The sequence below is a fragment of the Pseudomonas sp. CFBP13528 genome, from assembly GCF_005233615.1.
Lineage (GTDB): Bacteria > Pseudomonadota > Gammaproteobacteria > Pseudomonadales > Pseudomonadaceae > Aquipseudomonas > Aquipseudomonas fluorescens_AM.
This window is the reverse complement of record NZ_QGAJ01000004.1, coordinates 1-55,888: the sequence shown is the minus strand read 5'-3', so window position 1 is coordinate 55,888 and position 55,888 is coordinate 1. Positions and strand designations below refer to the sequence as shown.

Annotated in this window: 53 protein-coding genes and 2 pseudogenes (1 of these 55 cut by a window edge); 32 read left to right on the top strand and 23 right to left on the bottom strand. The window is 59.2% G+C overall.

The features are described from left to right. The 3 genes from PspCFBP13528_RS09795 to PspCFBP13528_RS09785 all read right to left on the bottom strand — a co-directional run. Positions 1–1,315: the 5' portion of a type I secretion system permease/ATPase gene (locus PspCFBP13528_RS09795; RefSeq protein ID WP_101220587.1), read on the bottom strand. It extends 428 nt beyond the left edge of the window; 1,315 of the gene's 1,743 nt are visible here — the first part of the coding sequence; its start codon is at positions 1,313–1,315; the stop codon falls past the left edge of the window. Between the two features lie 103 nt (positions 1,316–1,418). Then, entirely contained in the window at positions 1,419–1,775 is a 357-nt protein-coding gene (locus PspCFBP13528_RS09790) for a protease inhibitor Inh/omp19 family protein (protein ID WP_065953474.1), read from the bottom strand. Between the two features lie 47 nt (positions 1,776–1,822). Beyond that, positions 1,823–3,256: a serralysin family metalloprotease gene (locus tag PspCFBP13528_RS09785; RefSeq protein ID WP_057722481.1), complete on the bottom strand. Its 1,434-nt coding sequence runs from the start codon at positions 3,254–3,256 to the stop codon at positions 1,823–1,825. A 491-nt stretch (positions 3,257–3,747) separates the two neighbouring features. Here PspCFBP13528_RS09785 and PspCFBP13528_RS09780 point away from each other — a divergent pair, with 491 nt between their 5' ends. Next, on the top strand, positions 3,748–4,245 hold the full coding sequence (locus PspCFBP13528_RS09780) for an NUDIX domain-containing protein (protein WP_065893105.1): 498 nt from the start codon (positions 3,748–3,750) through the stop codon (positions 4,243–4,245). A 205-nt stretch (positions 4,246–4,450) separates the two neighbouring features. Further along, complete coding sequence (locus tag PspCFBP13528_RS09775; protein WP_065953446.1) at positions 4,451–4,723, top strand: DUF1652 domain-containing protein; 273 nt, start codon at positions 4,451–4,453, stop codon at positions 4,721–4,723. A 122-nt stretch (positions 4,724–4,845) separates the two neighbouring features. On the opposite strand, the gene PspCFBP13528_RS09770 is transcribed toward PspCFBP13528_RS09775, so the two are convergent. Beyond that, positions 4,846–7,293 (bottom strand): UvrD-helicase domain-containing protein, encoded by a 2,448-nt coding sequence (locus tag PspCFBP13528_RS09770; RefSeq protein WP_137200095.1) that lies wholly within the window; start codon positions 7,291–7,293, stop codon positions 4,846–4,848. A gap of 217 nt (positions 7,294–7,510) precedes the next feature. On the opposite strand from PspCFBP13528_RS09770, the gene PspCFBP13528_RS09765 reads away from it, so the two are divergent. Both PspCFBP13528_RS09765 and PspCFBP13528_RS09760 read left to right on the top strand, forming a co-directional pair. Then, on the top strand, positions 7,511–8,206 hold the full coding sequence (locus PspCFBP13528_RS09765; protein WP_137200094.1) for a pirin family protein: 696 nt from the start codon (positions 7,511–7,513) through the stop codon (positions 8,204–8,206). Between the two features lie 137 nt (positions 8,207–8,343). Next, positions 8,344–8,514, top strand: a pseudogene (locus PspCFBP13528_RS09760) (hypothetical protein); the annotation flags it as partial. Positions 8,515–8,647: 133 nt separating this feature from the next. On the opposite strand, the gene pgm reads toward PspCFBP13528_RS09760, so the two are convergent. The 4 genes from pgm to PspCFBP13528_RS09740 form a co-directional block, all read right to left on the bottom strand. Then, the gene (gene pgm / locus PspCFBP13528_RS09755) at positions 8,648–10,291 is read right to left on the bottom strand and encodes a phosphoglucomutase (alpha-D-glucose-1,6-bisphosphate-dependent) (protein ID WP_065953443.1); all 1,644 of its coding nucleotides are present in this window, start codon (positions 10,289–10,291) and stop codon (positions 8,648–8,650) included. 106 nt (positions 10,292–10,397) lie between these two features. Next, positions 10,398–11,801, bottom strand: coding sequence for a PLP-dependent aminotransferase family protein (locus PspCFBP13528_RS09750; RefSeq protein ID WP_137200092.1), 1,404 nt, complete (start codon positions 11,799–11,801; stop codon positions 10,398–10,400). Positions 11,802–11,835: 34 nt separating this feature from the next. Next, positions 11,836–13,260 (bottom strand): hypothetical protein, encoded by a 1,425-nt coding sequence (locus PspCFBP13528_RS09745; protein WP_137200091.1) that lies wholly within the window; start codon positions 13,258–13,260, stop codon positions 11,836–11,838. A 702-nt stretch (positions 13,261–13,962) separates the two neighbouring features. Next, positions 13,963–14,985, bottom strand: coding sequence for a zinc-dependent alcohol dehydrogenase family protein (locus PspCFBP13528_RS09740; RefSeq protein ID WP_065953441.1), 1,023 nt, complete (start codon positions 14,983–14,985; stop codon positions 13,963–13,965). A 269-nt stretch (positions 14,986–15,254) separates the two neighbouring features. Here PspCFBP13528_RS09740 and PspCFBP13528_RS09735 point away from each other — a divergent pair, with 269 nt between their 5' ends. Then, a complete protein-coding gene (locus PspCFBP13528_RS09735; RefSeq protein ID WP_101220581.1) occupies positions 15,255–16,169 on the top strand; it encodes a LysR family transcriptional regulator in 915 nt (304 codons plus the stop codon). 268 nt (positions 16,170–16,437) lie between these two features. Here the strand turns inward: PspCFBP13528_RS09735 and PspCFBP13528_RS27510 are convergent, their stop codons facing one another. Continuing rightward, positions 16,438–16,575 carry a hypothetical protein gene (locus tag PspCFBP13528_RS27510; protein WP_157829741.1) on the bottom strand — a complete coding sequence of 46 codons (138 nt, stop codon included), beginning with the start codon at positions 16,573–16,575 and terminating at the stop codon, positions 16,438–16,440. A gap of 706 nt (positions 16,576–17,281) precedes the next feature. Here PspCFBP13528_RS27510 and PspCFBP13528_RS09720 point away from each other — a divergent pair. From PspCFBP13528_RS09720 to PspCFBP13528_RS09705, 4 genes are read left to right on the top strand one after another with little or no spacing between them, the layout of a single operon-like run. Then, positions 17,282–17,665 (top strand): nuclear transport factor 2 family protein, encoded by a 384-nt coding sequence (locus PspCFBP13528_RS09720; protein ID WP_101220580.1) that lies wholly within the window; start codon positions 17,282–17,284, stop codon positions 17,663–17,665. A 55-nt stretch (positions 17,666–17,720) separates the two neighbouring features. Then, the gene (locus PspCFBP13528_RS09715) at positions 17,721–18,107 is read left to right on the top strand and encodes a nuclear transport factor 2 family protein (protein WP_101220579.1); all 387 of its coding nucleotides are present in this window, start codon (positions 17,721–17,723) and stop codon (positions 18,105–18,107) included. Between the two features lie 44 nt (positions 18,108–18,151). Beyond that, positions 18,152–18,601 (top strand): SRPBCC family protein, encoded by a 450-nt coding sequence (locus PspCFBP13528_RS09710; protein WP_101220578.1) that lies wholly within the window; start codon positions 18,152–18,154, stop codon positions 18,599–18,601. 56 nt (positions 18,602–18,657) lie between these two features. Beyond that, entirely contained in the window at positions 18,658–19,236 is a 579-nt protein-coding gene (locus PspCFBP13528_RS09705; RefSeq protein WP_101220577.1) for a flavin reductase family protein, read from the top strand. A gap of 181 nt (positions 19,237–19,417) precedes the next feature. Here PspCFBP13528_RS09705 and PspCFBP13528_RS09700 read toward each other — a convergent pair whose 3' ends face one another. From PspCFBP13528_RS09700 to PspCFBP13528_RS09690, 3 genes are all read right to left on the bottom strand, one after another. Beyond that, positions 19,418–20,161 (bottom strand): SDR family oxidoreductase, encoded by a 744-nt coding sequence (locus tag PspCFBP13528_RS09700; RefSeq protein WP_101220576.1) that lies wholly within the window; start codon positions 20,159–20,161, stop codon positions 19,418–19,420. A 70-nt stretch (positions 20,162–20,231) separates the two neighbouring features. Beyond that, entirely contained in the window at positions 20,232–21,335 is a 1,104-nt protein-coding gene (locus tag PspCFBP13528_RS09695) for an alkene reductase (RefSeq protein ID WP_137200090.1), read from the bottom strand. 51 nt (positions 21,336–21,386) lie between these two features. Continuing rightward, positions 21,387–21,968, bottom strand: coding sequence for a TetR/AcrR family transcriptional regulator (locus PspCFBP13528_RS09690; RefSeq protein WP_137200089.1), 582 nt, complete (start codon positions 21,966–21,968; stop codon positions 21,387–21,389). A 106-nt stretch (positions 21,969–22,074) separates the two neighbouring features. Between PspCFBP13528_RS09690 and PspCFBP13528_RS09685 the strand changes: the two genes are divergently transcribed. The 3 genes from PspCFBP13528_RS09685 (at position 22,075) to PspCFBP13528_RS09675 (ending at position 24,087) form a co-directional block, all read left to right on the top strand. Then, positions 22,075–22,410 carry a LysR family transcriptional regulator gene (locus PspCFBP13528_RS09685; RefSeq protein ID WP_137200088.1) on the top strand — a complete coding sequence of 112 codons (336 nt, stop codon included), beginning with the start codon at positions 22,075–22,077 and terminating at the stop codon, positions 22,408–22,410. A 109-nt stretch (positions 22,411–22,519) separates the two neighbouring features. Then, positions 22,520–23,158, top strand: a complete 639-nt coding sequence (locus PspCFBP13528_RS09680) for a TetR/AcrR family transcriptional regulator (protein WP_101220573.1) — start codon at positions 22,520–22,522, stop codon at positions 23,156–23,158. A 257-nt stretch (positions 23,159–23,415) separates the two neighbouring features. Beyond that, positions 23,416–24,087: an NAD(P)-binding oxidoreductase gene (locus tag PspCFBP13528_RS09675; RefSeq protein WP_137200087.1), complete on the top strand. Its 672-nt coding sequence runs from the start codon at positions 23,416–23,418 to the stop codon at positions 24,085–24,087. A gap of 183 nt (positions 24,088–24,270) precedes the next feature. Here the strand turns inward: PspCFBP13528_RS09675 and PspCFBP13528_RS09665 are convergent, their stop codons facing one another. Then, the gene (locus PspCFBP13528_RS09665) at positions 24,271–24,852 is read right to left on the bottom strand and encodes a TetR/AcrR family transcriptional regulator (RefSeq protein WP_178084426.1); all 582 of its coding nucleotides are present in this window, start codon (positions 24,850–24,852) and stop codon (positions 24,271–24,273) included. A gap of 153 nt (positions 24,853–25,005) precedes the next feature. Here PspCFBP13528_RS09665 and PspCFBP13528_RS09660 point away from each other — a divergent pair, with 153 nt between their 5' ends. Further along, positions 25,006–25,881 carry a LysR family transcriptional regulator gene (locus tag PspCFBP13528_RS09660; RefSeq protein WP_137200086.1) on the top strand — a complete coding sequence of 292 codons (876 nt, stop codon included), beginning with the start codon at positions 25,006–25,008 and terminating at the stop codon, positions 25,879–25,881. Between the two features lie 53 nt (positions 25,882–25,934). Here the strand turns inward: PspCFBP13528_RS09660 and PspCFBP13528_RS09655 are convergent, their stop codons facing one another. The 3 genes and pseudogenes from PspCFBP13528_RS09655 to PspCFBP13528_RS09645 form a co-directional block, all read right to left on the bottom strand. Next, positions 25,935–26,393: a nuclear transport factor 2 family protein gene (locus tag PspCFBP13528_RS09655; protein ID WP_241669083.1), complete on the bottom strand. Its 459-nt coding sequence runs from the start codon at positions 26,391–26,393 to the stop codon at positions 25,935–25,937. 211 nt (positions 26,394–26,604) lie between these two features. Beyond that, positions 26,605–27,624, bottom strand: coding sequence for an alpha/beta hydrolase (locus PspCFBP13528_RS09650; RefSeq protein ID WP_137200085.1), 1,020 nt, complete (start codon positions 27,622–27,624; stop codon positions 26,605–26,607). Positions 27,625–27,692: 68 nt separating this feature from the next. Continuing rightward, a pseudogene (locus PspCFBP13528_RS09645) lies at positions 27,693–27,794 on the bottom strand (nuclear transport factor 2 family protein); the annotation flags it as partial. Here PspCFBP13528_RS09645 and PspCFBP13528_RS09640 point away from each other — a divergent pair. Then, the gene (locus tag PspCFBP13528_RS09640; RefSeq protein WP_137200084.1) at positions 27,759–28,124 is read left to right on the top strand and encodes a helix-turn-helix domain-containing protein; all 366 of its coding nucleotides are present in this window, start codon (positions 27,759–27,761) and stop codon (positions 28,122–28,124) included. The pseudogene PspCFBP13528_RS09645 and the gene PspCFBP13528_RS09640 sit on opposite strands and share 36 nt — an antisense overlap. A gap of 111 nt (positions 28,125–28,235) precedes the next feature. Here PspCFBP13528_RS09640 and PspCFBP13528_RS09635 read toward each other — a convergent pair whose 3' ends face one another. Both PspCFBP13528_RS09635 and PspCFBP13528_RS09630 read right to left on the bottom strand, forming a co-directional pair. Further along, positions 28,236–29,495 (bottom strand): cation:dicarboxylase symporter family transporter, encoded by a 1,260-nt coding sequence (locus PspCFBP13528_RS09635; RefSeq protein WP_137200083.1) that lies wholly within the window; start codon positions 29,493–29,495, stop codon positions 28,236–28,238. Positions 29,496–29,610: 115 nt separating this feature from the next. Continuing rightward, on the bottom strand, positions 29,611–30,036 hold the full coding sequence (locus PspCFBP13528_RS09630) for a VOC family protein (RefSeq protein ID WP_010656575.1): 426 nt from the start codon (positions 30,034–30,036) through the stop codon (positions 29,611–29,613). A gap of 546 nt (positions 30,037–30,582) precedes the next feature. Here PspCFBP13528_RS09630 and paoA point away from each other — a divergent pair. The 4 genes from paoA to PspCFBP13528_RS09605 are packed head-to-tail and all read left to right on the top strand — an operon-like array spanning position 30,583 to position 35,405. Next, positions 30,583–31,251 carry an aldehyde dehydrogenase iron-sulfur subunit PaoA gene (gene paoA / locus PspCFBP13528_RS09620; RefSeq protein ID WP_137200082.1) on the top strand — a complete coding sequence of 223 codons (669 nt, stop codon included), beginning with the start codon at positions 30,583–30,585 and terminating at the stop codon, positions 31,249–31,251. Continuing rightward, positions 31,248–32,198, top strand: coding sequence for a xanthine dehydrogenase family protein subunit M (locus PspCFBP13528_RS09615; RefSeq protein ID WP_101220567.1), 951 nt, complete (start codon positions 31,248–31,250; stop codon positions 32,196–32,198). Before paoA ends, PspCFBP13528_RS09615 begins: the two co-directional genes overlap by 4 nt. A 52-nt stretch (positions 32,199–32,250) precedes the next feature. Then, the gene (gene paoC, locus PspCFBP13528_RS09610; RefSeq protein WP_137200081.1) at positions 32,251–34,461 is read left to right on the top strand and encodes an aldehyde oxidoreductase molybdenum-binding subunit PaoC; all 2,211 of its coding nucleotides are present in this window, start codon (positions 32,251–32,253) and stop codon (positions 34,459–34,461) included. Positions 34,462–34,490: 29 nt separating this feature from the next. Further along, positions 34,491–35,405: a LysR family transcriptional regulator gene (locus tag PspCFBP13528_RS09605; RefSeq protein ID WP_137200080.1), complete on the top strand. Its 915-nt coding sequence runs from the start codon at positions 34,491–34,493 to the stop codon at positions 35,403–35,405. A gap of 5 nt (positions 35,406–35,410) precedes the next feature. On the opposite strand, the gene PspCFBP13528_RS09600 is transcribed toward PspCFBP13528_RS09605, so the two are convergent. The 3 genes from PspCFBP13528_RS09600 to PspCFBP13528_RS09590 all read right to left on the bottom strand — a co-directional run bounded on the left by PspCFBP13528_RS09600 (position 35,411) and on the right by PspCFBP13528_RS09590 (position 38,001). Then, complete coding sequence (locus tag PspCFBP13528_RS09600) at positions 35,411–36,199, bottom strand: carboxymuconolactone decarboxylase family protein (RefSeq protein ID WP_101220564.1); 789 nt, start codon at positions 36,197–36,199, stop codon at positions 35,411–35,413. Further along, positions 36,196–36,597 carry a cupin domain-containing protein gene (locus tag PspCFBP13528_RS09595; protein WP_137200274.1) on the bottom strand — a complete coding sequence of 134 codons (402 nt, stop codon included), beginning with the start codon at positions 36,595–36,597 and terminating at the stop codon, positions 36,196–36,198. The genes PspCFBP13528_RS09600 and PspCFBP13528_RS09595 overlap by 4 nt, the downstream gene beginning before the upstream one ends. A 447-nt stretch (positions 36,598–37,044) precedes the next feature. Beyond that, positions 37,045–38,001, bottom strand: a complete 957-nt coding sequence (locus PspCFBP13528_RS09590) for a LysR family transcriptional regulator (protein WP_101220563.1) — start codon at positions 37,999–38,001, stop codon at positions 37,045–37,047. A gap of 116 nt (positions 38,002–38,117) precedes the next feature. On the opposite strand from PspCFBP13528_RS09590, the gene PspCFBP13528_RS09585 reads away from it, so the two are divergent. The 10 genes from PspCFBP13528_RS09585 (at position 38,118) to PspCFBP13528_RS09540 (ending at position 47,874) form a co-directional block, all read left to right on the top strand. Next, a complete protein-coding gene (locus PspCFBP13528_RS09585; RefSeq protein ID WP_137200079.1) occupies positions 38,118–39,413 on the top strand; it encodes an MFS transporter in 1,296 nt (431 codons plus the stop codon). Between the two features lie 16 nt (positions 39,414–39,429). After that, positions 39,430–40,614 carry an L-rhamnonate dehydratase gene (gene rhmD / locus PspCFBP13528_RS09580; protein WP_137200078.1) on the top strand — a complete coding sequence of 395 codons (1,185 nt, stop codon included), beginning with the start codon at positions 39,430–39,432 and terminating at the stop codon, positions 40,612–40,614. A gap of 11 nt (positions 40,615–40,625) precedes the next feature. Beyond that, complete coding sequence (locus tag PspCFBP13528_RS09575; protein WP_137200077.1) at positions 40,626–41,426, top strand: HpcH/HpaI aldolase/citrate lyase family protein; 801 nt, start codon at positions 40,626–40,628, stop codon at positions 41,424–41,426. An 11-nt stretch (positions 41,427–41,437) separates the two neighbouring features. Further along, positions 41,438–42,871: an aldehyde dehydrogenase gene (gene aldA, locus PspCFBP13528_RS09570; protein ID WP_137200076.1), complete on the top strand. Its 1,434-nt coding sequence runs from the start codon at positions 41,438–41,440 to the stop codon at positions 42,869–42,871. Between the two features lie 70 nt (positions 42,872–42,941). After that, positions 42,942–43,823, top strand: a complete 882-nt coding sequence (locus PspCFBP13528_RS09565; RefSeq protein WP_137200075.1) for an amidohydrolase family protein — start codon at positions 42,942–42,944, stop codon at positions 43,821–43,823. Beyond that, positions 43,823–44,143, top strand: coding sequence for an L-rhamnose mutarotase (gene rhaM / locus PspCFBP13528_RS09560; protein WP_178084424.1), 321 nt, complete (start codon positions 43,823–43,825; stop codon positions 44,141–44,143). The genes PspCFBP13528_RS09565 and rhaM overlap by 1 nt, the downstream gene beginning before the upstream one ends. A gap of 40 nt (positions 44,144–44,183) precedes the next feature. Beyond that, complete coding sequence (gene rhaT, locus PspCFBP13528_RS09555; RefSeq protein ID WP_137200074.1) at positions 44,184–45,242, top strand: L-rhamnose/proton symporter RhaT; 1,059 nt, start codon at positions 44,184–44,186, stop codon at positions 45,240–45,242. Positions 45,243–45,270: 28 nt separating this feature from the next. Beyond that, a complete protein-coding gene (locus tag PspCFBP13528_RS09550) occupies positions 45,271–46,041 on the top strand; it encodes an SDR family NAD(P)-dependent oxidoreductase (protein ID WP_137200073.1) in 771 nt (256 codons plus the stop codon). A 193-nt stretch (positions 46,042–46,234) separates the two neighbouring features. Then, positions 46,235–47,167: an NAD(P)-dependent alcohol dehydrogenase gene (locus tag PspCFBP13528_RS09545; RefSeq protein WP_137200072.1), complete on the top strand. Its 933-nt coding sequence runs from the start codon at positions 46,235–46,237 to the stop codon at positions 47,165–47,167. Positions 47,168–47,169: 2 nt separating this feature from the next. Continuing rightward, entirely contained in the window at positions 47,170–47,874 is a 705-nt protein-coding gene (locus PspCFBP13528_RS09540) for a YafY family protein (RefSeq protein WP_137200071.1), read from the top strand. A 32-nt stretch (positions 47,875–47,906) separates the two neighbouring features. Here PspCFBP13528_RS09540 and PspCFBP13528_RS27505 read toward each other — a convergent pair whose 3' ends face one another. Continuing rightward, positions 47,907–48,059 carry a hypothetical protein gene (locus PspCFBP13528_RS27505; RefSeq protein ID WP_161594758.1) on the bottom strand — a complete coding sequence of 51 codons (153 nt, stop codon included), beginning with the start codon at positions 48,057–48,059 and terminating at the stop codon, positions 47,907–47,909. Positions 48,060–48,061: 2 nt separating this feature from the next. Further along, positions 48,062–48,907, bottom strand: a complete 846-nt coding sequence (locus tag PspCFBP13528_RS09535; RefSeq protein WP_137200070.1) for an SDR family oxidoreductase — start codon at positions 48,905–48,907, stop codon at positions 48,062–48,064. 149 nt (positions 48,908–49,056) lie between these two features. On the opposite strand from PspCFBP13528_RS09535, the gene PspCFBP13528_RS09530 reads away from it, so the two are divergent. The 4 genes from PspCFBP13528_RS09530 to PspCFBP13528_RS09515 all read left to right on the top strand — a co-directional run bounded on the left by PspCFBP13528_RS09530 (position 49,057) and on the right by PspCFBP13528_RS09515 (position 55,713). Continuing rightward, positions 49,057–49,995, top strand: coding sequence for a LysR family transcriptional regulator (locus tag PspCFBP13528_RS09530; protein WP_137200069.1), 939 nt, complete (start codon positions 49,057–49,059; stop codon positions 49,993–49,995). Between the two features lie 144 nt (positions 49,996–50,139). Then, entirely contained in the window at positions 50,140–50,958 is an 819-nt protein-coding gene (locus PspCFBP13528_RS09525) for a helix-turn-helix domain-containing protein (RefSeq protein ID WP_137200068.1), read from the top strand. Next, the gene (locus PspCFBP13528_RS09520; protein WP_137200067.1) at positions 50,958–53,360 is read left to right on the top strand and encodes a 7TM-DISM domain-containing protein; all 2,403 of its coding nucleotides are present in this window, start codon (positions 50,958–50,960) and stop codon (positions 53,358–53,360) included. The genes PspCFBP13528_RS09525 and PspCFBP13528_RS09520 overlap by 1 nt, the downstream gene beginning before the upstream one ends. Before the next feature lies 1 nt (position 53,361). Next, positions 53,362–55,713 carry a TonB-dependent receptor gene (locus tag PspCFBP13528_RS09515; protein WP_137200066.1) on the top strand — a complete coding sequence of 784 codons (2,352 nt, stop codon included), beginning with the start codon at positions 53,362–53,364 and terminating at the stop codon, positions 55,711–55,713. Positions 55,714–55,888: the final 175 nt, after the last annotated feature.

The window sequence follows — 55,888 nt, the reverse complement described above, 5'->3', positions numbered from 1 at the left end:
CCTTGACCACCCGTTCCGGGTCGGCTTCGCGAAAACGCGCGATGTTGTCGGCGATGCTGCCGCTGAACAGTTCGATGTCCTGTGGCAGGTAGCCGATATGCGGGCCGAGGTCGTCGCGGTCCCAGCGGTGAATATCCGCGCCGTCCAGGCGCACCGTGCCGGCCAGGGTCGGCCATACGCCCACCAACACGCGGGCCAGGGTGGATTTGCCCGAGCCGGAGGCGCCGAGTACGCCCAGCACTTCGCCGGCCGCCAGGGTGAAGCTGACGTGGTGCAGGGTCGCCAGGCGTCGACCGGGCGGGCCGGCGCTGACCTGCTCGAAACTGACCTGGCCCTTGGGCGCCGGCAAGGCCATCTGCTCGCCTTGCGGGGGAAACTCGCGCAGCAGTTCATCGAGGCGCTGGTAGGCCAGCTTGGCCGAACTCCATTGTTTCCATACGGCGATCAACTGGTCGATGGGGCTCAGTACCCGGCCCATCAAAATGGAGCCGGCGATCATCATCCCGGCGGTCATATCGCCCTTGATCACTAGAAACGCGCCCAAGCCCAATACCAGGGATTGCAGGCACAGCCGCAAGGATTTGCTCAGGGAAGTGATCACCGAGCCGGTGTCGCTGGCCTTGTTCTGCAAGCCGAGGAACTGCGAATGCACCGCAAACCAACGCTGGCGCAGCGCACCGAGCATGCCCATGGCCTGGATGGTTTCGGCATTGTGCAAATGGCTGGTGGCCAACTGCGTCGACTGTTGGGAAAAACCGGCGGCGTCGCCCAGCGGCTTTTTGGTCAGGTACTCGTTCAGCCAGGCCAGGCCGATCAGCAGCACCGCTCCCGCCGTGGCCAGCACGCCAAGCCAGACGTTGAACAGGAAAATCACGAACAGGTAGATGGGAAACCATGGCGCATCGAAAAACGCGAACAGCGCCGGCCCCGTAATGAACTGGCGAATGTGGGTCAGGTCGCCCAGGGATTGCCCCGCATGCCCCTGCCCGCGTTGCAGGTTGCGTTCGAACGCGGCTTTGTAGACGCGCAAGTTGAAACGTCGCTCCAACTGGCTGCCGATGCGGATTACCACAAAACTGCGGATAACTTCGAGCAGGCCTATAAAGACAAAGAACCCCACGACCATCAGCGTCAACATCACCAGCGTAGTTTCATTCTGGGAGGACAGCACGCGGTCGTACACTTGCAGCATGTAGATCGATGGCACCAGCATCAACAGGTTAATCAAGGCGGTAAAACAGCCAATGCTGATCAAGATGCTCTTGTACTCACCCAGCGCCTTGAACAAAGGCGCAACGGCATGGGGCTTGGCCATATCTTTTACTCTTCCCTGAACCCAGATGACGCGCAATAGTTGCCCAACCCCCGAACACGGCGCGGTCAACTAACAAATGAAGTTATAAGCTTATAACTGGAAACTAAGGTGTGCGTCGCAACGCAACTACACCACCGGATTTAGTACGCCCCTCATATTCGCCTTCCTTCTGGCGATTCAAGTGCGTGATCCCGCTGCCTTCGGCATTCATCAGCCAGATACCGTCCGGAGTGGGCGACCAGGTCAGGGGCTTTTCACCCAGCCATTGCGCCACACACGCCACGTCGCCGCCCAGGCGATTGGCCTGCTCTTGCAGGTCCAGCGCACAGACCTGGTCGCCCTGGTGCAACTGCCAATGCCCTGCCAACTGCGCGGTACTGGGTAAAACAAGACTGCTCGCCATTGCATGGGCTCCTGCCGACACGATCAAAAGGGTCAACCACTTGGAAAAACGCTGCATCGTTTGGCTCCATCCTGGAACGCGGCGCCGGAGCGCCGCGCTTTACATCACGCCACGATGTCGCTGGCAGCCGCCTGGCCAACGGTGGTGACGAGGAAATCCGCCACACCGTGCCCGGAGAAGTCCACGGCCAACGTGCCCAGGTTGGTACCTGAGGCGTAGGACAGAACCGCATCGCCGGCATGCCCGGTGAAGGCATTGACGAAGGTCACGCCCGCACCCTTGGTGATACCGGACAGGTCGATCTTGTCCGAACCCGAGGTGAAGTCAAAGATCTTGTCCGCAGCCCCTGGCTTGGAGTCGGAACTGGCACCGTACACGAATGTATCGCTGCCGGCGCCGCCCCACAGTTGGTCCGCACCGCCACCGCCGTAGATGAGGTCGTTGCCGGCCCCGCCCTTGATCAGGTTGGCGGCCTGGTTACCAATGATCAGGTCGTTGCCCGCGCCGCCGAACGCGTTCTCGACGGTGACACCTTTGGCAATGGACACGTTGCCCACCAGGCCGCCAACGTCGGAGAACGAGGTCGCATTGAGGTTGATCTTCTGGTTCTGGGTAAACCCGGAGAAGTCCAGGGTGTCATTGCCGCCACCGTCCCATACCGAGAACACCAGCTTGTCGGCATTGGATGTGGCGCTGAGGAAATCACGCCCGGTGTTGGAGTTGAAACCGTAGGTGGTGTCACCGGCGCGGGTGTTGAGGTTGGCACCGTAGAGCTTCTGGATCGCGGCGATGTCGTCGATCAGCGGACCGGAAGCGTACGCCTCGACCCCGCCTTTGCTGAAGTTCTGGTTGGTGTTGCTCTCGCTCCAGTAACTCATGAGGCTATAGCCACGCGTGTCCTGTCCATAGGTCGCGTCGTTATAGGTCGGGTTGCCATTCCCGGCGTTGTAGTCGCCAGGGTGAGCCAGGCCCAGGGTGTGACCGATTTCGTGGGTCAGGGTCTGCCGGCCATAGTTGTTCAGGTCCGGGGTCTTGTTCGGCGTGTAGCTGTTGTTGGTCAGGTACCACGAGGTGCCGTCGTAGCCTGCGCCGGTGCCGGGCAGGTAAGCGAACGCCGCCGCGCCGTCCTGGCCACCGCTGTAGTTGCCGAAGGTCATGTGCCCGTCGCCGCCGGAAGCCTTTTCGGTAAAGGTCACGTTGGCCACATCCGACCAGGATTGCATGGCCAGTGCGGCCTGTGCTTTCTGCTGGGCGTTGAATTGGCTGAAACCTGAGATGCCATGTTTGTTCATGGTGCTCTGGGTAGCCGAGGTGAGGAAGGTGTAGGTCAGATCGATCTTGCCGTTGCCATCAAAGTCCCGGTACGCGGCGCCATCGCGCAGCAGTTGGGTGGCTGCCTGGTCCACGCTGTAGGACGGTTTGCCGTTGACGGTGAGGTTGCCGCCACGGTCATACAAATGGCTGAAGCTATCGATTTGCGAGTAAGCAGTGCTGGCTTGCGCGGCAGATACAATAGCCTTGTCTTTTACTTTTGACATAAACGTACTTCCTTGTTTGCAAGTGCATCAGTCTTTGTTCGATAGGAACCTCGCGGGCGAGGATAGTCCTATCACTCACCTCTTTTGAAGGCGTAAGAAAACTGACACAACTTGAAATCTTTCGTCTACAACTATTTCACTGATGAAAATGTGATGCAGGTTCAACATCAGGAAGTCGCGCGCAGCATTTATTGGGCGTGATTGCTCATTGCGCGCCCAATCTAAGTCCAGTGTTATTTAAATATTAAATAGCGCCAAAGCGCTTTAATTGAGCGACGTACTTGAATAATGGATCCAATATATTGACACCGTGGCATAAGCAATATTAATGGGCCACTACCGGCATATAAAAGTCCGTCTGGTCTGCCCCCTGATGCCGGGACACGCACCGATTTGACGGGCATTGAAGATAATCAATGTGTCAGGTATACCTCGTATATGAGCGAACTCTCTATTAGCATTGGACGCCGTGATCAAAAAGGAACACTTGCATGGCCCCCTGTGATCTGCCCTGCCGAAAGAATGTCCGGGCCCTTCTGCTCAATCCACATGATCAAATTCTATTGATGCAGGTGACCCTGCCTGACCGGACCTTCTGGTGCACCCTGGGTGGCGGAATCAAGCCGGACGAAAGCCTTCAAGACGCCGCACAACGTGAGCTGTTCGAGGAAGCGGGATACCGCCCCGAAGAACTGTCCCAAGGGCGCCTGGTGTGGACGGGAAAACATACATTGATGCGTAATGGCACGCCGGTTCTTCTGGATGAGTCCTTTCTGCTATATCGGGCTACCCGCGTCGATTTCACGACACAGCATCAGACCGACGAAGAGAAAGCCGTGGTCAAGGAGATGCGCTGGTGGAGCGTCGAGGAAATCAATCACACCGAACAGTTCATCGTGCCACCGCGCCTGGGACATTACCTGCAACGCCTGCTCACTCTAGGCCCTCCCGCTTCCCCAGAGCTGATTCAGTTAGCGGATGAGTCATGACGGTCACTTGATTTGCAACGACATCTCGCCCATGCCGTGGCGTCTCTCGCCAGCTTGGCGGCCAGCAAGACATGATCCAGGTCAAAGAACCGCCGAACGGACCTGAAAAAGTCGCCTTCCCCTTGCGAACGGATGCTATTTTGAGTGCTCGACACCAGGACTATTGAAGGTCCTGGCTCCTGCCGCGAGCTAAAGGAAGCGCTCAATGAACAAGGTGGGCACTATGAACAAAGTGACATTCCCCAACGCGTGCCAGCTGATGCGCTGGCACTTTCATCCGATGGGCTTCGAGGGGAGCATGGACGCCCCCGGCAGCATGGTGGCCCGCCTGTTTGATCGGACCAGCGGCGAGACACTGATCGCTATCGCTGGCATTCCCTGCGCCACTGTAATGAACGCCGCCGATGTGGAGCGCATCATTGAGGCGGTGGAGGATGAGCTTGAGAGTTTTGTGCCGCCTCTGTCGCTGCGGGCCTGATCGATTGCCGCAGACCGGTGAGATCCAACGGTGGGAGGCGCTGGGTCAGTCACTGCAAGGTCGAATGACAGAGCGCAATCGGGGGCAAGCCCCCTCCCACATTCAGATCGCATTGAGGCCGATCAACCGCGTTGATCGTCGAAGAATGCTTTCCTGCCGTCCACCCGCTCCGATGCCCTTGGCACATTCACCGCCTGGCCTTCGGGCTTTTCCACGTACCAATAACAGTGGCTGACCGCTCGCGTGATACCGACGTAGGCCAGGCGCAGCACTTCGTCTTTTTGTGCGTTGTCATATGCCTCGTTGTCGCCATCCTTGCCCAGGCCCGCCATGCGGTAGACCTGGTTCTTGTAAGGCGAACTGGTGAGGTGCTGGCAGTCCCCCAATAGAAACACCGCGTCCGCCTGCAGGCCCTTGGCGCTGTGATAGGTCAGCTGTTTGAGCTTGCGCGCCTGAGGCGGCAAGCTCGAATCAAGATTAACTACGGCCTGAATATGCTCTTGTATCAATAACTTATCGATGCTTTTTCGATATAGCATCAAGATCGTATCGCCCTGCTGATAATGCTTGAGCAGCTGCCGCGCCAGTGCAGCATCGTCGCGCTCCTGCACTGTCACGGGCACCAGCGGCTTGGGCTCGCCACTGGCCTTGGCCTTTTTGCCGGGAATGGCCGGCGCACTGCGTACGATGTGCTCGGCAGCATCGATGATGTGCTGATGGCTGCGGTAGTTCTCAGCCAGCATCACCCGCGTCGTACTCGGCGATGCAAATTCTTGGTTGAATTCCATGAAGTACTTGGGTGAACTGCCGCGCCAGCCGTAGATCGACTGCCAGTCGTCCCCCACGCACAGTAGCGATGAACGCTGCGCCCCGCGCCCGACATGCATGGCCGGGCCACGGCTGCGGATTTCGCGCAGGCTGGCACGGATCCACGAGACAATCTGCGGCGATACGTCCTGGAACTCATCGATCATCAGGTGCGACATCGGCCGCAGCAATGGGTCGCTGAGCAGCTTGAGGTTTTCCGGGGTATTTTCGCCAAACAACGAAAACATGCGGTTATACGTCATGATCGGCGGCGATTGATCGAGCAAGTGATCTTCCAGGGCCTTCCAGAAAATGCCCAGGGCCTCGAAGAACAAGCGGTCCGGGTCGTCTTTGGCAAAGCTCATGCGGCCCACGGCGCTGGGCACATCCAACCCGAGGTTTTCAATAAAGCCGGCGGCCATCACAAAGCTGTCCAACAGCGGCGCTGAAGCAAGCTCACCCTTGACCTTGTAATCAAACCCTGGCCCGGCCGTGGCATCGCCCGCCAGACTGCTTAACAACCTCTTTGAAGACTCATAGTTATCAAGCCATATCAAAGGCTTGCGACAGAAAGCTTGAAACAAGGTGCGCTTTACCGCCCACTCTGCGCGCACTGACAGCTTTGAATTGGGCCGGCTGATCTGAGGGCTTTCCCGCGAATCAAAGCCCAGCACCACCCACGCGTCCAGCTCGGGGATATAGCCATGGCAATGAAATTTCGCCCCATTGATATCGAACGTCTGCCGGCTCGGCTCGATACCCTTGATCGGCCAGGCGCCGGCGCGAAACCACAGATCCTCGATGACGTCGCAGAGTTCTTCATCACGCCTGGCCGCCAGTTCCGTCACCGCCATGCGCTTTTGTACATCCGGGTGATCGCACTCCAGCTCCTTGAGTTGCAGACCATGGCGCGCCAACGGCGCGATCAACTCACGAAAACGCGCGTGGCTGCCGTGCAAGCGGTAATAGCAGGCGTTCATCTGTTGGCGCTGGGCGTCGTTGATGCGCAGGTCGAACGGATTGCTGTCGGCGTCCTCGACGCCGGCGCTGAGGTTCTCGAACGCCTGCAGTCGCTCAAAGCCCGGCAGGCTGCGCACCATCGGCAGGATGCGTGAGTGAAAGGTGCGCACCACCGCCTCGGCCTCTTTTTGGCCAAGGGGTTGGCCCCACAGGCTGAGAATCTGCATGAGCTTGTGGATGAAGTCCTTGCGCGATTCGCGGGTGAACGTCACCACGGTCATCGAACTCAGCTCGAAGCCCAGGTAATGGGTGAGCAGAAGGATGCGCAGCACCAGGGAGGTCGACTTGCCTGCGCCAGCGCCTGCAATCACTGAGGTCGAGGGCGTGTCGCTGAAGATCATCTTCCACTGCGCGGCGCTCGGCTGGGCGTGAGCCGGCAGCAAACGTGCAACGTCGGCCTTGATGCGCTTTTTGATGTCGGCGGTCAGGGGCAATCGCCAGTCATCGAACAAGTTGTCATCAATGCCCGGAGCACGAGGCTCATCGGACCGAAAATCACGTATCAGCAGGACTTGCCGGCCCTCTTCCAAACCGTCCGCCTTGCCCTCGCGGTAGCCATACTCCACACCGGCTTCATGCCCGCTGCGAAAACCGTCGGCTTGACCGTGTAACCAGGAGAAACGGTGTTGAGCGCGCAAACGCGTGAGGCCGTGTCCGAACAGACGCGCGGCAAGCCGTTTCAACAGCGGCATTTCCGCCGGCGGGCGCAATTCAGGGGGCAGATCAGGCTGTGGGGGCGGCACGCGAACTCCTGCGATGAGCTGGGTTTTGACAGTGCGCCATGGTCGCCGGAATCGACGCCGAGTTCCAGCCAAATGCTTTGGTGTCATGCAGTTAGGCGATGAAGTGAAAGTTGTTGCCCTAATTTCCCATCGAATTAATAGATAGGATTAAGGCAGTTTTTACGCTTTTTATCGATCATGCGCTGGTGGAATATAGGGTCATCAACAGGAGACGATCATGCTTGAACTTCGACCCTTCAACACCCTGGGCGGCGCCCACCATGGCTGGCTCGACGCCCATCATCATTTCTCGTTTGCCGAATACCATGACCCCGAGCGCATGCACTGGGGCAACCTGCGGGTGTGGAATGACGACATCATTGCGCCGGGCACCGGCTTCCCGCAGCACCCGCACCGCGACATGGAAATCATCACCTACGTACGCGAAGGCGCCATCAGTCATGCGGATAACCTTGGCAACAAGGGCCGCACCGAAGCGGGCGACGTACAGGTGATGAGCGCCGGCACCGGGATTGCCCACAGCGAGTACAACCTGGAAGCCACGCCGACCAAGATCTTCCAGATCTGGATCATTCCGAATGAGGCCGGATTGCCACCGTCCTGGGGCGCCAAGCCGTTTCCGCAGGGTGTTCGCGAAGGTTTCGTGACCCTGGCCAGCGGCAAGGTCGGAGACACGCAAAGCCTGCGCATTCGCGCCGATGCACGCTTGGTGGCGGCTAATCTGAAGGCCGGTGAAACTGCCGAATACCGTCTGGACAGCGGGCGCCGAGCGTACCTGGTACCGGCAACCGGGACGATTGAAGTCAATGGCTTGCGTGCGCACGCTCGAGACGGTGTGGCGGTTGCCGATGAGCAAGTGTTGCGGGTAACGGCGGTTGAAGACAGTGAGATTGTGCTGGTCGACTTAGCCTGACCTCAAACCACGCTGGCATCTAATGTGGGAGGGGGCTTGCCCCCGATGGCGGTGGATCAGCATCGAATACATCGACTGACACAGCGCAATCGGGGGCAAGCCCCCTCCCACATTTGATCTCAGGGTGTCAGTTTGACGAATACCGTCTGGACAGCGGGCACCGAGCGTACCTGGTGCCGGCAACCGGGACGATTGAAGTCAATGGCTTGCATGCGCACGCTCGAGACGGTGTGGCGGTTGCCGATGAGCAGGTGTTGCGGGTAACGGCGATTGAAGACAGTGAGATTGTGCTGGTCGACTTAGCCTGACCTCAAGCCACGCTGGCATCTAATGTGGGAGGGGGCTTGCCCCCGATGACGGTGGATCAGCATCGAATACATCGACTGATACAGCGCAATCGGGGGCAAGCCCCCTCTCACATTTCGATCTCTGGGGTGTCAGTTACTCCGAGATGGCTCCGTCTACCAGCACTTGGGCCTCTTGCACCAGCTGCTTGAGGTGATCTTCGCCGATAAAGCTCTCGGCGTAGATCTTGTAGATGTCCTCGGTGCCCGATGGACGTGCGGCGAACCAGCCGTTTTCGGTCATGACTTTCAAGCCGCCGATGGCCTGGTTGTTGCCTGGCGCATGGCTGAGGACCTGCTGGATGCTCTCCCCGGCCAATTGCGTGGACGTGACCTGCTGCGGCGACAGTTTGCCCAGCAAGGCCTTTTGCGCTGGCGTGGCCTTGGCATCGACGCGGATGGCAAACGGCTCACCGAGAGCGTCGGTCAGGCCGCGATAGAGCTGGCTTGGGTCCTGGCCCTTGCGCGAGGTCATTTCCGCGGCGAGCAGGGCCGGGATCAGGCCGTCCTTGTCGGTGCTCCAGACGGTACCGTCCTTGCGCAGGAACGAGGCCCCGGCGCTTTCTTCGCCACCGAACCCCAGCGAACCCTCAAACAAGCCATCGGCAAACCACTTGAAGCCCACCGGCACTTCGTACAAACGACGGCCGATACGCGCGGCCACTCGATCGATCAGGCCGCTGCTGACCACGGTTTTGCCCACGGCCGCATCGGCGCGCCACTCGGGGCGATTCTGGAACAGGTAGTCGATGGACACCGCCAGGTAGTTATTCGGCGCCAACAACCCACCGGACGGGGTCACGATGCCGTGACGGTCGTGGTCAGGGTCGCAGGCAAACGCCACATCGAAGCGCTCCTTGAGACCGATCAGGCCTTGCATGGCGTAGCTGGAAGACGGGTCCATGCGGATCTGGCCGTCCCAGTCGACACTCATGAAGCGGAAGGTCGCGTCGACTTCGGTGTTCACCACGTCCAGGTTCAGCCGGTAGTGTTCGGCAATCGCCGACCAGTAACGCACCCCTGCTCCGCCCAGCGGATCGACGCCCAGGCGCAAACCGGCGCTGCGGATGGCATCCATGTCGATCACGTTGACCAGGTCGGCCACGTAGCTGTTGAGGTAATCATGGCGGTGGGTGGTATCGGCCTTGAGCGCCTGGGCGTGAGTGATGCGCTTGACCCCGGCGAGCTTGTTGGCCAGCAGTTCGTTGGCCTTGGCTTCGATCCACTTGGTGACATGGGTGTCGGCCGGGCCACCGTTAGGCGGGTTGTACTTGTAGCCACCACTTTGCGGCGGGTTGTGGGACGGCGTGATCACGATACCGTCGGCCAGGCCGCTGGTGCGGCCACGGTTGTAGCAGATGATGGCGTGGGAAATCGCCGGTGTCGGCGTGTATTCGTCGCCTTCGGCGAGCATGACGTGCACGCCGTTCGCGGCGAGCACTTCCAACGCACTGGCGCCGGCCGGCGTCGACAGTGCGTGGGTGTCCAGGCCGACAAACAGCGGGCCGTCGATGCCCTGGGCCTCGCGGTACAGGCAGATAGCCTGACTGATCGCAAGCACATGCCATTCGTTGAAGCTCAGCTCGAACGAACTGCCACGATGACCGGAGGTACCGAACGCCACGCGTTGGGTGGAGATCGCTGCATCAGGCTGGCCGGTGTAGTAGGCCGTGACCAGTCGCGGGATATCCACCAGCAACTGGGCTGGTGCCGGCTTGCCCGCAAAAGGACTGATAGTCATGCATAAACCTCGGAAAATGAGTATTCGGAAAAATGACAGTTTACGGGGACTTGGACTACTGCGCGACGGTATCGATCCCACAACTGATGTAGAAATTTCACACCTGTCAGACCTGTGCCTGCTGCAGCGCCCCGGCCAACGTGTCCAGGGCGATGTCCAGGTTCGGATGACCGCTGAATGCATGACTCAGGCGCATATGCTGGTGATGCAGGCCGCAGAGGCTGAACAGCTCACCGGGGGCGATCACCACCTGTTGCGTCACCATGCGCTGGAACACCTGATGCATATCCACCGCCGCCGTCGACTGCAACCAGAAACTGGCGCCGGCGCCCGGCATTCGGTAGCTCACCCGGCCCTCCAGACGCACATCCAGACGATGACTCATGGCCTGCGCTTGTTCGCCTAGCCGTTGGCGTAACGTCTGCAAGTGCTGGTCAAACCGCCCGCTTTCGTACAAGCGGGCAATGGCCCGCTGGCGGATCGACGACACACGGAATGCGCGCAACAAAAACTGGCGCTGCAATTGGCTGCTCAGTTGCCGCGACAGTACAAAACCAAACGGTGCTTCCGGACCGAGGATCTTTTCGAGTGACGAAAACACCATCAATCGCTCGGGACTGACCAGATCGCGCAGGGCCGTTGGGGACGGTACGAAGCTCAGTTCGCCGAAGGTGTCATTCTCCAGCAGCCAGCAACCGTAGCGATCCAGCAGGTGCGCCACCTGCAACCGCTCCTGCAGCGACAACACGCTGCCTGACGGCATGCTCACCCCCGACGACAGCAGCACCAGATGCACCGGCTCGTGACGCAGCAGGTGTTCAAAGGCAGTCAAATCGAAGTGGCCATCGGCCTGCCAAGGCAATTCGATGACCCGTACGCCCGCGCCCTGCAACAGGCGCAAGATCCGATAATCGCAGGGTGACTCGACAACCACTACCGTGTCCTTGAGGCTCAGGGCGTCAATCAGGATCTCCAGGACACCGCGCAAGTCGGCTCCGATATACACCTCATCCGCCTGCCAGCAACGCGTGGGCGACGAGGTATACCTTGCCGCCAGCGCCGCGCGCAGCTCCCAGACGCCAGAGGGTTGCCAGCGAGTTTGCAGGTGGTGCGGGTAACGGCGGATCAGTTGGCGCTCCAGCGTCAGCAATGCGCCATCCAGTGAGCCCAGCAGCGTCGGTTCATCGCCGCTGAGCACCACCATGGCTGGCCGCCGCGTTGCCGCATACAGGCGCTCAAGCAAATCGGCATCGGTCGTCATTTGTGCGTTGGCGGCCACCGGCCAGGCAAAGTAGCCTGACTTGGCCACGGAGTAGATCCGCCCCTCTTTCTCCAATATCGAGTAAGCGTACTGAATCGTCGAGATCGACACTTTCAACCGGGTCGACAGTTGCCGCAGAGAAGGCAACTTTACCGGTGTTTCAAGGCTGACTTCGTTGATCAGGTTGATCATGTAGCGGTACACCGCCTGATAGGCAAAATCAGCTTGCCGCTCTCCTCGCAGCTTCATGAGCGTCCACCCGGGCTTGCACGTACCGGCACGCTTAACGTCCCGACAACTGCGCAATCTGCGCCTGCACCCGCGCTCCGCGGCGTTTGCGTGCCTGGGCGCTACGGCCCGCCTGTAGCGGCCGCTTGCGGTACAAGTGCTGCAGAAGAGGCAATGGCAAGCCACTGGTGTCAATCAGCCATTGCTGCAGCATGTCCGCAGCGGGCTTGCCCTGCAACGCCTTATGCAATTCGGGAAGCCCCACCAGCATGCCGGGGTGGCATTGACGCAGGTAACCCTCCAGGCGCTCGCCGTGATGAATGAAGGGGGAGAACAACAGGCAAGTCAGTTGGCCCTGGTCCAGGCCAAAGAATTCCCTGGCGTAGGTCGTCGACAACACGCGCCCATCGTGACTGCTCATCTCGTCGATCAGGCTCTGCGGGATTTGTCGGCGGCCCATCGCATCCCTTGCCTGATGCACAAATGCTTCAACGCCCTCCTCGTACGACAACTCCCGCAGGCACTGGGCCTGCAGCCCATGCAGGTGTGCCATGAGCAGCGGGTTGGGATAGTCAGGATGGCTGAAGTGAAAGTCGAACGGGTCCGACTTGTGGGCCAGGAACTCGATAAGCAGCGGTGCCGAGGCGATATCGACCTCGTCGAGCAGATCGGCCACCCCGATATGGGCCAAATGGCGATGCCCGCCACGGCCAGGGCTGTCGACCTCCACGAATTGCTCGCCATAGAGGTCGCGGTAGCAACCGGTGCTCCACTCCTGCATGCGCGCGAACAGAATATTGAGCGACGCGGGCCTACGCGGCGGGACAGTGACGCCCGCGCCCAGTGCCGCGCGCTTGAGCCAGGCCAGGTATTGGCTTTGCTTGCGCGGCGAGTCACCACTGACCACGGCGTGCACGCCGCCGTTCCACGTGCTGACGCGCTGGTAGAAATCCCCCAGGGCCAGGTAAGTATCGTTGCACAGCGTCGCGCGGACATCCCCGGACGTCAGGTGCCCGATCATCAGCATATTGCGCTGGCTGACCTCACGGCCAGCGCTGGATGCGGGCCGCTGATGATGGAAAGGTTGCACCTCCTGGTTTTCCACCATCAACAGCTCCACGCGAGGATCATCGTGGAAAAACAGTGCGCTGTAGCCCTCATTCAGACCGTCAAGCGTTGCCTGTGTCATCCCGGCATGCCGCAGCGTCGCTACCCGCAGGTGAAAAGTCTTGGGCGCACGGCCAGCGATGCTCAACTGCGCCGCCCGCAGCAGCGCCAGGGTGTAACTGCTGACCTCGCCGCCGCCGTGGGCGATCAACACTTTGTAGTTAGCCACTTGTTCCATGCCGCCTGCTGCCACCACTATTCGCTGGATCAACAATTGGAGTGCAGTCCTTTCGGCGCGCGTGAAGTGCCCCATCAAACGTTGCAGAACTTGCTGGTAAACATAGTTCATGGCTTGTTCGTGAATTGCGCTCATCGTTCTACTACCTGAGTTGAAATATCAGTTTCAAAGCAACTTTTTAATGTCGTTGCTTGACCCATTACATCTGTAGGCTTGTCTTCCCCTGGAGGGCACAAAGATGATTAAACACTAGCACCTGGCAACAAAATCACCGGGCAGGCACCTGAGCCGTGTACGACCAAACCTGCGCGCAGACGCGAAAGCCCAAGGCCCTGTGTGGCCAGGTCGCACATCCTAGGAATATTCCGACAACTTCCTACAGCGATTTAACTAATAAACTAGCGAAACTTCTGACAAATATTAAATCACCCACTTAATCCTGCTTCTGGCAACAAGGTCGGATGTTCTGAGTGCTTTTCGGCAGCCAGGGTATCGCTTGGTTAGTTCGCTGATGCGGGACAGTAATGTGCAATAGCTAATCATTGCTCAATCCTTGAGATGATGGTGAAGCCACAATTATCGGCGCTCAAACAATGATTAATAGATACAGAACAACGCAGGAAAGCAGTTCAGATGATCCGCGGTGTGAACTTCAGTAACGCCCACACGACAGCGCCGCGCTGGATTTCAGGGCGGCGTAAGGGCCAAAGGTATTGTTTACGGGGGCGCAACGCCCTCGGAGCGGCTCAACCCTGGCGCGGGTTAAGCCCTGACAAATGGCGCATCTGCCGTATCCGCGCAGACGCTTGAGCATTCATTTGCGAATACTCCTACAGCTCAAACAGCTTCAACCTGCAACGCAACCCGCTCGCGGCACGGGCATTCGTCCATGTAGCGATGGGCTTCGACGAACTGGCTGAACGGAAACACCGTGGTTTTCAGCGGTACCAGTACCCGGTCGGCAGTCAGTTGATTGATATCACGCAAGGCACGCTGCAACGCCACCTGGTCCTGAATGATGCCCAGCTCCGGCTTACCAGTGAAGTTGCCGATGCAATGCACGAAAAACTGAATATTCTTCTGGAACGCCGCACAGGCGGGGAATGGCGTCTGGTTACCGCCTTGCAGGCCATACAACACCAGGCTGCCGCGTGGCGCCAGCACATCACCGAGCAACGACATCTGTGGCCCGCCGAGGCCATCGAACACCACATCGACGCCACGATCACCAGTGATTTTGTTGATCTGCATGAGCAGGTCCTGCTCTTCGGTGACGATCACTTTTTCCGCCCCAAGGGACAGCAGGTACTCGCGCTCGTCGCTGTCTTTGGTCGCGGCAATCACGCGTACACCCAAGGCTTTGCCCAACTGCACAAACGAAGGCCCGGCGCAGTGACTGGCATCGGTCACCAGGGCGAACTGCCCGGGTTTGACCCGTGCCAGGTCCATATAAGCAAAATAGGCAATCAACAGCGGCGTGTAATGCACGCTGGCTTCAATGGGGCTCAAGACATCCGGGTAACGGGTCAGGGCCGACCGCGGCAGGACGATCTGCTCGCCATACACCGGGTAATCGTTAGGGCTTTCGGCGGGGAAACTGGCGACCTTGTCGCCCACCGCCAAGTCGTCCACGCCGTCGCCCAACGCGACCACCACACCCGCCATTTCATGACCAAGGCCCGACGGCAGACGTGCATGGGACGACGCCAGGTTCTGGCGCCACAGAATGTCGTACCAGCTGATACCAATCGCGTCGACACGCACCTGCACTTCGCCCGGTGCGGGCTGCGCGGCTGCATGCTCTTCGCATTTGAGCACCTCGGCCGGACCAAACTTGTGAAAACGAATCGTGCGGGACATCGCAAACCTCGTCAAAGTAACCTCTAATGCCATGAACTCTATCTGGGCTTTACGGGTAAGACCACAGGTCGCCATTAATAGTCGACATGTCTGTCATTGATTCCGCATGTGAGGAATAGACCTCAGCTAACGTAGGAAAACTCAATTATCCGGTGCAGAGTACCAGCCTTTACCCGTAAGATTCATGCCGGTCATGCTTCAGAGTGGAACCCTGGAGGTTCTTGATATGGCCACTCTCGTCAAGTTCGCTGACTCTTCCAGGACACAAGATGAACCGTAACGACCTGCGTCGTGTCGACCTTAACCTCTTGATCGTATTCGAAACCTTGATGCATGAGCGCAGCGTGACCCGCGCCGCCGAGAAACTGTTTCTCGGCCAGCCGGCCATCAGTGCGGCCTTGTCACGCCTGCGCGGGCTGTTTGACGACCCACTGTTCGTACGCACCGGGCGCAGCATGGAGCCGACGGCCCGCGCCGTGGAAATCTTCGCCCTGCTCTCCCCGGCGTTGGACTCGATCTCCACCGCCGTCAGCCGCGCCGCCGAGTTCGACCCGGCCACCAGCACCGCAGTCTTCCGCATCGGCCTGTCCGACGACGTGGAATTCGCCCTGCTGCCACAACTGCTCAAGCGCCTGCGCGCCGAAGCGCCCGGCATCGTGCTGGTGGTGCGTCGCGTCAACTACATCCTGATGCCCGGCCTGCTCGCTTCAGGTGAGATTTCCATCGGCGTCAGCTATACCGCCGAGCTGCCGGCCAACGCCAAGCGCAAGGTACTGCGCCGCAGCCTGCCGAAACTGCTGCGCGCCGACAGCGTACCCGGCTCATTGAGCCTGGACGACTTCTGCGCAAGGCCGCATGCCCTGGTGTCGTTCGCCGGCGACCTGAGCGGGTTTATCGATGAAGAACTGGAAAAACTCGGGCGCAAACGCCACGTGGTGCTGGCCGTCCCCCAGTTCAACGGGCTGGGGACGTTACTGGCAGGCACCGATATCCTCGCCACCGTGCCCGATTACGCCGCCGACGCCCTGACCTCGGCGGGTGGCCTGCGCGCCGAAGACCCGCCGCTGCCGGTGCGCTCGTTCGAGCTGCATATGGCCTGGCGCGGGTCGCAGGATAATGATCCGGGGGAACGGTGGTTGAGGTCGCGGATTCAGATGTTTTTTGGCGATCCTGAAAGTCTTTAGGTTTCGTTTGGCAGGCTGTTCGGCTGATCATTTCTGGCTTTCAACCCCCCATGGAGCTCCATTCACTTCCAGTGGATTGCTACATTGGGGGCATATCTGAGGGCATGCTTTGGATGGTTTGAAGAGGATGCCCCCAGCCTGAGGCCAATGAGTTTCTTGCGGTTGAGGCCGCGCAGCAAGACCCGGTCTTGCAAAAGGGCAAACGCCTCCAGGACTACCTGGGAAAACTCCGCGCGGCCGAAGGTGATCACATGGACACTGGCATGAATCAGAGGCCCAGCTTGGGGTGATTGAGTCGCTCACAAATGCGCAGGGCGTCGTCATGGTTGTCGCTCCATTGCAGCAGATGCGAGTTGATCAAGATGCACGTATTGCGCTGTTGCGCGATAGACAAGGCTTCGGCCACTCAGCACACCACACGCTCATCGCCTTTCGGGTATGAATGCGCGAAGTCTCCTGCCGTTTTAAATCGCCGATTCTCCGTTCCGCCTCTGCGCCATGGCGCAGGTTGAGCACCCCCTGAGTGCCCGCTACCTCAAGGTCGTAGCGCCCCTTGACGGTGCTCAAAGGCTCGACAGTTGCGCAGTTACGTCCATCCCAGATTGAAAGGTAGATGGGCGTCATTAACGACCGCCTTGGTGATCTCGCACCTATCCAAAAAGCTGAAGGTGCCCGCAGAGCTGTAGAAGCAGGTGCCCTGTGCGCAAAGCTTTGGCGTCATGGTTCGCCCATGCGGCCATGCGGCCATCGAATATTGGCGACACCGTCGGGCATCCACTTCGCACTTCGCCAACACCGACAGCAAATTTCTTGACACTAACTGTAGTGATCGCTATAGAATACAATCAATATGTAGCGCTCGCTATTTAATTAGCCTTCAGTGATGTGTTGGACGGTAATCATCCCCAGCCGACCGACCGAAAAGAATGGAATAGGCAACGTGCTAGACCTGGCCACGCACAACATCGCGCATTGGACCGAGATTATTCGCTCGCTCGGCGTCCGCGGAATTGCGCTGTATGCCGCGAGATTTGTGGTGCGCACGGGTTGCCTTCGTACCAAAGCAATCAACCAAGCCCTTCTTCAACCCTCTTCAAACTAGGAGTAACACCATGAGCCACCCAACTTATGTCGAAGACTACAACGCCATCGTCACGGTACTGAACCACTATAACGAAGGTGGCAAGCAAGCCAAAAGCAGCCTTATGAAACCTGCCTTCAGCGAGCAGGCCACTATCTTTGGCGTGGATGGCGAAGGTCAACTGACCGGTGGCCCGATCCAGGGGCTGTTCGACATCATCGACAGCGCCTTCCGCCCTTCACCGGAAGCCAAAGGCGCCATCGTCAACGTCGATATCGTCGGCACCGCCGCCAGCGCACGTATCGATACCAATGACATCTCCGGCTTCTGCTTCACCGATTTCTTCAACCTGCTGAAGGTTGATGGCAAGTGGACCGTCATCAGCAAGATCTACCACACCCACGTTGCTCCTTAACCCACCGCTTGAACCGCGCCCCATTGGCGCCAAAACCATGCAATGGAGTTTGACCATGAGCAAAAACATCAAAGCAGTACCCACCCAGGACTACAACGCCGTTGTCGCCGTGGCCCAGCAATACGCAGACGGCCTGCGTGCCGGCAGCCCGGAAGTGCTGGAGCAGGCCTTCCACAAGGAAGCGGTGATGTACGGCTTCACCAACGGCAAACTGTTGGGCGGCCCGATCAGCAACCTGTTCGACTTCGTCCGCACCCATGGCAAAGCCCCGGATATCAGCACACGCCTGGACGTGCTGGCGATCACCCCAACCACCGCCGTGGTACGTGTGGACATGGAAAAGGACGCGATTGGCGCCGACTACAACGATTACCTGACGCTGATCAAAATCGACGGCACCTGGAAAGTGATCGCCAAGGTTTATCACCAGTTCGAAGGCTGATCCGAGCGGCTTGAACGCAATGATGTTTCTCAAGGTGATGAATCATGGCAAAAGTTGAATACAGCGCCGTTGTAGACGGCGGCGCCGAGCGCGTTTGGGATGTACTCAAGCGCTTCGGGAAAATCAGCCAATGGCATCCGGCGATCCCACAGAGCGTCATAGAAGACGGTCAGCCGGACGGTCTGGTCGGCTGCATCCGCCGGCTGACGTTGCAGGATGGCGCCATTCTGCGCGAGCAGTTGTTGTCGGTAGACGCGGTGAATCTGCAGTTCTCCTACCGTTTCGTTGAAGCGCCACTGCCTGTCGACAACTACGTGTTGACCGTGCGCCTGATCCCGTTGACTGGCAAAGACGAAGCCGTGATTGTGTGGTCTGCGACCTTCGATACGCGCGAGCCTGACCCAGAGGGGCAATGGACCTCGACCATCGAGTCGCTCATTGTCGGCGGGCATGAAAGTCTCCAGGTTTACCTGAACCAAACCGCCACAGCATAAATGTGCCCTACCCCGCTCCAGCAATGGATGCGGGGTTCAATTTTTCAGGAGTTAGGATGCACGACCACATTGCCGAAGTGCCGCTTGAAAAAGCCTATCGGCTGATCAACCACGGCCCCACCGTGCTGGTATCTGCTCAACACGAGGAGACTCGAAATGTGATGGCCGCGGCATGGGCCTGTGCATTGGATTTCTCACCGCCCAAAGTCACTGTGGTACTGGACAAGATCGCCAAGACCCGCGAACTGGTAGAGCGTAGCGGCCTCTTTGTGATTCAGGTTCCAACCGTGGCACAACTGCAATTGACCCGCGATGTCGGCAGCGTCAGCCTGCAGGAAGATCCACAGAAGCTGGCTCATAGCGGCGTCGAGCTGTTCAGTATCAGCGGCCATGACGCGCCATTCGTGGCCGGCTGCTCGGCCTGGCTTGTGTGCAAACTATTGCCCGAACCGCACAATCAGTCGACCTACGACCTGTTTATCGGTGAGGTCGTCGCTGCCTGGGCCGACACACGGGTATTCAGCGACGGCCATTGGCACTTTGAGCGTGCGCACCCGGATTTTCGTAGCCTGCACTACATCGCAGGCGGGCACTTTTATGCGATCGGCGAAGCGCTAACCCCATCAGTGATCTAGTGCAGTTTCAACCGAGGCTCGGTGCCTGGCCCCAGGCGGTTACCCAGCATCAGTAATGCGCAGGGTACCGGGCCGTAGAGCGCGACTTGGGGCATGCGGTAGGAGACAGGACGGATCCTGTAACGCCCAGGCACACGGCGTTGCGCCGGTGCCTGGGCTGGGTGATTTCAACGCCTATGACTTACCAATCCTGACGGGTCGGCGAAATGATCAGGTCGTTGACGGTGACGTTTTCGGGCTGATTTAGTGCGTACACCACTGCGCGACCGATATCGTCCGGCGAGATTGCGATTTTATTCAGCTCTTGAGCCGCTTTACGGCCTGCCGGGTCGGTGACTTTATCGGCCCAACCGGTGTTGATCACACCCGGACTGACCGTGTTGACACGGATGCCGTGCTGCACGCCCAACTCTTTGCGCATCGACTCAGTCATGGCCTGCACGAAGAACTTGGTGGCGCTGTAGATTCCCGCAGCAGGCCCGACCTGGTGACCGGCAACCGAATCCATATTCAGGATCTGGCCCGACTTCTGTTTCAACATGAACGGCAACACCGCTGCGATACCATGCAGGTAGCCTTTGATGTTCACGTTGATCATCTTTTCCCAATCATCGGTGGCCAGGTCGACCCAGTTGGAAAACAGCATCAAGCCTGCGTTGTTGATCAGGATATCCACCGAACCGAAAGAGTCCTGAGCAAATTGCGCGAGCGCTTTCATGTCCTCAGGATTGGTAACGTCGCTGACGCGACCTACTGCTTCACCGCCCTTGCTTTTCAGCTCGCTGACGATGGCGTCCAGGCCTTGCTGGTCCAGGGCCGCCGCGACAATTCGAACGCCTTTCTCGGACAAGGCACGTGCCGATGCAGCACCCAGGCCGGACGATGCGCCAGTAATGATCGCGGTTTTACTCTGCAGATAGTTCATGGGCGTTCCTCTCGTTGGTAACTGCCCGTCTGTGAGGGCAGTTTTTGGGGTTATCGCGGATATATGGGGATCAGTAGTTGCCGACGGGCCAGTCGGTGTAGCCCTTCGCGCCGCCGCCGTAATACGACTCGCGCGGTGCGATGGTCAGTTCGGCCCCACGACGCAAGCGCTCAACCAGGTCTGGGTTGGAGATAAACAGGCGGCCAAACGCCACGGCGTCGATCTTGCCTTGGGCGCGGCGCTCAATAGCCATCTCCAGGTCGTAGTTGTTGTTGCCGATGAAGGGCCCGTTGAACTGCGCGCTCAGTGCGTCCATGTCCACGCCTTCCGGCACGTCACGCGAGGTGGCGGTCGCGCCTTCAACGAAGTGCAGGTACGCCAGGTCAAATGCATTCAGTTGCTGGATCAGGTAGCCATACATCGCCATCACGTTGCTGTCAGGCGGCGTGTTGCCGGCGTCAGGCGTCACCGGCGACAAACGGATGCCAACGCGGTCGTTGCCCCAGATCTTGACGATTGCTTGGGTCACTTCCAGGGTAAGGCGCGCACGATTTTCGATAGAGCCGCCGTACTGGTCGGTGCGATGGTTGGTCGAATCGCGAAGGAACTGGTCCAGCAGGTAGCTGTTGGCCGAGTGAACCTCTACACCATCAAAACCAGCACGTTTGGCATTCTCGGCAGCACGTTTGTACTGCTCGATGATCCCCGGGATCTCATCGGTTTCAAGCGCTCGTGGCATCGATACCGGGACGAAGCCTTTGGTGGTGTAGGTGTCACCTTCAGCCTTGATGGCAGAAGGTGCGACCGGAGCGGCACCGTCAGGTTGCAGCTCGACACTGGAGAAGCGTCCCACATGCCACAGCTGGCTGACGATCTTGCCGCCGGCGGCATGCACGGCGTCCGTGACTTTCTTCCAGCCCGCAACCTGCTCCTCGCTCCAGATGCCGGGGGTGGCCGCATAACCGCGACCTTGCGCGGAAATATTGGTGGCCTCGGCGACGATCAAGCCCGCCGTGGCGCGTTGTGCGTAATACTCGGCGTGCAGCTCGTTGGGGATGCCATCTTCGGCGTAGCGGCTACGGGTTACAGGTGCCATCAAAATACGGTTGGCGAGTTCCATCGCGCCCAGGTTGATGGGGGTGAATAAATCAGTACGGCGAGCGTTATCTGTCATGATGACCTCATTTAAATAGACCGGTCGTCTAGTAAGTTGATAAAAAAATAGCTACGACAACAGTCGCTTTGCTAATGCCAGGGAGGTTTCAAAGGCTGCATCGCGCTTGCCAATCTTCATCATCAGGGAAGCACCGACCCAAACCTGGTAGAGCGATTGCGCAAGCGTCGCGCTTGGCACTGCGGACGTGATCGATCCATCGACAAGCCCCTGCTCGATACAACGCTCAAGCTTCGCGTGGATGGCCTGAGTACCTTGGTCGAGCACCCGGCGCATGCCCTCCGAGAGATCACACACCTCAGCGCCCAATTTAACGACCAGGCACTTGTCGGTCGGCAAATCAGAGCACTGGGTTTGCGCCCAATACTGGAAGTAACTCAGCAACCTTTGCGCGGCGGGTGCAGAGCCCATCAACAGCGTGTCGACCGTTGCGAGGTAGTCGGAAAAATACTGTTCAAGCAATGCCTGACCAAATTCTTCCTTGGATTTGAAGTAGTGGTAGAACGAACCTTTAGGCACGCTTGCAGCCGCTACCACCTCGGCTAACCCTACGCTGGTGTAGCCTTTGTGCGTCATCAACGTCCTGGCGACGTCCAGGATGTGTTGGCGAGTTTCAGAATGATGCTTCTTCATAATGCAGCCACTCTAATTAACAATAGACCGGTCGTCTAGTAAATTTTAGAATAGCTTCACCTTCTACGACCAACGGCGAACGAAGACAAATGACAGGGTCAAGCTCATGAATACCCCTCCCCCCACGTCAACGTTCAATACCGAGCGCCTTGCGCAATTCAACCTCAATTGCCTGGTGATCTTTGCTGCGCTTTATCAGGAAAAAAGTGTCACCAGGGCATCTGAGCGCTTGAACATCGGACAGCCCCCAGTCAGCAACAGCCTCTCCAAGCTCAGGCTGATTTTTCAGGACCCACTGTTTTTTCGCCGAAACGCAGAGAGGGTGCCCACCGCAGTCGCTGATGACATTGCAAAGCATGTGATACCGCTATTGAGCGGTATGGGTCATGTGCTTGAGCGATACAACGTACCGGCCCTTGGCCACGCGTCACGGTCAACCTGAAAGCTCAAAATGACGCTGTGCAACCGAAAATCTCATTTTGTGTATCATTGGAGCAGAACTTTCTTCCAGGCATGCTCGTCTGGCGATACGCCCCAAGGTGCTGCACTCAATGACCAACTCCACCCCAATCGCTGTTCCACGCGCAAAAGGACGCCCGCGCGCGTTCGATCGCGACCAGGCTCTGCTGCAGGCGCTGGCAGTGTTTTGGAAGCGTGGCTACGAGCCCGCCTCGGTGGCGGAATTGTGTTCAGCCATGAGCATCAGCCCTCCCAGCCTGTATGCGGCGTTCGGCAACAAGGCCAAGTTGTTTCTGGAAGCGGTTACCTATTACGAAGCGACGTTCTGGGATGCCACGTGGGAGCGCATGGACACCGAGCCGGACATCGTGCGCGCCATCAGCGACTTCTTCCACACTTCAGCCTCGATCCTGACCGAACCCGAGGCCCCCTGTGGCTGCATGGTCGTGCTCGCGGCAGTCAATGTCTCCGACGATGCCGGTGAAGTCACCGCCACCCTCAAGGCTTTACGCCAAGAGGGCCGTGACTACTTACAGCAGCGCCTGGATCGCGCGGTGGAACAAGGTCAGCTCAAACCGCAAACCGACACCCGGCTGCTCGCCGCGGCCCTCAATACCTTGCTCGAAGGCATGTCCCTGCAAGCGCATGACGCTGCGAGCCGAGAGGATCTGCAAGGCATCGGCGCAACAGCCGTCGCGATGCTGACCCCTTCACTCGTTGACAGTGCGTGAATGCTAACGCCCCCCGCGAAGCAACTAAAACAATATATTTGAATACGTTAAAACAATTATATTTGTTAATGGCTCTTCGGTTTTAGCCTCTTTCGCCGCTCGCATTGCACAGAAGTGGCCAGAGGCAGATGCTGCCAGCGCGCTTGACAATTTATGTAGTGGTCAATATAGAATAAAGACCTGCACGCATCGTCAATGACGTTTGCAGGTTCGCTTGAGCGGGCCATTTATAGAACATCGCCTGATCTGGAGTGACTATGAACTCAGTTTTTATCGTCGGTGGTTCGGGTAAAGTCGCCCGCAGTCTCGCCCAACAACTGGCCAAACGAGGTCATCAGCCACGCTCGCTGTTTCGCCATGCGCAACAAGCCGAAGAGCTCAAAGCACTGGGCGCCACCCCCGTCGCCGGTAACTTGCTTGAACTCGATGCGCAAGCGCTGGCCAAGCTCATGACGGGCAGCGACACAGTCGTATTCGCGGCCGGTGCAGGCGGCAAAGGCGGCGCACAAATGACCGATGCTATTGATGGTCACGGGTTGGAACTGTCTGTCGCCGCCGCTCAACGGGCGGGTATCCGGCGCTTTATCCTGGTCTCCGCGTTTCCGGAGGCATCACGTGGCAAAACGGTTTCCGAGACCTTCGAAAACTACATGGCCGTGAAGAAACGCGCCGACGTGCACCTGGCCGCAACCGACCTTGACTGGGTCATCCTGCGCCCGGGCACGCTGCTGGACTCGGCGGGCACTGGCACTGTCCACGCCGGCCTGGCCATCCCCTATGGTGACGTGCCGCGTGAAGACGTAGCGGCAGTTTTGTTGCAGATCATTGAAAAGCCGGGAGTGAATCGCGTCATCATCGAACTGACCCAAGGCGCCACGCCGGTCGCTGAGGCTATCGAGCATTTTGTCCGGTATTGCCCTCAGGCATGAATGAGCTGAAGACAGTAACGCAGCTATTGGTTGGCGCAAGCGGATGGGGTGGTCGCCCTGTATTGGCGTTGGCACTGTCAGATCCGCGCATCGGCGTGGTCCAAGCGCCGACGCGCAAAGTGTTGGCGGTGCATCCGAAACTCATCGCCGTGGTGACGTCGAGCAGCGTGACGAAGCCGGACACTAGGCCAACAAGCGTCGACTCATTTCAAGCGCCGCGTCAAAAGGCTCGCGTGTTCTATTGACCTTGACCAGCAACGAGGCGCCCAACCACATCTGGTAGAGCGCTTGCGCCAGTATTGCCGAGTCGACGGACGCGTCGATTGAGCCATCCGCTTTACCCTGCTCAACACAACGAACCAGCCGCTCAATGATCAGGGCAGTCCCTTTTTCAAGCACACCGCGCATGTTTTCGGACAGGTCACACACTTCCGCACCCAATTTGACCACCAGGCATTTTTGATCAGTGTGATCAAACGCCTGCGTCTCGGCCCAATAGCGTAGATAGCTCAGCAGACGTTCAGCACCGGAGCCCTCGCTGGCCAATTGCACATCGACCCGCCCGAGGTACTCTTCAAAGTACTCTTCGAGCAGCGCTTGGCCGAACTCGTCCTTGGAACGAAAGTAGTGATAGAACGACCCTTTAGGTACGCCCGCGGCCGCGAGCAACTCGGTGAGGCCGACGGCGGTGTAGCCTCTTTGGGTCATAAGCGACCTCGCAACATCGATGATGTGCTGGCGCATGTCATGGGCGGGTTTCTTCATAATGCGGCGCATGCTAGCAAAAAAATGATCCAGCGTCAGGCGCCCGTCAGAACGCCTGCCCTTTGTTCACCTGTATCGGAAGCCATTTTGCGCAGCGCTTCAGCAACAAAAATATAAATATATTTCGAAGCAAAACATAATTATTATTTGAGCATGATCAAAGAACTGAAAACACTTATCGCGGTGGCGAGAGAAGGCACGTTTGCGGCTGCCGGCAGCAAGATCGGCCTCACCCAAGCCGCCGTCAGTGCCCAGATGCAACGCCTTGAGGCGGAGCTAGGGGTACAGCTGTTCGACCGTAAGGGACGCTCGGCTCAGCTCAATCGAATGGGTCACCAGGTTTTGGCGCAGGGTCAGGAACTGGTACGCCAATTTAAAGATCTGGGCTCGACATCGGTGGGTCTTCCCGCGAGCGTTTTGGTCACCCTGGGAGCGATTGCCTCGGTTCAGCGCTCCTTCCTGCCAGAAGCCCTGGCTGAATTTCATCAACGCTCTGCGCAATGCAGGACGCGAGTGCTCCCCGGCTTGTCGATGGAGTTGGTGAACCAAGTCGATTCAGGCGAAATCGATATGGCCGCGATCATTCGCCCGCCCTTCTCGCTTCACAGTGACCTGCGCTGGACAACCTTGGCGCGAGAACCTTACCGGCTGATCGTCCCCGCCGATATGCCGGGAGACGATTGGGCGGAATTGGTATCGAGCCAACCCTTTATCCGCTATGACCGTTCATCTTTTGGCGGGCGCCAGGTTGATAGGTTCTTGCGTCAAACCCATTTTTCATTGCATGAAGTCTGCGAACTCGATGAGCTGGATGCGATCATCAAACTGGTTGCGAATGGCGTCGGTGTGGCCCTGGTACCGGAAACGGCCACTCCTGAGGAGTGGCCTGCTGAAGTGCGCGCGATCGACCTGAAACAACGTACATTCCATCGCGACATCGGGCTGGTTCATCGTGCACGCCGCAGCCTTACCGAGCCAGTAAAATTACTGGCTCAGCTGATTATTGAACAGGCCGTGAAGAAGCATTAGACGCCAGACATCGTTGGAATATTGGAGCACATGCCCAACGGAGTAAACAGCAATCAAGGCGCTGCATGCGTTTGGAAAATCTTGCTAACAACCGTCCACTTGCCTTCTACTTTCAGCAGATGGAAGAAGTCGGTGAAAGAGAGGCCGGACATGCCGTTGGCGTCAATGCGAGCACTCGCGGCATTACCGACGATTTCAATACGCGTAATAGCAGCCTGCGCATCCGGAGATGGGCGAAACCCCTTATCAACGCCCTCGAACAAAATTGGAATCGCACCGCCTTCCAGCTTGCCATCGGTGCCGACGCTGTACATTGTCGCCTGTTCATTGAAAGCGGGTTTCATGATACTGCTCTTGGCCTGCTTGCAACCCTCAATATACGTATTAAGCACCTTGGTGATAGCCTGATAGTCTTCTACATAAGTAGCTTTGCTGACTGTTTGACTACTGATTACTGGCGGATTGCTCGGTGAGTTGTCTGCGTGAGCCAGCGCGCCAACGCTCGAAATCAAGCCCACAAAAAACAACTGCTTAAAAGATATGATTTTCATTTTAGTCGCTCTTCACAAGGAGTGTAATTATTGAAATATGCTCAACCACAAAAACCCGGCAGACGCTCATGGAATCTGCTGTGCGCAGGCATCCGCGCAATGAGATAACCCTGTGTTTGCACTAACGCAGCCCGCAGTTTCAACGTGACTTGCGGGCGCTTTGTTTTTGAAGTTACTTGCTCAGGCGGGTCTTGAGTTCCTGAGAAGCCTGCGCAATCGCGCTGCGCGGCGTCGGCAGATGGCTGAACGCGTTCGACAGACCGAAATCGTGAATCATGCCGTTGTAGCGAACCGTCTTCACAGGTACACCCGCAGCGTCGAGCTTGCGGCCGTAAGTTTCAGCTTCATCACGCAGGACATCGAATTCTGCAGTCTGGATCAGCGTCGGCGGCAAGCCTTTCAATTGCTCGCTCGTGGCCTGCAGCGGTGAAGCGTAAATCTGCTTACGTGCCTCGGCGTCGCGTGTGTAATTGTCCCAGAACCACACCATCATGTTCTTCGTCAGGAAATAGCCGTTGGCAAACTCCTTGTACGACGGCGTCTCGAAGTTGGCATCTGTCACTGGGCACAGCAACACTTGCGAACGCAGTGCGGGTGCACCCTTCTTGTTGGCCATCAACGCAACCACGGCGGCAATGTTCCCACCTGCGCTGTTGCCTGCTACGGCGAGGCGCGTGCCGTCTACATTGATCTCTTTGCCATGTTCGGCCACCCATTTTGTCGCGGCATAGGCTTGCTCGGTGGCGACGCCGTATGCCGCCTCTGGCGAGAGGCTGTAGTTGACGAAGACCGCCACCGCACCCGAGCCTGCCACCAGGTCACGCACCAGTCGTTCGTGGGTCGGGAAGTCGCCCAACACCCAGCCGCCGCCGTGGAAATACATGAACGCGGGCAGGGTCTTCTGTTGGCTACCGACGGGACGCACGATGGTCAACGTCAGATCGCTGCCGTTGACGCGTATCGTCTTCTCGCTGACATCAGCTGCCGGCAAGGCCACTTGGGGGGCAGCCTGGGCACCTGCCAGCGCGGCACGGGCATCGACCGGCGTCATGGAGTCGAGCGTCTGGCCACCTTCAAGCGATTGCAACAGTTTCGCCGTGTTGTGCTCAACGCCCGGGTAGCCGGTGGCAGAAGCAGCACCCGGCGCAAGGGTCACGACGGTAAGGGCGAGAGCAGAGGTAAGGGTTTTCATGACGTTTCCATTTGTATGTCTGAGTACTGGGCAGCCTCAACTACCGCAGACTCAAGGACGACAGAGGCTCAAGGCGCGACGTGGGTGTGAAAAATCTTGCTGACGACCGTCCACTTGCCATCGACTTTCAACAGATGAAAAAAGTCGGTAAAGGAAATGCCTGCCCCGTCGCCTTTACCGTTGATGTCATCGGTGGGAAGTGGAAATCGCTCATCCTGTTCCACCTGATGTCCGGAACAAAGCGCTTCAACGAGTTGCGCCGGCTAATTCCCGATGTGACGCAGCGGATGCTCACCTTGCAACTCAGAGAGCTGGAGACTGACCGGGTTATCCATCGCGAAATCTATCGTGAGGTCCCGCCCAAGGTGGAATATTCGCTCACAGAATTAGGCAACACGCTTGCTCCGTTGGTCCGTGCGATGCGCGAATGGGGCGCGGTGCATGAGGAGGCAATCCTGACTTTCAGACGCGCTGAAATCGATGCCAATCCACTTGAATAACTCGCCTAGCTTCAGACTTAAAGGCATAAACACGCACAACGTTTAGTGATTGACCAGCCATGGAAAGAGCCTTTAACGCGGTTAACGTGGAAGGCTCTTGTGTGTCACTGATTAAACGTTCTGCTCGACCCCTACAGACCCTTTTCGCTCCAGGGGCGCTTGCTCCCACTTGGCGATGACCAGAGGTGCAATTGCGTTACCCAGCACGTTCAAGGTAGTGGTGCCGCTGTCGATGATCCGGAAGATCCCGGCAATCAACGCGACCCCTTCCAGCGGCAGTCCGGCAGACGCCAAGGTGGCCGACAGGATGATGATGGCAAACCCAGGCACACCCGCAGCGCCCTTGGACGTCAGCACCATCGTGACCACCAGCAGAATTTGCTGAGTCAACGACAGATCGATGCCATAGAGTTGGGCAATGAAGATCGTCGCCACACCGAGGAAGATCGAAGCACCGTCCAAGTTGAACGCATAACCCACCGGCACCACGAAACTGACGATGCGTCGAGGTACGCCATAGGCTTCCAGCTTGGTCATCAACTGTGGCATGACGGCCGCAGAGGCAGCACTGGAGAAGGCCAGAATCAGCTCATCGCGCAAGTACTTGATCAACTTGAAGACGTTTTCACCGATCAAGTAGCAAATGCCGCCGAGTATCACCAGGGCAAAGGTAATCAGCGCCAGATACACCACGCCGATCAACTTGAGCAACGGCAGCAACGAGGCAAATCCGAAGGTCGCTACCGTGGCGCCGATCATGCCGAATACACCGATCGGTGCGTAGGCCATGACAAACGACACCACCTTGAACATGGCGTCGGAGAAGCCCTGCACCACCGCAACAACCGGTGCACTCTTCTCGTTAGGCAAGGTGTTCAACGCCATGCCCAGCAACACGGCAAAGAACAGCACCGACAGCAACTTCGCTTCCGACATCGCGACAATCACGTTATCGGGCACGATGTTTTGCAGAATGATCAGCGCACCTTTCGACGGCTCCATGTGCACGGCTGCAGCGTTGTGCGCAATGCCGGCGATTTCAGTGCCCCTACCCGGCTCGAACAGGTTGGCGAAGCACAAGCCAAGCACGATGGCGAGGCTGGTGATTGCAAAGAAGTAGATCAATGACTTTGCGCCCATACGCCCAAACGATTTGTTATCACCGCCCCCGGCAATGCCGAGGATCATGCAGCAGAAAACAATCGGCACGACCACCATCTTCATCATCTTGATGAAGATATCACCGAGCGGTTTAAGGATTTCGCTACTGACCCACACTTGATTTTCCGGGTGGGTATTGAAATACCAACCCACGAGCACGCCAAGCAACAGCCCGGCAACGATTTGCCAAACTAAGGGGATACGTTTCATGTCTAGCCTTTTTGTTGGAATGAAAGGACTGCGTAAGCGCAGTAGCTAGATTCATGAGCTTCCAGCTCATTTAAATTTCCTGGGCGCACGCTTTAACGTGCGCCAGGTTTTTTTATTATTTAGCGAACAGCTGGCTCATATCCTTGAACGCCTTGAACTCCAGCGCATTGCCGCACGGGTCGAACAGAAACATGGTGGCTTGCTCGCCGACCTGACCTTTAAAACGAATGTAGGGTTCGATTACAAACTTGGTACCGAAGGATTTCAGACGCTCGGCCAGCGCTTCCCACTGAGCCCATTCCAGAATGATGCCGAAGTGCGGAACCGGTACGTCGTGGCCGTCGACCGGATTGCTGTGCACGCTTTCCTGAGAGGCAGTCTTCGGGTGTTCATGGATGACCAACTGGTGGCCGTAGAAATCGAAATCGACCCACTGCTCGCTTGAGCGGCCTTCGGCAAGGCCGAATACCTCACCGTAAAAGGTGCGCGTAGCGGCCAGGTCATACACAGGGATTGCGAGGTGGAAAGGAGAAAGACTCATCAGGACTCCGATAACAATTTTTATTGGTTTGTGATGCCGGACATCGCGCTTGCTGCCCGACGGCTTTTTGAAGGTGGATTTATGCTAAAGCCGAACCAACTTAAAAAAAATCAATATAAATTTTTCAAAAGCACAATTTTATTTTGTTAATCGGCAATCTCTTTTTATTGCTCCCAGCCCGCCTGAATCGCATGGGAAATTTGATCGACAAACACCCCTTTCTTCGTCGGAACCCTAGGCGCCTGGCATTACGCCCCAACGGCCGATGGACACGCGGATCGACCCCCCTGGCAACCGCGCATTGCAACATCGCGCAGAGCATGAGCATCTCGCGAGCCAATTTCTGGATAGATGCAGAGAGGCAGACCCGAAAAGTCCGCTATAGCCCGCACACCGGGTTCCTGCCCACTCCGGGCCGTGGCCTGGATTACTGAGCGCTGCTCACGGATTCATTCTGAAAACGCCAGTTATCAGCTGCAACCTAGTGCCATAGGCTCCCACACTGAGCACCGGCTTCAGCCACACCTACTGCGAATGGAGACGTTGATGAACACTAGAACCCCCACCGCAACGGGAGCTGGAATAGAACTCTCCCGACGACAAGTGCTGATAGGTACCGCAGGTACTGCAGTCACGGCCGTATTAGCAAAGGTCGATGATGCCCAAGCGACTGGCAACACGAAATCAGCAGCGCAGAGCCCGCCTGGCAGTCATGTGACGTTTACCCTCAACGGGCGGCGAGTTGCCGTGGATGTCGATAACCGCAGCACGCTTCTGGACGTCCTTCGAGAAAGGCTGCATTTAACCGGCACCAAGAAGGGCTGTGACCACGGCCAATGCGGTGCCTGTACGGTAATCGTAGAAGGGCGACGAATAAACTCATGCCTCACGCTTGCGGTCATGCACGAAGGGGACAGCATCACCACCATTGAAGGGCTCGGTACGCCGGACAACCTGCACCCTCTGCAAGCGGCATTCATCAAGCACGACGGCTACCAATGCGGTTACTGCACGCCTGGGCAGATTTGCTCAGCAGTCGCGATGCTTGGAGAAATAAAGGCTGGCATACCCAGCCACGTCAGCGGCGATTTGATCGCCAGGAGCACCGTCACAGCCGCCGAAATCCGCGAGCGCATGAGTGGCAATATCTGCCGTTGCGGGGCGTACTCCAACATCGTCGATGCCATTCACGAGATAGCCGGAGGTGAGGCATGAAATCCTTTACTTACGAACGGGCCACCTCTTTGCCGCATGCGGTTAACGCCGCGGCCAATAACCCGGGTGCCCGATTCATCGCCGGCGGCACCAATTTGCTCGACTTGATGAAACTGGAAATAGAAATCCCCCAGCACCTGATCGATGTAAACGGCCTGGCGCTCGATGAAATCACCCCGACCGAGGACGGCGGACTAAGGATCGGCGCCATGGTGCGTAACACTGACTTGGCTGCTGCGCCTCAGGTGCGTCGAGACTACGCCGTACTATCCAAGGCGCTGCTAGCGGGAGCGTCAGGACAATTGCGCAACAAAGCCACAACGGCAGGCAATCTATTGCAACGCACCCGGTGCGCCTACTTTTACGATACCCATCAGCCTTGCAATAAGCGGCGTCCGGGTGCCGGCTGCTCTGCAATCGGTGGCGCCAGTCGGCAACAAGCGATCGTCGGGGTCAGCGATGCCTGCATTGCCAGCCATCCCAGTGACATGGCTGTGGCGATGCGAGCATTGGGCGCAAGGGTCGAAACACTCAACTCGGACGGCCAGGTCAGAACAATTGATCTCGCCGACCTTTACAGCGCACCGGGGACCACCCCACATATCGAGAACATCCTGAACAACGGCGAACTGATTACTGCCGTGACGCTGCCTAAACCTTTAGGGGGCGAGCATATCTACTACAAGGTTCGTGACCGCGCCTCCTACGCGTTCGCGCTGGTTTCTGTCGCGGCGATCGTACTGCCAGACCGGACGGGGCAACTCGCCCTGGGGGGCGTGGCGTACAAGCCTTGGCGAAGTGAAGAGGCCGAAGCTTATCTGCCTGACGGCGCGAAAGCCGTAGCCAGGCAGTTGCTGGCTGGCGCCAATCCTACTGCGCAGAACGCCTTCAAGATCAAACTGGCGGAACGGACAATTGGCCTTGCGCTTTCCACCGCATCTTCCTAAGCGACATCACCGACATTGCACGGCTGCGGTCGACTGATCAGGAGTAAGCCTCATGAAGTTTGATACGCCTGCGAGCACCAATCCCATCGATCAAATGAAGGTGATTGGTCAACCCAAAGATCGAGTTGAAGGCAAACTGAAAACAACCGGCACGGCGACCTATGCTTACGAACAACAGGCCGCTGTCAGTCCCCCCGCCTACGGCTATGTCGTCGGTTCAGCAATCGGCAAAGGCCGAATTTCCTCAATTGATTCGAGCGAAGCACGCCAAGCCAGCGGCGTGATTACAATCGTCACCTATGAGAATGCGGGTCAACTGGACAGGGGCGAATTTTACGTTGATCGCGCACTTGCCGGCCCAAAGATCGATCACTATCACCAGGCCGTAGCAATCGTGGTCGCGCACACGTTTGAACAAGCCAGGGCCGCTTCGGCTTTGCTTCGGGTCTACTACGTAAGAGAGCCTGGCGCCTACGACTTGGCAGCGCAGCGAGCGTCAGCCACGACACCCGCGCCGGGTGCCTTTGGCCCTCCTCCACACACCGCAACCGGGGATTTCGAAGGCGCGTTCAAGCAGGCAGCGGTCACCCTCGACGGCCATTACACAACCCCGGATCATGCCCACGCGATGATGGAACCCCACGCCACCATCGCTCAGTGGCAGGGAAACAAACTGACGCTATGGACATCCATTCAGCAGATGAACTGGGGTGTCAGAGACCTGGCTAAAACGCTTGGCATCTCCAAAGACAACATTCACCTGATCTCGCCCTACATCGGCGGCGGCTTTGGTGGAAAAGGCACCATCCTGTGCGACGCCGTATTGGCGTCTCTTGCCGCTAGAGCGGCCGGGCGCCCGGTGAAAGTAGCACTCCCCCGCCCGCTTATGTTTAACAATCTGACCCATAGACCCGCGACGATTCAAAGAATCCGGCTCGGTGCAAATCAGGACGGCACACTCACTGCCGTCGGCCACGAGAGCTGGTCTGGCAATCTGCGCGGTGGTCGCACTGAAGCGGCCACCGCATCGACCCGAACGTTGTATGCAGGCGCAAACCGCATGACACGCTTGTATCTCGCCGAACTCGACCTTGCTGAAGGTAGCGCCATGCGCGCGCCCGGTGAAGCTCCAGGCATGATGGCACTGGAAATTGCCATGGACGAAATGGCTGAGAAACTGGCGATGGATCCTGTGAAATTTCGCGTCATCAACGACACTCAGGTAGACCCGGAGCAGCCTGATCGCCGGTTCTCTCAGCGCCAGTTAGTCGAATGCCTGAATACGGGAGCCGATCATTTTGGCTGGGCTCGGCGTAGTACCCAACCGGCTAAAGAACTGCATGACGGTTGGTGGATCGGGTTGGGGATGGCGTCCGCGATTAGAGGCGCACCCACGACGAAGTCTGCTGCTCGCGTACGGCTTGATCGCAAGGGCATGGTCACCGTCGAAACCGACATGACTGATATTGGCACTGGCTCTTACACCATCATTGCTCAAACGGCTGCGGAAATGATGGGCGTGGACATGGACAAGGTAAACGTCTACCTGGGCGACTCAAGATTTCCGGAATCATCGGGTTCAGGCGGCCAATGGGGCGCAGCCTCCTCCACGGCGGGCGTCTATGCTGCTTGTGTGAAACTCAGAGAAGCCGTCGCAACCACATTGGGCCTCGATCCGACAAAAACCGAATTTATCGATGGCCACGTCCGTGAAGGGTCGAACAACCTACCATTGGCGCAAGCGACAATAGACGGCGACTTGCAGGCCGAAGACGTCATGGAGTTTGGCGACTTGGCCAAGCAGTATGCCCAACAAACCTTTGGCGCTCACTTCGTAGAGGTTGGTGTAAACGCGGCCACAGGAGAAATTCGCATTCGCCGCCAGCTGGCAGTGTGCGCAGCAGGCAGAATACTCAACCCCAAAACGGCACGCAGCCAGATCATCGGGGGAATGACTATGGGCGCAGGTGCAGCGCTGATGGAAGAAATGATTGTAGATCATCGTTTGGGCTATTTTGTTAATCACGATCTGGCTGGCTACGAAGTGCCGGTGCATGCCGACATCCCCCATCAGGAGGTAATTTTCCTGGATGAAGTTGACGCCTATGCGACTCCGCTGAAGGCCAAGGGTGTCGGCGAACTCGGTATTTCTGGAGCGGCAGCGGCGATTGCCAACGCTGTTTATAACGCCACTGGCATTAGGGTTCGTGATTACCCCATTACGCTCGACAAGTTGATAGACCACTTGCCCGCTGTGGGCTGACCTTACCGCTTTTTGCTTCGGAGTCATCAATGCAACTGAGCCGCACGAACCTGGCAGACATTGTTTATTTCCTCGCCATCGCTCGGCATCAAAGCTTCACAAAGGCGGGTCTGGACGTGGGCATCAGCGCGTCTGCACTGAGCCATGCCATGAAAGGGCTGGAGACACGGCTTGGTGTTCGACTGCTCAATCGCACCACCCGAAGCGTGACACTCACGGCGGCGGGCGAGGAGCTGCAAAGCCTCATCAGCACTCCCGTAAATGATATCGGGCAGGCGCTGGAGACCCTGAACCGGCTACGCGATGAGCCCGCCGGGCGTATCCGCCTGAACGTGTTGAGCGATGGCGCAAAACTGCTGCTCGGCCCCGTTCTTCCGGTTTTCGTTGATCGCTATCCGGACATCGAGGTTGACCTCACCGTGACTAACCGAATGGTCGACGTTATCGGCGATGGCCATGATGCAGGGATTCGATTCGGCGGGACGGTGCCCGAAGACATGATCGCTCAACGACTCTCTCCCGATGTGGCATGGGCCGTCGTTGGCGCGCCTGACTACCTTGAGCGATTCGGCACTCCGCTACATCCGGAAGAGCTGTACCAACATCGTTGTTTACGCGTGCGCCTGGGGAATGCACGAATCTACCACTGGCAATTCTCGAATAAGGACCAACAGCTGGAGATAGACGCGCCGGGCGCCATCACTATCGATGAGACCCGCGTTGGTGTGGCGATGGCAATGCGCGGCGCCGGCTTGATGTATGTGCCTGCGAAAGTCGTCGAACGACAGATCGCGCAAGGCTCCCTGCGGCGAGTCCTTGAGGACTGGACTCACCATGACCCAGGATTTCACATCTATTACTCAAGCTTCAGACAGGTTCCCGTAGGCATTCGCCTACTGATTGACCTTATCCGCGAGCTCGAACCCATGGGGCCACTCCCCTAGCGATTTCAGCTCGCCTGGCGCTTGGTGAAGACATCGCTAAATACCGGCACGGCTGAGAAGGCGTTAGGCCAGCCAGCATAGAACGCTAGATGCGAAAGCAACTCGGAAGCTTCGGTCTGCGTCAGGCCATTGTCCATGGCACGATTGAGGTGGTAACCGATCTGCGCAACCTGACCGTTTGCGACTAACGTCGTAACAGTAATCAGACTACGGTCTCTGGGCGCAAGGCCCGGCCGCAGCCAGAGATCGTTGAATAACGCACTGGTGGTGAATTTCACTAACCCTGGCGAAACCGGGCCAACAGATTTGTCGACAGCTGCAACGCGTGTGTCTTCGGCAGCCTGATCGATAGGCAATAGCTCAGGCGACACCGGCGCCAGTTGGTCAGAGGCTATGCCATGTTTGCTGAACACCTCTTTGGCAATCGACGCTGCTCCAGCGGCGTTACCCCAACCCGAATAAAACGCGAGATGGTTGATAGTTTCGGACAACTCCAAAGGCGTCACCCCGTTCTTCAACGCCAGATCCAGGTATGCCGCCAGCTCAGTTGTCTGACCTCGCGCAACCAGGACGGCGACCGTTGCCAGGCTGCGGTCACGGGGAGACAACTCTGGGCGCTTCCAGACCTCACCGAGCAGTAATGTGTCAGCGTTGTGAGCCATTACCGGTGATGCGGCGTGTATATCGGCTGAATTTGACATGTGCGAAATTTCCTCAGTCCGCGCCCCCTCGGGGGTGGCGCATGCAGACAAGCACAGCGCTAAGCCTGCTGCTGCAAATGTTCGAATAATCATAATGAAGCGCCGTACTGGGCTTCGGTAACTGGCTCAAGCCACTCGACATTTTTGCCGTCAAGCGTCTCTTGAATCGCCATGTGAGTCACGCCGGTCGTGCTCGTTGCGCCGTGCCAATGCTTGACGCCAGGCGGCGTCCATATCACGTCTCCAGGCTTGATGACCTGTTTATCAGTGCCCTCTTGTTGAACCCATCCAGTACCCACAGTGACCACCAGCATTTGTCCCAACGGGTGGGTATGCCACATCGATCGCGCACCCGGTTGAAAGGTCACATACCCTGCCGAGACTTTCGACGGTGCCCGTGGGGCGAAGAGAGGGTCAATTCGTGCAGGCCCCACGAAATGAGTTGGCGGCCCGATGACGGATGCCTGCTCACCATTTCTCACGATCGTCATGGCGTGCCCGGAGCGGGCATCAGCAGCGCAGGCGTTAAATGCGATGGTGGCCAACAGGGCGACTCCTGGCCTGGCTGCTCTCGGGCGCATCGGTAGCTCCTTGCTCAATGAATAGGGTTGCGACCAACCTAATGAATGTCTCTAGGTTCAACTACCGGCTGTTTGGTTTATGCACCGATGAGCAGCCCTCAACAATTGGCCGGCGCGGGCTCAGCGCTGGGGGCATGCGCAAACGTCGTGCTGGCGCGAGCGAAGGTGCGAGACCTTCCGCTCTTACGGGGTCGCCCAGGGACCACTTCCATACTCCCTCCATTGTCCTGAAGGCGATGGCCGATGCACTCAAGCGTTCCCGGCCCTCGTGTTATCTACGTGGTTTTTTCTGAAAACTGAGAACAACGCGAGTATTCAGGCCGTCCGCGTCAACGACCTTTGCGATCAAGCCCGCGCCTACGCAGGGACAGCGTCCAGAGTGGCTGCCTTCTGCCGCAACAAGTCGATAAACAACCCCAATTCCCGACTCACCGGGTCGCCCTTGCGCATCAGCAAGCCAAACGGTGCCAGCCTCACATCCAACGCAACCGGCAGTGCCACCACCAGTCCCATCTTCAGGTAGTCACGCAGGGCGCTTTCCGACAACACCATCACCGCATCAGTCAGTTGGATCAGTTGCTGCATCGAATACACCGAGCTGCATTCGATGATATCGGCAGGGCTGGGCAATGCCAGGTCCTGCAGCGCCTGGTCAAAGCTGATACGCGCCGGGCTGGTTTGCGGTTGCAGAATCCACGGCCAGGCATGTACCAGTTCCGCCAGCGATAGCTGATCGCGTTGGGCCAGCGGGTGGCCGGCGTGTACCACTACCAGCAGGCGCTCATTGCCCAAGGGTTCAAAGCTGTAGTGTTGGTTGTCGGTGGCGGCGTTGCGGCGCGAGATCGCCAGATCGATACGGCCCTGTTCGAGCAACTGAATCACCTGGTCGCTGGTGTCACCCATGATGCGGATACGCAGTTGCGGATTGAGCGACTTGATCTGCGCAATGCTGTCCATCACCAGATCCGGCGCGGCGCCCATGATGGTACCGATGGACAGGTAGCCATAACCGCCCTGCTTACGCGCCGTTAAATCTTCGGCACAGCGGTCCAGACCACTCAGCGCCGACTCGGCGAAGTTGATCAGTTGCTGACCGAGCGCCGTAGGACGCATCCCTCGCGGCAAACGCTCGAACAGATCGCAGCCGAACATGTCCTCGATCTCGTGCAGCATACGCGTGGCGGCAGGCTGCGACATGTTCAGGGCCTGGGACGCGCGGTGCAGGTTCTGGCTGGAGCTCAGCGCCACCAGCATATGCAAATGCTTGTAGCGCAGGCGGTTGAACAGGCTGGGAGAGATCGCGGGACTACGCATTTTTTTCCTTTTAATCGATACCCTGAGGTTATCGCCTTTAAGCGAGATTCGATTTGTAGCGCATTGCTCGGCCGCCGTACAGTCCGGCCCATAAGAACAAAACGACGGACGCCCTTATGAAAACCCTGCCTGCGCCCCTGCTCGCCAAGATGTCCTGGCGGCTGCTGCCCTTTCTGCTGCTGATGTACATCATGGCGTTTCTCGACCGCGCCAACGTCGGGTTTGCCAAACAGGCCTTCCAGGCTGATACCGGGTTGAGCGATGCCGCCTTCGCCTTTGGCGCCGGTGTGTTCTTCGTCGGCTACGCCCTGCTGGAAGTGCCGAGCAACCTGATCCTGCACCGCGTCGGCGCCCGCCTGTGGATGTGCCGCATCATGGTCAGTTGGGGCCTGATCTCGGCGGCGATGGTGTTCGCCCATAACGAAACCAGCTTCTATGTGTTGCGCTTCCTGCTAGGCGTGGCCGAAGCCGGCTTCTTTCCCGGCGTGATCCTCTACCTCACCTATTGGTTCCCCCAAGCCGTGCGTGGCAAGGCCATGGGCTTCTTCTACTTCGGCGCCCCACTGGCATTCATCTTCGGCAGCCCGTTGTCCGGTTTGCTGTTGGAGATGGACGGGTTCGGTGGGATTCACGGCTGGCAATGGCTGTTCGCCGTCGAAGGTTTGATGGCCACCGCTGTCGGCATCTGGGCCTATTGGTATCTGGACAACCGCCCGGCCGACGCCAAGTGGCTGAGCGTGGACGAGCGCCAGCAAATCCAAAGCTTGCTCGACCGCGAAGACCAACACAAAACCTCCCATGGCCGCAGCCTGCTGACCGTGTTGTGCCAACCTTCGGTGCTGTACCTGTGCCTGGTGTACCTGCTGATCCAGGCCAGCGTATATGGCGTGGTGTTTTACCTGCCTACTCAGGTGGGCGGCCTGCTCGGCACCAAGGTCGGCTTGATGGTTGGGTTGGTCTCGGCAATTCCCTGGGTCTGCGCACTGTTCGCCGCCTGGTGGATCCCCGGTTATTCCGACCGCACCGGCGAGCGCCGCCGCACCGCCTGCCTGACCCTATTGATGGCGGCCGCCGGCATCGCCTGCTCGGTGACCTTCGCCAACCCGCTGCTGGGCATGCTCGCGCTGTGCTTTGCGGCCTCGGGCTTTATCGCGGTGCAGCCGGTGTTCTGGACCTTTCCTTCCAGCTACCTGGCGGGCAGCGCCGCCGCCGCCGGCATTGCCCTGATCAATTCCTTCGGTGCGCTCGGCGGCTTCATTGCCCCGGTGATCAAGCACTGGGCCGAAGGCGCCTTCCATTCCCCGGCGGCCGGTTTGTACCTGCTGTCCGCTACCACAGTACTGGCCGCATTGCTGGTGCTGGGCATCCATTCACCCGGCCGCAACGCGTCGAACACGCCGGCCACTGTTTAACGCCAGGAGTCACACCATGGGTCATCTCACCATCAAACACGTACGCGCCTTCGTAGTGCGAGGCGGCGGCGCCGATTACCACGACCAGGGCGACGGCCATTGGATCGACGATCACATCTGCACGCCCATGAGCAAATATCCCGAGTACCGCCAGAGCCGTCGTAGCTTCGGGATCAACGTGCTCGGCACCCTGGTGGTGGAGATCGAAGCCAGCGACGGCACCGTCGGTTTCGCCGTGACCACCGGCGGTGAACCCGCGGCGTATATCGTCGAAAAACACCTGGCGCGCTTTATCGAAGGCGCGCGCATCACCGATATCGAAAAGATCTGGGACCAAATGTACCAGTCCACCCTTTTCTACGGCCGCAAGGGTCTGGTGATCAACACCATTTCCGGTGTCGACCTGGCCCTGTGGGACCTGCTCGGTAAGATCCGCCAGGAGCCCGTTCACCATCTGCTCGGCGGTGCGGTACGCGATGAGTTGCAGTTCTACGCCACCGGCGCGCGCCCCGACCTGGCGCAGAAAATGGGCTTTATCGGCGGCAAGATGCCCTTGCACCACGGGCCCAGCGAAGCTGAGGAAGGCCTGCGCAAGAACCTCGAAGCACTGGCGACCATGCGTGAACGGGTCGGCCCTGATTTCTGGTTGATGCTCGATTGCTGGATGAGCCTGGATGTGAACTACGCCACCAAACTGGCCATCGGCGCCCACGAACACGGGCTCAAGTGGATCGAAGAAGCCCTATCCCCGGACGATTACTGGGGCTACGCCGCCCTGCGCAACAACGTGCCAAAAGGCATGCTGGTGACCACTGGCGAGCATGAAGCCACGCGCTGGGGTTTCCGCATGCTTCTGGAAATGGGCTGCTGCGACATTATCCAGCCCGATGTCGGCTGGTGCGGCGGCCTCACCGAACTGGTGAAAATCTCCGCCCTGGCCGACGCCCATAACGCAATGGTCGTGCCCCACGGCTCGTCGGTGTACAGCTACCACTTTGTTGCCACCCGCCATAACAGCCCGTTCGCCGAATTTCTGATGATGGCGCCCAAGGCCGATGAAGTGGTGCCGATGTTCCATCCGCAACTGCTTGGCGAGCCAGTGCCAGTCAATGGCCGCATGCGCCTGTCGGTGCTCGACAAGCCCGGTTTCGGCGTAGACCTGAACCCGGATTGCCAATTGCACCGTCCGTACAACCGCTAAGGAGCGCCGTCATGAACATGCCCCGCAATGGCTTCAAGGCCGCCCTGGCCAAGGACGCCACCCAATACGGCATCTGGGCCGGTTTTGCCAACGGCTACGCCGCCGAGATCGTCGCAGGCCTGGGTTACGACTGGATGCTGATCGACGGCGAACACGCGCCCAATACCGTGCCCAGCGTGCTCAGCCAATTGCAGACCGTGGCTCCGTACGCCACCGCGCCGGTGGTGCGCGCGGTCAACGGTGACGCCAGCCTGATCAAGCAACTGCTCGACGTCGGTGCCCAGACCCTGATGATCCCCATGGTGGAAACCGCCGAACAGGCTCAGGCCCTGGTGCGTGCCATGCGTTATCCGCCCCACGGCATTCGTGGTGTCGGCGGCGGCCTGACCCGCGCCACCCGTTGGGATGGCGTGGCGGATTACCTCAACACCGCCCATGAAGCGTTGTGCCTGGTCGTGCAGGTGGAGTCGCGCCTGGGCGTGGAAAACGTCGCGGCGATTGCCGCCGTGGAAGGCGTGGACGCGGTGTTTATCGGCCCCGCCGACCTGTCCATCGGACTCGGGCACGCCGGCAACCCCGGCCACCCCGAGGTGCAGGAACGTATCAGGCACGCAGTGGATGCGACCCTCGCCGCCGGCAAGGTCAGCGGCATCCTGGCGCCCAATGAAGAAGACGCCCGCCGCTATCAGGCCTGGGGTTGCCGCTTTATCGCGGTGGCCATTGATATCAGCCTGCTACGCCAGAGCGCCCTGGCCACCCTCGCCCGCTATCGCTCGGCTGCCGACACCCAAGCGCCTTCGCGCACTTACTGAGGAACCTGCCCATGTCATCCGTTCCCGTTTACCAGAACTTCATCAACGGCCGCTTTACCGCAAGCGATAGCCACATCGATGTGCTCAACCCAGCTACCGGCGCCTTGCTGTCCAAGGTGCCGGCGTCCACCGCCGCCGATGTCGACCGAGCCCTCGCCGCTGCCCGCAGTGCGCAAAAAGACTGGGCCCGCAAACCCGCGATCGAACGCGCCGGGCACCTGCGCCGCATCGCCGCGAAGCTGCGGGAAAACGTCGCCCAGCTCGCGCGTACCATTACCCTGGAACAAGGCAAGATCACGGGCCTGGCCGAGGTCGAAGTGAACTTCACCGCCGATTACCTCGACTACATGGCCGAATGGGCGCGACGCATCGAAGGCGAGATCATCACCAGCGACCGGCCCAACGAAAATATTTTCCTGTTCCGCAAACCGTTGGGCGTGGTGGCCGGCATCCTGCCGTGGAATTTCCCGTTTTTTTTGATCGCGCGCAAAATGGCGCCGGCGCTGCTCACCGGCAACACCATCGTGATCAAGCCCAGCGAAGAAACCCCGAACAACTGCTTTGAATTCGCCAAACTGGTGGCCGAGACCGACCTGCCCGCCGGCGTGTTCAACGTGGTGTGCGGCGATGGCAATGTCGGTGGTGCACTGACTGCCCACAAGGGCGTGGACATGATCAGTTTCACCGGCAGCGTCGCCACCGGCACGCGGATCATGGCCGCCGCCGCACCGAACATCACCAAACTCAACCTGGAGCTGGGCGGCAAGGCGCCGGCCATCGTGCTCGCGGATGCCGACCTGGAGCTGGCGGTCAAAGCCATCCGCGATTCGCGCATCATCAACACCGGCCAAGTGTGCAACTGCGCCGAACGGGTGTATGTGGAACGCAAGGTCGCGGATCAGTTTATCGAGCGCATCAGCGCGGCGATGTCGGCGACCCGCTATGGCGATCCGATTGCCCAGGCCGATGTGGAAATGGGCCCGTTGATCAATCGCCAGGGCCTCGACAGCGTCGACCGCAAAGTTCGCACCGCACTGAGCCAGGGCGCCAACTTGGTCAGCGGCGGGCAGATTGCCGACCTCGGCGCGGGCTTTCACTTCCAGCCAACGGTCTTGGCCGGGTGCCGCGCCGATATGGAGATCATGCGCGAAGAGATCTTCGGCCCGGTGTTGCCGATCCAGATTGTCGACGACCTTGACGAAGCCATCGCCCTGGCCAATGACTGCGACTACGGCCTGACCTCGTCGATCTACACCCGCGACCTGGGCAAGGCCATGCACGCAGTACGCGAGATCGACTTTGGCGAAACCTACGTCAACCGCGAGAACTTCGAGGCCATGCAAGGCTTCCATGCCGGCGTGCGCAAATCCGGGATTGGCGGCGCCGACGGCAAACACGGCCTGTACGAGTACACCCACACGCATGTGGTGTACCTGCAGGGCTGAGTGGGTTAAACCGGGCCACGCACGCTAGCGTGCAGGCCCTTGCGAATTTGCTTTTGATAAGGACTGCGCCATGCCCCTGACGCTCTATAGCGGCCCGATCATCGACAGCCACTTGCACCTGTTTGATCCGCGCCGCCCCCAGGGCATCCCCTGGCCTGAGCCGGGCAACCGGTTGTACGCCGCGCACCTGCCGGCGGACTACTGGGCCCTGGCCGGCCCACACAATGTGGTAGGCGCGATTGCCGTGGAAGCCAGCCCGTGGCGCGACGATAACCGCTGGCTGCTCGACACACTGCGCAGTGAGCCACGCATGCTGGGTTTTGTCGGCAACCTGGACCCGCTGCACGCCGACTTCGCCGCCGACCTCGAGGCGTTGGCGGAAGAACCGCTGTTCCTCGGCCTGCGCTACGGCAACCTGTGGGACCGCGACCTGCTGCAAGACCAGACTCGCCCCGGCTTTATCGACGGCCTGCGCCAATTGGCCGCCTGCGGCCGTGGCCTGGACAGTGCCAATCCGAACCCGCGCTTGATCAAGGCGCTGTTGCACCTGAGCGATGCTTTGCCACAGCTGCGCATCATCGTTGATCACCTGCCCAACGCCCAAGTGCCGGCGGGTGAAGAAGCCGCCTACCACGCCGACCTGCTGCGCCTCGCCGAGCGCCCGAAGGTGTTCGCCAAACTGGCGGAAATCCCCCAGCTCGGGCCGCACGGTTTGATCACCGACACGGCGTTCTACCACGACCGCCTGGCCGTACTGTGGGAGGCCTTTGGCGAAGAGCGTTGCTTCTTCGGCAGCGACTGGCCCAACAGCGATCACCTGGCGAACTTCGCCACCACCCTGGGGCTCGTCAAACAATGCATGGCCGACAAACCCGAGGCGGTGCAAGCGAAGTTTTTCCTGCATAACGCGGTGCGCATCTATACACCGACGCCGCCCCATGGAGACCAGTGATGCAGACCCGTGCCTTTCGCATGAACCTCAACCCCGGCCAGGCCGCCGAGTATCGCCGCCGCCATGACCAGATCTGGCCGGAACTGGCCCAGGCCCTGCTGGACGCGGGCGTGGTGGATTACCGGATTTTCCTCGATGAGCCGGCCAACGCGTTGTTCGCGATGCTCACCCACGAGGACTTGCATGGCCTGGATGAACTGCCTGGCACCGACTTGATGCAACGCTGGTGGACCTACATGCACGACATCATGCCCAGCCACCCGGACGCCTCGCCAATCAGTGTCGACCTGTTGCCCATGTTCCAACTGACGCGCACCTGATCCAACCGAGCCACAACAACAATAAAAAGGATTCAACGACGTGGAAATCATTCTCCTTGGTGTGATTCTGCACTTTATCGGCGGCTTCGCTTCCGGCAGTTTCTACATCCCCTACAAGAAGGTCCGCGGCTGGGCCTGGGAAAGCTACTGGATCACCGGCGGGCTGGTGTCCTGGCTGATCGTGCCACTGATCGCCGCCCAACTGACGGTGCCCGGCTGGGTGGAAATCCTGCGCACGGCCGACAGCGGCACCCTGCTCTGGACTTATATGTTCGGCGTGTTGTGGGGCATCGGCGGGCTGACCTTCGGCCTGACTATGCGCTACCTGGGCTTGTCCCTGGGCATGTCGTTGATCATGGGCCTCACCTCGGCCCTCGGCGCTCTGATGCCGGCCCTGTACCGCGACCTGTTCACCCAGGAAACCGAAGGCACCCTGACCTCGATGCTGGCCTCTCAGGGCGGGCATTGGGTGTTGTGGGGTGTGGCGGTGTCGTTGATCGGTATCGCGGTGTGCGGCAAAGCCGGGCTGATCAAGGAACGGGAAGTGTCCCAGGCGGTGAAGTTCGCCAGTGTCAGCGAGTTCTCCCTGGGCAAGGGCCTGCTGGTGGCGGTGATTTCCGGCGTGCTCAGTGCGTGTTTCAGCTACGGCATTTCCGCCGGTCGGCCCCTGGCCGCCGCCGCAGTGGAACATGGCGCCAACAGCCTGTTCCAGAACAACGTGACCTTCATGGTGATCATGTGGGGCGGCCTCACCACCAATGGTATCTGGTGCCTGTGGCTGAACTGGCGCAACCGTACTTTCCATAACTACACCGACCGCAGCACACCGTTGCTCGGCAACTACCTGTTGGTGGCCATTGCCGGCACCCTGTGGTTCCTGCAGTTTTTCTTCTACGGCATGGGCGAAAGCCGCCTGCAGAACGACGCCAGTTCCTGGGTGCTGCACATGTCGTTCATCATCATCGTGTCCAATGGCTGGGGCCTGTATTTGCGCGAATGGCACGGCACCAGCGCGGCCAACAAAGGCGTACTGATGGCCGGCATCGCGGTGATCCTCGGCGCTATCGCCATGGTCGGTTATGGCAATTACCTCGGCTGATGCCGCTTATTTTTGAAGGAGCGTTTTTATGTTGCTTGCAGACAAAACCGTTATCATCACCGGCGCCTCCCGTGGCATCGGCCGCGCCGCCGCCCGTGAATGCGCGCGCCAGGGTGCCCGCGTGGTTATCGGCCATAGCGGTAGTAGCCAAGGCACCGAGGCGGCGTATTCGTTGATCGAAGAGATCAAGGCCTTTGGCGGCCAGGCCATTGAAGTGGGGGGCGATGCGGCTGATCCGGACACCGGCGACAAGCTGGTGGCCGCCGCAGTCAAGGCGTTCGGCAGCGTCGACGTGTTCGTCAACAACGCCGGCATCTGCCCGTTCCATTCGTTCCTCGACATGCCCCGCGAGGTCTACCTGAAAACCGTCAACACCAACCTCAACGGCGCCTACTTCGCCGTACAGGCGGCGGCCAACCAGATGAAAAACCAGGGCCGTGGCGGCGCGATCATCGCCGTCAGCTCCATCAGTGCCCTAGTGGGCGGCGGCATGCAAACCCACTACACGCCGACCAAGGCCGGGCTGCATTCGTTGATGCAATCCTGCGCGATTGCCCTGGGGCCCTACGGCATTCGCTGTAACTCGGTGCTGCCGGGGACCATTGCCACCGATATCAACAAGGACGACCTGGCCGACGAGGAAAAACTCGCCTACATGACCTCGCGCACGCCGTTGGGTCGCCTCGGCGAACCCGATGACGTGGCCGGGCCGATCGTCTTCCTCGCCTCGGACATGGCGCGTTATGTGACCGGCGCTTCGTTGCTGGTGGATGGCGGGTTGTTCGTAAACCTGCAGTAACCATCGCTTCCCAGACATCACACTTCCAATGTGTGGGCTTGCCCGCGATTACGGTCGACCAGTCAGCGGATGCATTGATTGCTGCGCCGCAAAAGTAGAAAGCTGATCGAATGGTGACAAAAACTGACCGCCTTGCGCTGTAGATTCCACTCGGTGACAACCCCAGTCGTATGCCGGAGTTTGGAGACGCATCATGAAACGCATTCAGTACAGCAGATATGGCGGGCCAGAGGTCATGCAGGTCCAGGACTTTGAGCTCCCTCACCCAGGCGAAGGTGAGGTCGGTGTCAGCGTCAAGTTTTCAGCGATCAATCCAATTGACTGGAAGCTGCGGACTGGGCAAATGAAGATCGTTACCGGTAGGAAATTCCCCCGCGCGATGGGAATGGATTTCTCTGGCAGGGTTATATCGATCGGCGCCGGCGTCACGCGATTCAAGGTCGGGGACGCGGTGTTTGGACTCGCCCGATTTAAGGAAAGCGGAGCGTTTGGTCATGCCGTTATCACAAAAGAGGCCTTTTTAGCCCATAAGCCGGATGACGTGCCGTTCGAGCACGCCGCCTGCCTGGGCACCCCAGGTATAACGGCCTGGAACGGGCTGATAGACAAGGCCAAGCTGCAAGCCGGCCAGCATGTCTTCGTCAATGGATGCGCCGGAGCCGTAGGCGAAGCAGCTGTACAAATAGCTCGGATGCAGGGGGCCGTCGTCTCGGGCAGTTGCAGCGACAGGGATATGCAGCAAGCAAAGTCGTTGGGTATGCACACTGTTTATGATTATCGGAACCTGCACCTATCGAATATTGCTAATAGATTCGACGTGGTTTACGACACTGCGGCAACGCTGTCGATATCTGAAGGCGTTGCGACGCTAAAACCGGGCGGCGTATTTCTTGATCTAAACCCCGGCCCAGGTAAATTTGTCCGCGCTTTTTTTGATCGCAGACTCAAAATGGTCATAGGCTCACCGCGCGCCGAGATATTGGATAAGCTTGCCAAGGCTGCCAGTGAGAGGCACTACAACGTCCGAGTTGCCCAAACCGTTTCGATGGCCGAGGCGATTCGACTTATCACTGAGCTTGAGAAAGGCCGTAAGCTCGGCGGTAAAGGTGTCATCGCGATGGAGTAGACATGGCCAGGAGTCACCGTTTGTTTGAGCTGATGCAAGTGCTGCGCCGACATCGTAGAACGGTGTCGGGTCAGACACTTGCGCTGGAATTGGGCGTTTCATTGCGCACAATACGTCGCGATGTGGTGACGTTGCAGGGGATGGGCGCCGACATCGAGGGTGAGCCTGGCTTAGGTTATATTTTGAAACCTGGTTTTCTGTTACCCCCGCTTGCATTTACAGAAGAAGAAATCCAGGCGCTTGTAGTAGGTGCCCAGTGGGTCAATCGTCAGACAGACGAAAAATTTGCCCTCGCGGTAAAGAATGCGTTGGCCAAAATCAATGCCGTGTTGCCTCTGGATATGCGTCACACCTTTGACGACGAAACGTTCTACGTGGGCGCCGACTCCAACCTTTCCACTTCAATCGACCTGAGTGAAGTCCGATTCGCATTGCGTGATCAGCGCAAACTGCTTATCACCTTGTCGATATCCCACGCACCGGCAGATAAACAAATTATCTGGCCGATCATGCTGGGCTTCATAGACGCAAAGCGCTTCCTGTCGGCGTGGTGTGAAGCGGACAACCGGTTCCGCGTGATCGCCATGGATGACATCGCACAACTGAAAGTGCTTGCCGAGCGCTATAGTCGTAACCGACGTCAGCTTATCAAGGAATGGCGAGCTCATGAGGTCTTGCCTTGTAACGGTTCTGGCAAGGAGTGCTGATCGGAGGAACAAACGAGGTCGGATGATGCGCCTCAGGCGAAAATCACCAGGCGCGCGTTGCGCGCACCTTCGACGTAGACACTGCGGTTTTGATTTTTTCTGCGAAGGCATCGATCCCAGACCGGGCTTTCGCCCAAATCGGCCTGACAGGCGAAAAAAAGACGTGGCGTTTCCCGAGCAGGCATATTCAACACTCCTTGATTTCGTTCCAACGTTGGGCAACCTGCTCGGCACTGGCGGCTTTGACTCGGGCCAGATCGACGGGATAGTCGACACCCGGGTTTTCGACAAACCGCGTCGCCGTAAACTGGCCGTTGCTGGCGCGCAAGACATAGCCCGTATCATTGCACTGCTGCGATGCCAGAAAGACCACACCCGGCGCTACCCATTCGGGCTTGAGGTTTTCCGGTTCTTCGGTCACGCCCCACATACGCGTCTTGGCAACCGGCGATACCGCGTTGACCAGGATGCCCACTGGCGCGCCTTCCATGCTCAACGCATTCATGATGCCCAGTTGGGCCATCTTTGCGGCGGCGTACGCCACCAGGCCCGGTTGCGCATAATGCTGATACATCGCACGGTCGGAGGACGTCAGCACGACCCGCGCAGCAGTAGAGTGTTTCAGATATTTCCAGGCAAATTTACATAACCATACGGGCGTATAAATATTGATATCCACCGCGCGACCAATAAACGTTGCGTCAGCCTCTTCAATGGGTTGATAACCGACCCAACCGGCATTGTGAATCAAGATATCGAGTTGCCCAAATGCCTCGATCGCCTTGTCCACCAAGTGCTGGCAACCCTGTTCGGTGGACAGGTCGCCGTGATGCCCCACCACGCGCAACCCTTTGTCTTTAAGGGTTTGTGCCGCATCCATGGCAATCGAGCCATCGCCCCCCGCGCCCAGCTTGTCTGCGCCGATATCACTGATCACAACGTTGGCGCCCAACGCGGCTAACGATTGCGCATAACTAAAGCCGAGCCCTCGACCCGCACCCGTTACAATTGCAGTTCTTCCTGTAAAGTTCATTGGCTATTTCCTCTGGAGTGCCTTCATCCTAACAATGTCTATCGGACCTGTTTAATACTAACGGCGGCCAAAGTTGATACCTGATTAATATCAAGTTAATGTCGGGTCCCTGTAAGCCTGCTGATCAGTTCAATGAAGGAACAGAAGAAATGATCGAAACCCGCCTGCTGCGCCAGTTCATCGCCGTGGCTGAAGAGCTGCATTTCCACAAGGCTGCCATCCGCCTGCACATGGCCCAGCCGCCTTTGAGCCAGGCGATCAATCGGCTGGAAGATAAACTGGGGTTCAGGTTGTTCAATCGGAATAAACGCGGGGTCAACCTGACCCCCGCCGGGGGGGCGTTCCTGAAGACTGCCTATAGCACGCTCAAGGAGCTGGAGCTGGGCATCGAACGTGCCCGTCAAGTGTCCGAAGGGATTGCGGGAAAACTGACGGTGACCGCAGTATCGATCGCCGGCTACGAGTCGCTGCTCAATACCTTGCGCCAGTTCCGCGAGACCTTCCCCAAGGTCCAATTGGTCATCAGGGAGATGCCCTCCGCCAGTCAGGCCAAGGCCATCCTGTGCGAAGAAGCGGATATCGCCTTCATGCGCCAGCTGCCGATTTCGGCGCAAAACTTCCAATCACGTCTAGTGCTGAATGAAGAGATCGTGCTGGCGCTGCCCGTCCATCACCCCAAGGCTGAGGAGGGCCGGATCGACTTGCGGGATTTCGCCGGGGAAGACTTCGTATTCACCCCCGAAGCCTTGGGGCCCGGCTATCACAGTCAGCTTATCGCCTTGTGCGAAGCTGCCGGTTTTTATCCCAAGGTGGTGCAGGAAGCCGCACAGATCCATACCTTGATCGGCTTGGTGGCCTGTGGTTTTGGCGTCGCGCTGGTGCCTGAATCAATTGCCAACTCAATCATGCGCGACAAGGTCCTGTTTCGCCGGATCTCTGCGTTGACCGCCGCCCCCAACCCGTCGATCGGCTTATATATGAGCTGGAACACCCTCAACCAATCACCGCTGATGGACAGCTTTATCTCCCTCCTCGACTTCAACGCAGACTCCCGGGTTGAAAGGACGCTGGCCGTCCAGGTCAGCTGAAGCGTGACGTGACTTATCGTTGCAAAACGCTCTAAAGTGCGGCAATCCGGCAGGCAGGCAACGCTCGAGCGAATGCCTGCTGGCCAATCCCCCGGGGCGCGCTGGCGATGTCGCGGCAACAAAACCGATAAGAGAATCTGGCGAATGAACAATGGCCACTACGACAGGCGGGCAACGACTGCGCAGGACGCGGGCGCGTGCAACGCGCTGCCGCATATTCTGCTGATCGACGACGCCCCTGAAGATATCCGTGCCACGCTCATTCTGCTCAAGACCCAGCCCTGGCGCGTTTCGGTGGCCAGCGATGCCCATCAGGGCTATCAACGGGCACTCGCCCTGGGCCCGGACCTGATCGTGCTGGATGTTCACATGCCACACATGGACGGCTTCAGCCTGTGCAGGTTGTTACGCGAGGCGCCGGCCACCCGGCATACGCCGATCCTGTTCCTGTCATCGGCAAATACCTCACTGGAACGCCTCGAAGGGCTGGCCGTGGGCGCGGTGGACTACATCCCCAAATCCTATGCGCCCGAGGAAGTCCTGGCGCGCATCAGGATTCATCTGCAATTGACCTGGCGAGCGCCGCCGCCCCTTCAGGCCAGCCTGACCGAGCCAGCACCGCAAGGCGATGAAATCGTGTTGAGGGCGGCCATGCGAGTGATTGAACACCAACTGGACGACATACCTTCCCTGCCCTGCCTTGCGCAAAAAGTCGGCACCCATGAAAAACGCCTCTCCGCGATTTTCCGTGAGCATTTGGGGCTGACCGTGTTCGCCTACATTCGCGATGCAAGGCTGCGTCGTGGCCAGGCACTGCTCTGCGAAAGCGCCATGAGTGTGCAGGACGTGGCCGAACTGGTGGGCTTTCGCAATGCGTGCAACTTCGCCACCGCATTCCGCCAGCGAATCGGCATGACGCCCAGTCAGTTTCGCCAGCACGCCCTGGGCAACGAGCACGCCTGATGCGGCTTCTACAGTTCCTGTTGCTGACGCTGGCATTGTTATCCGCAGGCCTGCTGCGCGCCGCCCCCGTGGATATCTGCCAGGCCGAGCACCTGGACCTGATGCCCATGCTGCACATTTTCGAGGACACCCAGGCCAGCTTGAGCGTGCAAGACGTTGCTCGACTGCCCGAAGCGCGTTTCGCCGCCACACGCCCAGGCTGGCCGACCCAAGGCTATAGCCGCTCCGCATTCTGGTTGCGCGTGCAGTTCACCAACGCGAGCGATGTGGCGTGTTCGCGCCTGCTGGTGGTCGGGGCGCCGCGCCTGGAAGACATCCGCGTCTACCAGCGCGCCGATGGACAGTGGAGCGATGCACACGCCGGTAGCGCCCACCCCCTGACCGAATGGCCCCAGCCCCCCGCGCGTCAGCCTGCGTTCCCGATCTCGCTGGCCGCGCGGGAAAACGTCACTGTGCTCATCCGCGTGACGAGCCATTTCCAAATGCTGCTGGAGCCGCAACTGTGGTCCGAACCGGCACTGCTGCGCAGTCAGCAACAGACCTACCTGAGCGACGGACTCACCCTTGGCATTGTCCTGCTGGTCGTCCCGTTCGGCCTGATCGTCGGCTGGATCCTGCGCTCCCGATTGCTGAGCGTGAACGCGGGCGCGGTGCTCAGCTACATCCTGCTGACCTGCATCCTCAATGGCTACCTGGTCTACTGGCCCGCCGCGCTGGGCTGGACGCGCGAGTGGCTGACCTGCGCCAGCGCGGTCTCGTTCATCCTGTTCCTGGCCTATATGCGTGTGCTGTTGCAGGTATCGCACCTGCCCAGAGCCATTGGCTGGAGCTATTGGGTGCCCCTGTCGGGCTGCCTTCTGGGCCGGCTCTGGTGGCTGAACGTCGATCCGGTCCAGGGCGCACAACTCATCCAATGGTCACTGATGAGCTTTTATGCCGTGTTGCTCGCCACGTTAGTCATGGCCTGGCGCAGACGCCTGCGTTACAGCTCGATGGCCTGGCTGGTGCCGGGGCTCTTGCTGGGCCAATTGCTGATGCGGATTTTTTTCCCTCAGGAACAGCTGCCCTGGCAGTCGCCGCACAGCAAATACAGCTTATCGTCCACGCTGGCAGGCGTGGCGTTGCTGGTGTGCACCTTGATCATGGAAGTCGCGCGCAGCCGCGACCGTGAAAAGCACGCGCTGTCCAGCCTCGAACACCAACGCCAGGCCGAGCACGAACGCCTGGAAAGCACCGTCGCGCTGCGCACCGCGCAGTTGCGCGAATCGCTGGCGGCGCGCAGCGCCCTGATGGCGCGGATCAGCCACGACCTGCGCTCGCCGCTGGTGCGCATCATCGACTATGCGCGCCTGCTGCACGCCGGGCCGAACCGCGATTACCAAGCCACGATCGAACGCAATGCCCGCCAGCAACTGGAACTGATCGATGAAATGCTCGAATTTTCCCGTGGCGAACTGGAGCACATGCAACTGAGCCTCGCGCCGGGTTACCTGTACGGCTTCCTCAAGGAGATCGCCGATGAGGCCGGCTTTCTGGCCGCGCGCCAGGGCAACACTTTCGAAGCGGTGCTGGCAGATGACCTGCCGCCACTGGTCGAGGCCGACTTCACACGTCTTCGGCAAATCCTCATGAACCTGCTGGCGAACGCGGCAAAGTTCACCCGCGACGGCCAGATCCGTTTCGAAGTGAGCGCTCAGCCGGGCGCGACTGCCGAGCGCGTGGAGCTGTACTTCAGCGTGATCGACACCGGTATCGGCATCGACCCACACGAATTCGAACACCTGCTGCAACCGTTCCGCCGTGGCCGCAATGCGCAGCACCATGAGGGCAGCGGGCTGGGCTTGTCGATTGTCACTCAGTTGCTGGCGCACATGGACAGCCGGCTCGAACCGCACGCCAGTGAACGGGGCGGCAGCCACTTCAGTTTTCGCCTGCGACTCAACTGCGCCGGGGAGCAGGATCTGGAACTGGGCATCGTCGACAACAACGCCGCGCCGCTCGACGGCCGGGGCAAGCATGTTCTGCTGGTAGATGACGTAGAGCAGAACAGCGAATGGCTGTATGACCTGCTGGCTGGCTACGGTTTTGACGTGAGCATGGCGGCGGACGGCGAAGCTGCCTTGGCCTGCCTGGCCGCACAACCGGTCGACCTGCTGATCAGCGACCAGATGATGCCCGGCATGGACGGCTGGGAACTGCTGCGGCAGGTGCGCAATCACTGGGGCCCTCTTCCCGTGATGCTGTATTCGGCGGTCCCGCCCCGCAGGCCGCAGGATTATCCGGATGCCCTGGCGTTCGACGCAGTACTGCTCAAGCCCGCCGACAGCCGGGAATTGCTGGCCTGGGTCAAGACGCTGGCCTGCCCGGACACGGTGCGTCGCGAGATGGCCAGGGAGGTTTAGCATGCCGGGTCCAGGTTATCGGCTGCTCTGGGTTGGCTGCCTTGCGGCACTGCCCTGGGCGCCGGCAAATGCCGGGGCTGAGGCACCCGGCCCGCTCACGCTGGATGAATCAACCGTCACCGCCAGGCGCCGTGAAGAGGCGGTGCAAGACGTGCCGATCCCGATCAGCGTACTCTACGGTGATCAATTGGACGAGGCCGGCCTGCACCGGTTCCAGGACATCCAACAGCGGGTACCCGGTCTGGTGGTGTCCGGTCATGACGCCCGCTTCGCCGGGTTCGGACTGCGCGGCTTGGGCGCCACCACCTACAACGATGGCCTGGAAGGCAGCGTCGGCACCTACGTCGATGGCGTTTACCAGGCGCGCCAGGGCATGGCCTTCACCGAGTTGATGGACATCGAGCGCATCGAAGTCCTGCGCGGGCCGCAAGGCACCTTGTTCGGCAAAAACACCAGCGCCGGCGCGCTGAGCATCATCACGCGCCCGCCAACCTTTGACCCCGAAGCCAACCTCGAAGCCAGCCAGGGCGAGCGCGGTTTGCGGGAATATCGCGGCGTTATTTCCGGGCCGCTGCAGGGTGACGTACTGGCCGGGCGACTCAACGTTTTCAACCGTTCGGTCGATGGCGCCGTGCGCAACCTGCAGGATGGCACCCGCCTTGGCGACGCCGACAGCCAGGGCCTGCGCGGGCAACTGCTGTGGACGCCAGACCCGGATTTCAGCGCGCGCCTGATCGCCGACCATGCCGAGCAAAACGAGGCCGGCAATGTACTGCTGGCCAATCATTACAGCGCCCAGACGCGCCAGCGCGCCAAGTTCCTTGGCTATTCGCTGGCAGAGCCTTCCCCTTACCGGCGCGAGACACGCATCGACGCACCGGGCCGACCGCGGACTCTGCAGAACGGCGTGTCATTGGAATTGAACCGGGACTTCGATCAGGCCATGCGTTTTACCAGCATCACCGCCTACCGCGACTGGGACTACCGCGCTACCCGCGACGGCGACAGCACGGCGCTGTCGGTGGCCGAGTCCGCAACCGCGCTGGATCACCGGCAGTTCAGCCAGGAATGGCGTCTGTCGGGCACCGCAGGCCCGTCCATCGACTATGTCGCCGGGCTCTATTACCTGCGTCAGCAGCTCCACCGCAGGATCGACGTCGAATTCGGCAAGGACGCCGCACCATGGTTCGTCGGCGACCAACTGGCGTCGTTGAAAAAAAACTATGGCATTGCCTTCACCGCGCCAGACCAGGTGCCGGCCATGCTGCTGGAGGGCGCCCGGCAACGGTACGATGGCGAGCAGAAAAGCGAAAGCCGCGCCCTTTTCGGCCAGGTTTCCTGGCGTCCGATTGATCCGCTGGAACTCACCGGCGGCCTGCGCTACAGCCAGGAGCGCAAGGACGGCTGGATCGCGCGCGACGTCAGTAACCTCGCCCCGCTGAATGGATTACCACAGGCTTTCCAGGCGGGCGGGCAATTGCTGCGTGGGATCGCGCTCGGCGGTGGTTATTACCGTGACGACTCGATTGAAGAGAACAGCCTGTCCAGCCTGCTCAGCGCCAGTTACCGCTTCAACGATGCCGTGATGGGCTACGTCAGTGGGTCGCGGGGCTACAAGGCCGGCGGAATCAACTTCGACGTGGTCGGCCCGTTTACCGCCCCCACGTTCGCACCGGAGCGCGCCACGGCCCTGGAACTGGGCGTGAAGACGCGCTTCTGGGAGGACCGCGCCATGCTCGACCTTGCCGTCTACCAGACCGACGTCGACCACTACCAGGCGCTCACCTACAGCCCGCCGACCTCGCTGTTCGCGCCACCGCTGCGCGACAACCTGATCAACGTCGGCAAAGTCCGCCTGCGCGGCATCGAACTGGATTCGGCCTGGCAACTCACCGCCCCACTCACCGCACGCCTGGGCCTGGCCTGGAACGATGCGCGCTACCGCAGCTTCCCCAACGCCCCGTGCCCACCGGCCTCGGGCCAATGGACCTGCGACCTCAGCGGCGATCGTCTCTACAACGCGCCGCAATGGAGCTTCAGCGCCGGCCTGGCCCACGTCCACTCGCTGGCGTATGGATTGCAAGCCTACAGCGGTATCGACTACAGCTTCAGGACCGGTTACTACGGCACCCTCGAAGGTGGCGAAGGCAGCTATCAACCCAGCTACGGCCTCACCAACCTGCGCCTTGGGTTACGCAGCCAGGACCGTGCCTGGGAAGTGGAAGGCTGGGTGCGCAACGTCTTCGAACGCCAGTACATTAGCGCCGTGTACTCATTGCTCGGCGCCGGTGACTACGGCGTCATGACGGGCAGCGAACGAACCGTGGGCACCACCGTCAGGCTTCGCTACTGACCCATAGGTATCTACACAACGCTGTAGCACCCAACGCTAACCACGATGCGCAGCGAGCCCTCTTGATCTTGATCTTGATCTGCTTTTGATCTTGATCTCAGGCGCCCCGTTAAACCACGCTGGCCGAACGCAGGCTTGAATCCGTGGGCAACCCGGCAGGACGCCGGGTTAGCCG

Excerpts from the sequence above, each read along its gene's own strand:
- PspCFBP13528_RS09790 (WP_065953474.1), bottom strand. The coding sequence starts at position 1,775 with ATGCAGCGTTTTTCCAAGTGGTTGACCCTTTTGATCGTGTCGGCAGGA.
- PspCFBP13528_RS09785 (WP_057722481.1), bottom strand. The coding sequence starts at position 3,256 with ATGTCAAAAGTAAAAGACAAGGCTATTGTATCTGCCGCGCAAGCCAGC.
- PspCFBP13528_RS09780 (WP_065893105.1), top strand. The coding sequence starts at position 3,748 with ATGGCCCCCTGTGATCTGCCCTGCCGAAAGAATGTCCGGGCCCTTCTG.
- PspCFBP13528_RS09775 (WP_065953446.1), top strand. The coding sequence starts at position 4,451 with ATGAACAAGGTGGGCACTATGAACAAAGTGACATTCCCCAACGCGTGC.
- PspCFBP13528_RS09765 (WP_137200094.1), top strand. The coding sequence starts at position 7,511 with ATGCTTGAACTTCGACCCTTCAACACCCTGGGCGGCGCCCACCATGGC.
- pgm (WP_065953443.1), bottom strand. The coding sequence starts at position 10,291 with ATGACTATCAGTCCTTTTGCGGGCAAGCCGGCACCAGCCCAGTTGCTG.
- PspCFBP13528_RS09750 (WP_137200092.1), bottom strand. The coding sequence starts at position 11,801 with ATGAAGCTGCGAGGAGAGCGGCAAGCTGATTTTGCCTATCAGGCGGTG.
- PspCFBP13528_RS09745 (WP_137200091.1), bottom strand. The coding sequence starts at position 13,260 with ATGAGCGCAATTCACGAACAAGCCATGAACTATGTTTACCAGCAAGTT.
- PspCFBP13528_RS09740 (WP_065953441.1), bottom strand. The coding sequence starts at position 14,985 with ATGTCCCGCACGATTCGTTTTCACAAGTTTGGTCCGGCCGAGGTGCTC.
- PspCFBP13528_RS09735 (WP_101220581.1), top strand. The coding sequence starts at position 15,255 with ATGAACCGTAACGACCTGCGTCGTGTCGACCTTAACCTCTTGATCGTA.
- PspCFBP13528_RS09720 (WP_101220580.1), top strand. The coding sequence starts at position 17,282 with ATGAGCCACCCAACTTATGTCGAAGACTACAACGCCATCGTCACGGTA.
- PspCFBP13528_RS09715 (WP_101220579.1), top strand. The coding sequence starts at position 17,721 with ATGAGCAAAAACATCAAAGCAGTACCCACCCAGGACTACAACGCCGTT.
- PspCFBP13528_RS09710 (WP_101220578.1), top strand. The coding sequence starts at position 18,152 with ATGGCAAAAGTTGAATACAGCGCCGTTGTAGACGGCGGCGCCGAGCGC.
- PspCFBP13528_RS09705 (WP_101220577.1), top strand. The coding sequence starts at position 18,658 with ATGCACGACCACATTGCCGAAGTGCCGCTTGAAAAAGCCTATCGGCTG.
- PspCFBP13528_RS09700 (WP_101220576.1), bottom strand. The coding sequence starts at position 20,161 with ATGAACTATCTGCAGAGTAAAACCGCGATCATTACTGGCGCATCGTCC.
- PspCFBP13528_RS09695 (WP_137200090.1), bottom strand. The coding sequence starts at position 21,335 with ATGACAGATAACGCTCGCCGTACTGATTTATTCACCCCCATCAACCTG.
- PspCFBP13528_RS09690 (WP_137200089.1), bottom strand. The coding sequence starts at position 21,968 with ATGAAGAAGCATCATTCTGAAACTCGCCAACACATCCTGGACGTCGCC.
- PspCFBP13528_RS09685 (WP_137200088.1), top strand. The coding sequence starts at position 22,075 with ATGAATACCCCTCCCCCCACGTCAACGTTCAATACCGAGCGCCTTGCG.
- PspCFBP13528_RS09680 (WP_101220573.1), top strand. The coding sequence starts at position 22,520 with ATGACCAACTCCACCCCAATCGCTGTTCCACGCGCAAAAGGACGCCCG.
- PspCFBP13528_RS09675 (WP_137200087.1), top strand. The coding sequence starts at position 23,416 with ATGAACTCAGTTTTTATCGTCGGTGGTTCGGGTAAAGTCGCCCGCAGT.
- PspCFBP13528_RS09665 (WP_178084426.1), bottom strand. The coding sequence starts at position 24,852 with ATGAAGAAACCCGCCCATGACATGCGCCAGCACATCATCGATGTTGCG.
- PspCFBP13528_RS09660 (WP_137200086.1), top strand. The coding sequence starts at position 25,006 with ATGATCAAAGAACTGAAAACACTTATCGCGGTGGCGAGAGAAGGCACG.
- PspCFBP13528_RS09650 (WP_137200085.1), bottom strand. The coding sequence starts at position 27,624 with ATGAAAACCCTTACCTCTGCTCTCGCCCTTACCGTCGTGACCCTTGCG.
- PspCFBP13528_RS09640 (WP_137200084.1), top strand. The coding sequence starts at position 27,759 with ATGAAAAAAGTCGGTAAAGGAAATGCCTGCCCCGTCGCCTTTACCGTT.
- PspCFBP13528_RS09635 (WP_137200083.1), bottom strand. The coding sequence starts at position 29,495 with ATGAAACGTATCCCCTTAGTTTGGCAAATCGTTGCCGGGCTGTTGCTT.
- PspCFBP13528_RS09630 (WP_010656575.1), bottom strand. The coding sequence starts at position 30,036 with ATGAGTCTTTCTCCTTTCCACCTCGCAATCCCTGTGTATGACCTGGCC.
- paoA (WP_137200082.1), top strand. The coding sequence starts at position 30,583 with ATGAACACTAGAACCCCCACCGCAACGGGAGCTGGAATAGAACTCTCC.
- PspCFBP13528_RS09615 (WP_101220567.1), top strand. The coding sequence starts at position 31,248 with ATGAAATCCTTTACTTACGAACGGGCCACCTCTTTGCCGCATGCGGTT.
- paoC (WP_137200081.1), top strand. The coding sequence starts at position 32,251 with ATGAAGTTTGATACGCCTGCGAGCACCAATCCCATCGATCAAATGAAG.
- PspCFBP13528_RS09605 (WP_137200080.1), top strand. The coding sequence starts at position 34,491 with ATGCAACTGAGCCGCACGAACCTGGCAGACATTGTTTATTTCCTCGCC.
- PspCFBP13528_RS09600 (WP_101220564.1), bottom strand. The coding sequence starts at position 36,199 with ATGATTATTCGAACATTTGCAGCAGCAGGCTTAGCGCTGTGCTTGTCT.
- PspCFBP13528_RS09595 (WP_137200274.1), bottom strand. The coding sequence starts at position 36,597 with ATGACGATCGTGAGAAATGGTGAGCAGGCATCCGTCATCGGGCCGCCA.
- PspCFBP13528_RS09590 (WP_101220563.1), bottom strand. The coding sequence starts at position 38,001 with ATGCGTAGTCCCGCGATCTCTCCCAGCCTGTTCAACCGCCTGCGCTAC.
- PspCFBP13528_RS09585 (WP_137200079.1), top strand. The coding sequence starts at position 38,118 with ATGAAAACCCTGCCTGCGCCCCTGCTCGCCAAGATGTCCTGGCGGCTG.
- rhmD (WP_137200078.1), top strand. The coding sequence starts at position 39,430 with ATGGGTCATCTCACCATCAAACACGTACGCGCCTTCGTAGTGCGAGGC.
- PspCFBP13528_RS09575 (WP_137200077.1), top strand. The coding sequence starts at position 40,626 with ATGAACATGCCCCGCAATGGCTTCAAGGCCGCCCTGGCCAAGGACGCC.
- aldA (WP_137200076.1), top strand. The coding sequence starts at position 41,438 with ATGTCATCCGTTCCCGTTTACCAGAACTTCATCAACGGCCGCTTTACC.
- PspCFBP13528_RS09565 (WP_137200075.1), top strand. The coding sequence starts at position 42,942 with ATGCCCCTGACGCTCTATAGCGGCCCGATCATCGACAGCCACTTGCAC.
- rhaM (WP_178084424.1), top strand. The coding sequence starts at position 43,823 with ATGCAGACCCGTGCCTTTCGCATGAACCTCAACCCCGGCCAGGCCGCC.
- PspCFBP13528_RS09550 (WP_137200073.1), top strand. The coding sequence starts at position 45,271 with ATGTTGCTTGCAGACAAAACCGTTATCATCACCGGCGCCTCCCGTGGC.
- PspCFBP13528_RS09545 (WP_137200072.1), top strand. The coding sequence starts at position 46,235 with ATGAAACGCATTCAGTACAGCAGATATGGCGGGCCAGAGGTCATGCAG.
- PspCFBP13528_RS09540 (WP_137200071.1), top strand. The coding sequence starts at position 47,170 with ATGGCCAGGAGTCACCGTTTGTTTGAGCTGATGCAAGTGCTGCGCCGA.
- PspCFBP13528_RS27505 (WP_161594758.1), bottom strand. The coding sequence starts at position 48,059 with ATGCCTGCTCGGGAAACGCCACGTCTTTTTTTCGCCTGTCAGGCCGAT.
- PspCFBP13528_RS09535 (WP_137200070.1), bottom strand. The coding sequence starts at position 48,907 with ATGAACTTTACAGGAAGAACTGCAATTGTAACGGGTGCGGGTCGAGGG.
- PspCFBP13528_RS09530 (WP_137200069.1), top strand. The coding sequence starts at position 49,057 with ATGATCGAAACCCGCCTGCTGCGCCAGTTCATCGCCGTGGCTGAAGAG.
- PspCFBP13528_RS09525 (WP_137200068.1), top strand. The coding sequence starts at position 50,140 with ATGAACAATGGCCACTACGACAGGCGGGCAACGACTGCGCAGGACGCG.
- PspCFBP13528_RS09520 (WP_137200067.1), top strand. The coding sequence starts at position 50,958 with ATGCGGCTTCTACAGTTCCTGTTGCTGACGCTGGCATTGTTATCCGCA.
- PspCFBP13528_RS09515 (WP_137200066.1), top strand. The coding sequence starts at position 53,362 with ATGCCGGGTCCAGGTTATCGGCTGCTCTGGGTTGGCTGCCTTGCGGCA.